The organism is Epilithonimonas hispanica, from assembly GCF_003385395.1.
Taxonomy (GTDB): domain Bacteria; phylum Bacteroidota; class Bacteroidia; order Flavobacteriales; family Weeksellaceae; genus Epilithonimonas; species Epilithonimonas hispanica.
This window is the reverse complement of sequence record NZ_QNUG01000001.1, coordinates 1-57,671: the sequence shown is the minus strand read 5'-3', so window position 1 is coordinate 57,671 and position 57,671 is coordinate 1. Positions and strand designations below refer to the sequence as shown.

At 35.0% G+C, this 57,671-nt stretch carries 54 protein-coding genes (1 of these 54 running past the window's edge); 27 read left to right on the top strand and 27 right to left on the bottom strand.

Annotated features, from left to right (window positions below; genetic code table 11):
- The 4 genes in view from DRF58_RS00260 to DRF58_RS00245 are tightly spaced (at most 19 nt apart) and all read left to right on the top strand, a layout consistent with a single transcriptional unit that may run on beyond the window.
- Window position 1 carries a 1-nt sliver of a DsbA family oxidoreductase gene (locus tag DRF58_RS00260; RefSeq protein ID WP_116031409.1) on the top strand. The gene continues 704 nt to the left of window position 1, outside the view, so a 1-nt sliver of its 705-nt coding sequence is all that appears in the window; its start codon lies beyond the left edge, outside the window; its stop codon straddles the left edge of the window (only 1 of its three bases is visible, at window position 1).
- A 19-nt stretch (window positions 2-20) separates the two neighbouring features.
- Window positions 21-824, top strand: coding sequence for a pyrroline-5-carboxylate reductase (gene proC / locus DRF58_RS00255; RefSeq protein ID WP_116031407.1), 804 nt, complete (start codon window positions 21-23; stop codon window positions 822-824).
- Window positions 825-833: 9 nt separating this feature from the next.
- Entirely contained in the window at window positions 834-1,589 is a 756-nt protein-coding gene (locus DRF58_RS00250) for a DUF6882 domain-containing protein (RefSeq protein ID WP_245955330.1), read from the top strand.
- Between the two features lie 4 nt (window positions 1,590-1,593).
- A complete protein-coding gene (locus DRF58_RS00245) occupies window positions 1,594-2,025 on the top strand; it encodes a GNAT family N-acetyltransferase (RefSeq protein ID WP_116031404.1) in 432 nt (143 codons plus the stop codon).
- Window positions 2,026-2,183: 158 nt separating this feature from the next.
- On the opposite strand, the gene DRF58_RS00240 is transcribed toward DRF58_RS00245, so the two are convergent.
- The 4 genes from DRF58_RS00240 to DRF58_RS00225 all read right to left on the bottom strand — a co-directional run bounded on the left by DRF58_RS00240 (window position 2,184) and on the right by DRF58_RS00225 (window position 6,130).
- Window positions 2,184-2,606, bottom strand: coding sequence for a VanZ family protein (locus DRF58_RS00240; protein WP_116031401.1), 423 nt, complete (start codon window positions 2,604-2,606; stop codon window positions 2,184-2,186).
- A gap of 28 nt (window positions 2,607-2,634) precedes the next feature.
- Window positions 2,635-3,618: a transglutaminase family protein gene (locus DRF58_RS00235; RefSeq protein ID WP_116031399.1), complete on the bottom strand. Its 984-nt coding sequence runs from the start codon at window positions 3,616-3,618 to the stop codon at window positions 2,635-2,637.
- Between the two features lie 96 nt (window positions 3,619-3,714).
- Entirely contained in the window at window positions 3,715-4,635 is a 921-nt protein-coding gene (locus DRF58_RS00230; RefSeq protein WP_116031396.1) for an alpha-E domain-containing protein, read from the bottom strand.
- Window positions 4,636-4,687: 52 nt separating this feature from the next.
- A complete protein-coding gene (locus DRF58_RS00225; RefSeq protein ID WP_116031394.1) occupies window positions 4,688-6,130 on the bottom strand; it encodes a circularly permuted type 2 ATP-grasp protein in 1,443 nt (480 codons plus the stop codon).
- Between the two features lie 227 nt (window positions 6,131-6,357).
- On the opposite strand from DRF58_RS00225, the gene DRF58_RS00220 reads away from it, so the two are divergent.
- From DRF58_RS00220 to DRF58_RS00185, 11 genes are all read left to right on the top strand, one after another.
- Complete coding sequence (locus DRF58_RS00220; protein ID WP_116031391.1) at window positions 6,358-8,559, top strand: RelA/SpoT family protein; 2,202 nt, start codon at window positions 6,358-6,360, stop codon at window positions 8,557-8,559.
- Window positions 8,559-9,713 carry a Na+/H+ antiporter NhaA gene (gene nhaA, locus DRF58_RS00215; protein WP_116031389.1) on the top strand — a complete coding sequence of 385 codons (1,155 nt, stop codon included), beginning with the start codon at window positions 8,559-8,561 and terminating at the stop codon, window positions 9,711-9,713. The genes DRF58_RS00220 and nhaA overlap by 1 nt, the downstream gene beginning before the upstream one ends.
- A gap of 29 nt (window positions 9,714-9,742) precedes the next feature.
- On the top strand, window positions 9,743-9,955 hold the full coding sequence (locus DRF58_RS00210) for a hypothetical protein (RefSeq protein ID WP_116031386.1): 213 nt from the start codon (window positions 9,743-9,745) through the stop codon (window positions 9,953-9,955).
- A gap of 161 nt (window positions 9,956-10,116) precedes the next feature.
- On the top strand, window positions 10,117-10,302 hold the full coding sequence (locus DRF58_RS00205; RefSeq protein WP_116031383.1) for a hypothetical protein: 186 nt from the start codon (window positions 10,117-10,119) through the stop codon (window positions 10,300-10,302).
- A 42-nt stretch (window positions 10,303-10,344) separates the two neighbouring features.
- A complete protein-coding gene (locus DRF58_RS18660; protein ID WP_116031380.1) occupies window positions 10,345-10,659 on the top strand; it encodes a helix-turn-helix domain-containing protein in 315 nt (104 codons plus the stop codon).
- Between the two features lie 250 nt (window positions 10,660-10,909).
- Entirely contained in the window at window positions 10,910-11,650 is a 741-nt protein-coding gene (locus DRF58_RS00195; protein ID WP_116031378.1) for an efflux RND transporter permease subunit, read from the top strand.
- Window positions 11,651-11,668: 18 nt separating this feature from the next.
- Window positions 11,669-12,304, top strand: a complete 636-nt coding sequence (locus tag DRF58_RS18655) for a TolC family protein (RefSeq protein WP_245955328.1) — start codon at window positions 11,669-11,671, stop codon at window positions 12,302-12,304.
- Window positions 12,305-12,325: 21 nt separating this feature from the next.
- Window positions 12,326-12,796, top strand: coding sequence for a TolC family protein (locus tag DRF58_RS18895; RefSeq protein WP_262510745.1), 471 nt, complete (start codon window positions 12,326-12,328; stop codon window positions 12,794-12,796).
- The gene (locus DRF58_RS18890) at window positions 12,777-13,088 is read left to right on the top strand and encodes a TolC family protein (protein ID WP_317124847.1); all 312 of its coding nucleotides are present in this window, start codon (window positions 12,777-12,779) and stop codon (window positions 13,086-13,088) included. Before DRF58_RS18895 ends, DRF58_RS18890 begins: the two co-directional genes overlap by 20 nt.
- A gap of 57 nt (window positions 13,089-13,145) precedes the next feature.
- Complete coding sequence (locus DRF58_RS18645; protein WP_245955327.1) at window positions 13,146-13,289, top strand: hypothetical protein; 144 nt, start codon at window positions 13,146-13,148, stop codon at window positions 13,287-13,289.
- 9 nt (window positions 13,290-13,298) lie between these two features.
- A complete protein-coding gene (locus tag DRF58_RS00185; RefSeq protein WP_262510748.1) occupies window positions 13,299-13,688 on the top strand; it encodes a DUF2652 domain-containing protein in 390 nt (129 codons plus the stop codon).
- A gap of 62 nt (window positions 13,689-13,750) precedes the next feature.
- Here the strand turns inward: DRF58_RS00185 and DRF58_RS00180 are convergent, their stop codons facing one another.
- Window positions 13,751-14,689, bottom strand: a complete 939-nt coding sequence (locus tag DRF58_RS00180) for a YihY/virulence factor BrkB family protein (RefSeq protein WP_116031375.1) — start codon at window positions 14,687-14,689, stop codon at window positions 13,751-13,753.
- 30 nt (window positions 14,690-14,719) lie between these two features.
- Between DRF58_RS00180 and rlmH the strand changes: the two genes are divergently transcribed.
- On the top strand, window positions 14,720-15,193 hold the full coding sequence (gene rlmH, locus DRF58_RS00175) for a 23S rRNA (pseudouridine(1915)-N(3))-methyltransferase RlmH (protein WP_116031373.1): 474 nt from the start codon (window positions 14,720-14,722) through the stop codon (window positions 15,191-15,193).
- Window positions 15,194-15,212: 19 nt separating this feature from the next.
- Here the strand turns inward: rlmH and DRF58_RS00170 are convergent, their stop codons facing one another.
- The 3 genes from DRF58_RS00170 to DRF58_RS00160 form a co-directional block, all read right to left on the bottom strand.
- The gene (locus DRF58_RS00170) at window positions 15,213-15,767 is read right to left on the bottom strand and encodes a phosphatase PAP2 family protein (protein WP_116031372.1); all 555 of its coding nucleotides are present in this window, start codon (window positions 15,765-15,767) and stop codon (window positions 15,213-15,215) included.
- A 3-nt stretch (window positions 15,768-15,770) separates the two neighbouring features.
- Window positions 15,771-16,094, bottom strand: coding sequence for a Sec-independent protein translocase subunit TatA/TatB (locus tag DRF58_RS00165; RefSeq protein WP_116031370.1), 324 nt, complete (start codon window positions 16,092-16,094; stop codon window positions 15,771-15,773).
- Between the two features lie 239 nt (window positions 16,095-16,333).
- Window positions 16,334-17,554 carry a TCR/Tet family MFS transporter gene (locus DRF58_RS00160; RefSeq protein ID WP_116031368.1) on the bottom strand — a complete coding sequence of 407 codons (1,221 nt, stop codon included), beginning with the start codon at window positions 17,552-17,554 and terminating at the stop codon, window positions 16,334-16,336.
- A 323-nt stretch (window positions 17,555-17,877) separates the two neighbouring features.
- Between DRF58_RS00160 and DRF58_RS00150 the strand changes: the two genes are divergently transcribed.
- The 3 genes from DRF58_RS00150 to DRF58_RS00145 all read left to right on the top strand — a co-directional run bounded on the left by DRF58_RS00150 (window position 17,878) and on the right by DRF58_RS00145 (window position 19,511).
- Window positions 17,878-18,294 (top strand): hypothetical protein, encoded by a 417-nt coding sequence (locus DRF58_RS00150; RefSeq protein ID WP_116031365.1) that lies wholly within the window; start codon window positions 17,878-17,880, stop codon window positions 18,292-18,294.
- Window positions 18,295-18,394: 100 nt separating this feature from the next.
- Window positions 18,395-18,712: a hypothetical protein gene (locus tag DRF58_RS18280; protein WP_123902341.1), complete on the top strand. Its 318-nt coding sequence runs from the start codon at window positions 18,395-18,397 to the stop codon at window positions 18,710-18,712.
- Between the two features lie 103 nt (window positions 18,713-18,815).
- Complete coding sequence (locus tag DRF58_RS00145; RefSeq protein ID WP_116031363.1) at window positions 18,816-19,511, top strand: hypothetical protein; 696 nt, start codon at window positions 18,816-18,818, stop codon at window positions 19,509-19,511.
- Window positions 19,512-19,758: 247 nt separating this feature from the next.
- On the opposite strand, the gene secD is transcribed toward DRF58_RS00145, so the two are convergent.
- From secD to DRF58_RS00115, 6 genes are all read right to left on the bottom strand, one after another.
- Window positions 19,759-22,668, bottom strand: a complete 2,910-nt coding sequence (secD, locus tag DRF58_RS00140; RefSeq protein ID WP_116031359.1) for a protein translocase subunit SecD — start codon at window positions 22,666-22,668, stop codon at window positions 19,759-19,761.
- A gap of 337 nt (window positions 22,669-23,005) precedes the next feature.
- Window positions 23,006-25,333 carry a beta-glucosidase BglX gene (bglX, locus tag DRF58_RS00135; RefSeq protein WP_116031356.1) on the bottom strand — a complete coding sequence of 776 codons (2,328 nt, stop codon included), beginning with the start codon at window positions 25,331-25,333 and terminating at the stop codon, window positions 23,006-23,008.
- Window positions 25,330-26,157, bottom strand: a complete 828-nt coding sequence (locus DRF58_RS00130; RefSeq protein ID WP_116031354.1) for a carboxylesterase family protein — start codon at window positions 26,155-26,157, stop codon at window positions 25,330-25,332. Before DRF58_RS00130 ends, bglX begins: the two co-directional genes overlap by 4 nt.
- 355 nt (window positions 26,158-26,512) lie before the next feature.
- A complete protein-coding gene (locus tag DRF58_RS00125; protein ID WP_116031351.1) occupies window positions 26,513-27,895 on the bottom strand; it encodes a glucoamylase family protein in 1,383 nt (460 codons plus the stop codon).
- A 76-nt stretch (window positions 27,896-27,971) separates the two neighbouring features.
- Window positions 27,972-29,399 carry a RagB/SusD family nutrient uptake outer membrane protein gene (locus DRF58_RS00120; RefSeq protein ID WP_116031348.1) on the bottom strand — a complete coding sequence of 476 codons (1,428 nt, stop codon included), beginning with the start codon at window positions 29,397-29,399 and terminating at the stop codon, window positions 27,972-27,974.
- A gap of 10 nt (window positions 29,400-29,409) precedes the next feature.
- A complete protein-coding gene (locus DRF58_RS00115) occupies window positions 29,410-32,220 on the bottom strand; it encodes a SusC/RagA family TonB-linked outer membrane protein (protein WP_116031346.1) in 2,811 nt (936 codons plus the stop codon).
- A 392-nt stretch (window positions 32,221-32,612) separates the two neighbouring features.
- Between DRF58_RS00115 and DRF58_RS00110 the strand changes: the two genes are divergently transcribed.
- Together DRF58_RS00110 and DRF58_RS18485 are read left to right on the top strand one after the other, a co-directional pair.
- A complete protein-coding gene (locus DRF58_RS00110; RefSeq protein ID WP_116031343.1) occupies window positions 32,613-32,918 on the top strand; it encodes a DUF493 domain-containing protein in 306 nt (101 codons plus the stop codon).
- Between the two features lie 43 nt (window positions 32,919-32,961).
- Window positions 32,962-33,108, top strand: coding sequence for a hypothetical protein (locus tag DRF58_RS18485; RefSeq protein WP_168926404.1), 147 nt, complete (start codon window positions 32,962-32,964; stop codon window positions 33,106-33,108).
- A 73-nt stretch (window positions 33,109-33,181) separates the two neighbouring features.
- On the opposite strand, the gene DRF58_RS00105 is transcribed toward DRF58_RS18485, so the two are convergent.
- Window positions 33,182-34,156, bottom strand: coding sequence for a deoxyhypusine synthase family protein (locus DRF58_RS00105; protein WP_116031340.1), 975 nt, complete (start codon window positions 34,154-34,156; stop codon window positions 33,182-33,184).
- 210 nt (window positions 34,157-34,366) lie between these two features.
- On the opposite strand from DRF58_RS00105, the gene DRF58_RS00100 reads away from it, so the two are divergent.
- Window positions 34,367-36,301, top strand: coding sequence for an ABC-F family ATP-binding cassette domain-containing protein (locus DRF58_RS00100; RefSeq protein WP_116031338.1), 1,935 nt, complete (start codon window positions 34,367-34,369; stop codon window positions 36,299-36,301).
- 131 nt (window positions 36,302-36,432) lie between these two features.
- On the opposite strand, the gene DRF58_RS00095 is transcribed toward DRF58_RS00100, so the two are convergent.
- The 9 genes from DRF58_RS00095 to DRF58_RS00055 all read right to left on the bottom strand — a co-directional run bounded on the left by DRF58_RS00095 (window position 36,433) and on the right by DRF58_RS00055 (window position 46,073).
- Window positions 36,433-37,095 (bottom strand): pirin family protein, encoded by a 663-nt coding sequence (locus tag DRF58_RS00095; protein ID WP_116031335.1) that lies wholly within the window; start codon window positions 37,093-37,095, stop codon window positions 36,433-36,435.
- Between the two features lie 249 nt (window positions 37,096-37,344).
- Complete coding sequence (locus DRF58_RS00090; RefSeq protein WP_245955325.1) at window positions 37,345-38,073, bottom strand: dioxygenase family protein; 729 nt, start codon at window positions 38,071-38,073, stop codon at window positions 37,345-37,347.
- A gap of 121 nt (window positions 38,074-38,194) precedes the next feature.
- Window positions 38,195-38,875 carry a LytR/AlgR family response regulator transcription factor gene (locus DRF58_RS00085; RefSeq protein WP_116031333.1) on the bottom strand — a complete coding sequence of 227 codons (681 nt, stop codon included), beginning with the start codon at window positions 38,873-38,875 and terminating at the stop codon, window positions 38,195-38,197.
- Window positions 38,876-38,878: 3 nt separating this feature from the next.
- Window positions 38,879-40,060 carry a sensor histidine kinase gene (locus DRF58_RS00080; protein WP_123902340.1) on the bottom strand — a complete coding sequence of 394 codons (1,182 nt, stop codon included), beginning with the start codon at window positions 40,058-40,060 and terminating at the stop codon, window positions 38,879-38,881.
- Between the two features lie 6 nt (window positions 40,061-40,066).
- Window positions 40,067-40,753, bottom strand: coding sequence for a M949_RS01915 family surface polysaccharide biosynthesis protein (locus DRF58_RS00075; protein ID WP_123902339.1), 687 nt, complete (start codon window positions 40,751-40,753; stop codon window positions 40,067-40,069).
- A 41-nt stretch (window positions 40,754-40,794) separates the two neighbouring features.
- A complete protein-coding gene (locus tag DRF58_RS00070; protein WP_116031324.1) occupies window positions 40,795-41,328 on the bottom strand; it encodes a hypothetical protein in 534 nt (177 codons plus the stop codon).
- A 106-nt stretch (window positions 41,329-41,434) separates the two neighbouring features.
- Window positions 41,435-43,513, bottom strand: a complete 2,079-nt coding sequence (locus DRF58_RS00065) for a M3 family metallopeptidase (RefSeq protein WP_245955334.1) — start codon at window positions 43,511-43,513, stop codon at window positions 41,435-41,437.
- Window positions 43,514-43,697: 184 nt separating this feature from the next.
- The gene (locus DRF58_RS00060; protein WP_116031319.1) at window positions 43,698-45,548 is read right to left on the bottom strand and encodes a cation:proton antiporter domain-containing protein; all 1,851 of its coding nucleotides are present in this window, start codon (window positions 45,546-45,548) and stop codon (window positions 43,698-43,700) included.
- On the bottom strand, window positions 45,549-46,073 hold the full coding sequence (locus tag DRF58_RS00055; protein WP_116031317.1) for an NAD(P)H-dependent oxidoreductase: 525 nt from the start codon (window positions 46,071-46,073) through the stop codon (window positions 45,549-45,551).
- 534 nt (window positions 46,074-46,607) lie between these two features.
- Between DRF58_RS00055 and DRF58_RS00050 the strand changes: the two genes are divergently transcribed.
- A complete protein-coding gene (locus DRF58_RS00050) occupies window positions 46,608-47,252 on the top strand; it encodes a DUF6266 family protein (RefSeq protein WP_116031314.1) in 645 nt (214 codons plus the stop codon).
- 943 nt (window positions 47,253-48,195) lie between these two features.
- Here the strand turns inward: DRF58_RS00050 and DRF58_RS00045 are convergent.
- Window positions 48,196-49,281, bottom strand: coding sequence for a tyrosine-type recombinase/integrase (locus DRF58_RS00045; protein WP_116031311.1), 1,086 nt, complete (start codon window positions 49,279-49,281; stop codon window positions 48,196-48,198).
- Between the two features lie 165 nt (window positions 49,282-49,446).
- Here DRF58_RS00045 and DRF58_RS00040 point away from each other — a divergent pair, with 165 nt between their 5' ends.
- Complete coding sequence (locus DRF58_RS00040; RefSeq protein ID WP_116031309.1) at window positions 49,447-49,986, top strand: helix-turn-helix domain-containing protein; 540 nt, start codon at window positions 49,447-49,449, stop codon at window positions 49,984-49,986.
- An 84-nt stretch (window positions 49,987-50,070) separates the two neighbouring features.
- Entirely contained in the window at window positions 50,071-50,982 is a 912-nt protein-coding gene (locus DRF58_RS00035) for a hypothetical protein (protein WP_116031695.1), read from the top strand.
- Window positions 50,983-51,231: 249 nt separating this feature from the next.
- On the opposite strand, the gene DRF58_RS00030 is transcribed toward DRF58_RS00035, so the two are convergent.
- Entirely contained in the window at window positions 51,232-52,404 is a 1,173-nt protein-coding gene (locus DRF58_RS00030; protein WP_116031306.1) for an IS91 family transposase, read from the bottom strand.
- A complete protein-coding gene (locus tag DRF58_RS00025) occupies window positions 52,401-53,282 on the bottom strand; it encodes a tyrosine-type recombinase/integrase (protein WP_245955324.1) in 882 nt (293 codons plus the stop codon). The genes DRF58_RS00030 and DRF58_RS00025 overlap by 4 nt, the downstream gene beginning before the upstream one ends.
- 721 nt (window positions 53,283-54,003) lie before the next feature.
- Between DRF58_RS00025 and DRF58_RS00015 the strand changes: the two genes are divergently transcribed.
- On the top strand, window positions 54,004-55,407 hold the full coding sequence (locus DRF58_RS00015) for a hypothetical protein (protein ID WP_116031301.1): 1,404 nt from the start codon (window positions 54,004-54,006) through the stop codon (window positions 55,405-55,407).
- 36 nt (window positions 55,408-55,443) lie between these two features.
- Window positions 55,444-56,685 (top strand): DNA cytosine methyltransferase, encoded by a 1,242-nt coding sequence (locus tag DRF58_RS00010; protein WP_116031298.1) that lies wholly within the window; start codon window positions 55,444-55,446, stop codon window positions 56,683-56,685.
- The last annotated feature ends 986 nt before the right edge of the window (window positions 56,686-57,671 follow it).

The following is a 57,671-nucleotide window of genomic DNA, read 5'->3' as shown; positions in this document are numbered from 1 at the left end:
AATAATTAATAAAAGCAACAATGAAAATTGCAGTTTTAGGAGCGGGAAATATGGGTTTGTCATTTTCAAAATCTTTTTTGAAATATGAATTGATAAAACCGCAAAATCTACACCTCATCACACGAAACGAAAACAAAAAAGATAAAATAAGAACACTATTTCCAGAATCAGAAATCTCGTCTTTTGATGAAATTCAAAATTTGGAAGCAGACCTTATTATCATTGCTGTGAAACCTCAGGATTTTGGTTTTGTAGCGGAAAATTTACCTTTCAGTATTTCGGAAAAATCTATGGTTTTGTCGATAATGGCAGGAATCTCGATTGAAAAAATTCAAAAACTTCTGAACCACAAATCTGTTGTAAGAGCAATGCCGAACTCTCCTACTCTTCTCGGAATGGGAATTACAGGTTATACCGCAGCAGAAGGAATTTCTTTTTCAGAATTGATGAACGTTGAGCGTTTGTTGAATTCGACAGGACGTTCTGTTTATTTAGAAGACGAAAGTCTTTTGAACGGCGTAACCGCGCTATCAGGGAGCGGACCTGCTTATTTCTATTATATCATCGACGCCATGATAAAAGCAGGAACCGAAATGGGAATTGATGAAAATCTATCTAAATTATTCGTAAAACAAACAATGTTAGGCGCTTATCATCTCATTAATAATTCTGATAAATCTCTGGAAGAATTGATAAAAGACGTAGCTTCAAAGGGTGGAACAACGGAAGCGGCGCTGAAAACCTTCGAAGAAAACGAATTGAAATCAATTCTAAAAAAAGGAATTTTGGATGCTGAAAACAGAGCTAAGGAATTGAATTCATAATCTTTGAAAATGATAGATTACAAGGAATTTTCAGAATCTGAATTAAACAAATTAATTCCAATTCAAAATGATTTTAAGGCAGAATTTAAGCTTGATGATTTCGCCCATTGGTTTTATGATGCTGATGTAGAAATTTTAAGACTTTACAATGATGATAATGATGAAGTCTTTTTCAAATACATTCCAATCGGAACATTTTCACTGACATCAAAAACCTGGATGTGGAGCTGGTTCAATAATTATTTGTCCGAGAAAAATAAAATTGAGACTTTAAAAATAAAAAAATTCGGAGAAGAAAATAATTATGAAAAACTAACAAACGGAACATTTCCAAGTGATGAATATGACGGATGGGAGTTCCTTGCTATTTCTTTTGAAATTTTAAAAGGCATTGGGACTTACAAAATCAACCTTGAAAACTTAGAATATTATGTTTTAATTCCTGAACAAGTTTACGCTGATGGAAATTCAGAAGTGAAAAAAATGAAGCAGAAAAAACTAGAATGTGGAAATCACGGATATAGGAGACCTGCTTTTGTTTGTCAACATTTGGATCCTGAAACAAAAAGAGGATTTATCGAATCTTTTGAAGCTACTCCAGATATGGATTTGGAAGACGAAGAATATTTCGAAGCTTGGTGTGATGACTGTGAAAAAATAAGAGTCAAATACAATGGTTGGAATGAAGAATCGGAAAAATTTGCAAACATAAAAATGGTTTGTGAAAATTGTTATTTTGAAATGAAAGCTTTAAATAACTCATAGAAAAATGTACGATAAAAAAGACTTCTACATTTCTACAGATAAATCCAAAATGGACATAGAAACCATTCATCAATATTTATCTGAAGAATCTTATTGGGCAAAAGGAGTTCCAAAAGAAATTGTTGAAAAATCTATAGCTAATTCTTTTTGTTTCGGTGTGTTTTATCAAGATAAGCAAGTTGGCTTTGCAAAAGTGATTACAGATTTTACGACGATTGCTTATTTGGGAGATGTATTTATTTTGGATGAATTTCGTGGGCTTGGTTTGTCAAAATTATTAATGGAAAATATTATGAACCATCCCGAATTACAAGGTTTGAGAAGATGGATTTTGCTAACTGCTGATGCGCACGAACTTTATAAAAAATTTGGTTGGGATAATATCAAAGACCCAGCAAGATGGATGGAAGTTCATACTAAAAATGTTTATCAATAAGTTTTCTGTTTCTTTATCGCAAAGTTTTTTTAAGGTAGATTATTTGAGAAGGCAAAGAATCAACAAGTTGATTTGAAGCTAAAACTTAAATTCAAAGCTTCATAAAATATCAATTCATTGATACTTTGGAAACTTAATACTTATTAAAACCTTTGCGATTAAACTTTTTCCTTTCCTACAAAAAGCTGTTTATAAACATAAAATCCAATTGCAACGCCGACCGTATTCAGAATCACATCATCAATATCAAAAACGCCTAATCTTGTGAAATACTGAAGACCTTCTATCAAAATAATTGCGAAAAGAAAGTCCAAAATTAGAATCCAAAATTGGTTGAACTTTGGGAACACAATTCCTAAAAATCCAAAAGGAACGAACATTAGAACATTCCCGAAAATATTAATGATAATCGTTTCCCAAAGAATCGTTTGTTTCATAAAACCAAATGTTGAAAACATGGGAATCAGCCTTACAATATTAATATCATACTGACTTCTCCCAAATCCGAAAAACATCAGATAAAGCAAAAACAAGATGTAAAACGGAATCAGTATTTTATATAATTTCTTCAAAAAATCCATACAGAACAATCGATTCCAAATATACAAACTATTGTTGTTGCTGTTGTTGCTGTTGCATTTCCAAAAACTTTCGGTAAGAATTACTTTGTGGTAAAATCTCTTCAATCGACGGATTATTTTCTCGGATGTACATTGGAACTTTAGGAACTTCGGTCAGATTTTTAGTTTTATCAGTCGTGATAATTACAGAAACGCCCAATTTGTGACTGGATGTTCCTTTGTAAGTTCCTTTCACGGGCGTACAATCTTTGAAATCTCTTCCCACTGCAATCTTGATATGTCGGTCGCTTACCCAGCAATTATTCGTCGGGTCGTTTCCTAGCCAGCCGTAACCTGGGATAAAAACCTCGATCCAAGCATGTGTTGCACCTTCGCCTCTCAGTTCGTGATTGCTAGGACTGATGTATCCGCTGACATATCTCGAAGGAACGCCCAACATTCTCAACATTCCCAAAAGCAAATGCGCAAAATCCTGACAAACACCTGCTTTAAGCTCCCAGATTTCATCTATTTCCGTTTCATAATCCGTGATTCCTTGTCTGTAAGTGAAATTTTCATAAATATAAGTTGACAAAGCTGTCGTCGTTTCCATGACAGACAAATCTGAAGTAGCGACAGATTTTATGATTGACAAAATCTCTTCTTTATTCTTAATATTTTCCTGTCTTACAAAATCGATGTAAGGGAAATGCGTGGATTGTTCCTTCACGATTTGCCATTGTTCATCAACATTAAGATTGATAATTGGCAATTCTATCGGAAAAGTTTCTACAACCAATTCGGCTTTGATTTCCAAAAAATAATGCGGTTCCACAATCGTAAAAACACCAATTTTGTTGGTAAAATAATCGTAGTAATAATCGATATTAGAATATGGAAACAAAGAAATCCTTTGTTCAATAACTTCTTGAAAATCATTAGTCAATGGTGACAAAATAATTTGGTTTGCGCTGTCTGTAACCGCAGAAGAATATTCGTATCTCGTAATATGTAAAATGTTGAAAACTGGCATTTATAAAGTTGATTTGTTGATTCGTTAATTTGCTAATTTGTTGATGTGTTGATGTGACAAATTGACGATTTTGCGATTTTACAATGAAACATTTCCTCAAACAACCAAACCAAAAAACTGGTGGTTAAAAATATTTGAAATTTCGTAAATATCACTTTCTATTCTGGCAAGAAAAAGCATCTTTTCCTCGCGTGTTCTCGGATGCCTTGTGAATTGGACATTCGCAATACATTTTCCTATAAAAAAACCGACTGTTTCATCACTTTCACCTTGTTCTCCGGAATTGAGCTGTTTTGCAAATTTGTCTAATTCATTAAGAGAATAAGTGATTGAATTCGGGAAAAGTGGTTCATAAATCATCTGATAAAAAATCCGTTCTTTTTCCATCGTCCCAAGATTATTTCGAAGATAAAAATCATAACCACTTACCGAACTTAGAAAATACCGCCAGTTGGAGTAATCGTTATCCAAAAGGTCTTCTCCGTAAAGAATCCATTGTTTTCTGATTAGATTAATGCTATTCAGGATTCGTTCTATATATTTCCCAAGCTCCAAAAAACAATAACCTTCGTCTCTCGCTACATAATTATCGATAACGCCATAATAAACCATCGATTGTTTTACCAAAACATCAAAAACGCTGATTGGGTCACCATATCTGGACTGACTGAACAAAAAATGGTCTTTCATTTGATGATGAAAATCGTTAAGGCACTGCCAAACATCTTTGTTGATGTGGTCCTGCGCACTTCTGGCATTTTCTCTCGCCCGGAAAATATTACTGGCAATGGACAAATCATTATTGATATCAAAAAGCGCTTTCGAAATGAGATTTCCAAAACTGTAATCATCATTATCTATTTCGATTTGATTTTCTTCGCAAAAATTCTCCCAACTTTCTACAGAAGCGCCATCCTGATAAGCAATATATCTCGTATGAAAAACTTTGAGCTGAAAATTGGTCCGTTCCATATAACGGCTCATCCAAAATATATTTTCTGCAACTCTACTTAGCATTATTTTTTAATGGTTAATTGTTAATGATTAATGATTAATGATAAAAGTTGAATTAATCTACGACCCAAGTATCTTTGGAACCTCCACCTTGAGAGGAATTCACAACGATTGAGCCTTCTTTCAGCGCAACTCTCGTTAATCCGCCTGGAACAATATCAATTCCATCCGGACCGTATAATGCAAAAGGTCTTAAGTCAACTCTTCTCGGTTGTAAAACTCCATTAATATAACAAGGTGCAGTAGAAAGTTTAATGATTGGTTGTGCAATGTAACTTCTTGGATTCAGATTGATTTGTTTTGTAAATTCAGCGATTTCTTCGTCAGTGGCTTTGTCTCCGATTAGCATTCCGTAACCGCCACTTTCATTGGTTTTTTTAACAACCATTTTGTGCATATTTTCTATGGTGTATTTCCGTTCGTCCATATTTTCCATTCGGTAAGTCGGAACGCTTTTCAGAATCGGCTCTTCGCCCAAATAATACCGAATCATATCGGGAACGTAAGAATAAATCGCTTTATCATCGGCAACACCATTTCCCATTGCATTCACGATAATAACATTTCCTTTTCTGTAAGCGTGATACAAACCAGGAACACCCAAAACACTGTCTTGACGGAAAACCAAAGGGTCAATGAACTCATCATCCACTCTTCTGTAAATGACATCTACTTTTTTGAGACCTTTCGTAGTTTTCATATAAACCTGATGATTTTGAACCACCAAATCACGACCTTCCACCAATTCGATTCCCATTAATCGAGCTAAAGTTGTATGTTCAAAATAAGCGGAATTGAAAATCCCCGGTGTCAATAAAACCACATTTGGTTTTGCACTGATTTGACGACCAAATGACAATAGATTTTTTATTAATAAATCAGGATAGATATTAACTTGTTTAACCTTGATATTAGGCAAAATATTAGGAAAAAGCCGATAGCTCATTTTTCGATTTTCCAGCATATAACTTACTCCAGAAGGCGTTCTGAGATTATCTTCTAAAACATAATAACTCCCGTCATAATCTCGGATAAGGTCGATTCCGCTGATGTGTGTATAGATATCAAACGGTACATCAACATTTATCATTTCTCTAAGATAATTGGGACAAGTATAAACCAAAGACGACGGCAAAACCTCATCTTTTATAATGAATTGCTGATGATAAACATCCTTAAGAAAAATATTGAGAGCCTTCAGTCTTTGTTTAATTCCTTTCTGTATAAATTCCCATTCTGATGATTGGATAATCCTTGGAACCACATCAAAAGGAAAAATCTTTTCGATTCCCTCACCATCATTATAAACCGTGAAAGTAATCCCCTGCGTCATAAAAAGTTTCTTCGCAAGGTCATTTTTCTGGTCCATCTCAGAAACATCAAACTTAGAAAAACCGGTCACAAAATCCCGATAATGATTTCTCACTACATTATTGGACATCATCTCATCATAAATATCATTTATCGCAGGATAACCATTTAAAAAACCTTCTTCCATAGTTATATTTTATGTTTTTAAAACACTAATATATAAAATTAATAGGGGTAATTATAATTTTCATACGAAATAAATCCAAACCACCCCTGTTTTAAAAACACAATTAATTAAATAAATCATTTTTATTACTTTTATTTAAATCCATTATACAATACTCAAAACCGTAAGGTTTCACTTGACTTTTTTTGTATTTTTTAGTATATTCGTTACTCATTTACACGATTTAGATGATTTACGATTTAGAGAAAGAAAACAAGGAAATCCTTGCACGATATAAAGACCTCATATCCAATACTTACCGAACGTTGGACGAGGAGCAAAACAAGCTTATCCGAAAAGCTTTTGATATTGCTTTGGATGCTCACAAAGACCAGCGAAGAAAAACCGGCGAACCTTACATCTATCATCCGATAGAAGTTGCAAAAATCGTTGCTAATGAGATTGGCTTGGGTGCAACCAGTATTGCCTGCGCCCTGCTCCACGATGTGATAGAAGATTCTGAATACACTTACGAAGACCTTAATAAAATCTTCGGAAAAACCATTGCAGATATCGTAAGCGGATTGACGAAAATCTCTGTGATGAATCAGCAGAACATCTCTGTTCAGTCAGAAAATTACAGAAAACTTCTACTGACGCTTTCCGAAGACTTCCGGGTGATTCTCATCAAAATTGCAGACCGACTGCATAATATGAGAACTTTGGAAAGTATGCATCCTGTAAAGCAGAAAAAAATCGCGGCGGAAACAGCTTATATTTACGCACCGTTAGCTCACAGATTCGGGCTTTACTCTATCAAATCGGAACTTGAAGATTTATCTTTAAAATATAATAATCCTGATGTTTACAACGAGATTCAGGCAAAATTAGAAACCGCAAAAGAAGTTCGTGAAAAATATGTAGAAGAATTCACCAAAGAAGTTTCCGAACAGCTGAAAGAAGAAAATCTCAACTTCACCATCAAAGGACGCGCAAAAGCCATAAGTTCGATTTATCGAAAAATGCAGAAGCAGAATGTGACTTTTGAAGAAGTTTATGATAATTACGCGATTAGAATCATTTATAAATCCGACCCGAGAAATGAAAAATTTTTGGCGTGGAAAATCTATTCCATCGTAACCGACCTTTACCAAAGTAATCCTTCCCGAATGCGTGACTGGATTTCGCAACCTAGGTCAACCGGTTACGAGAGTCTCCACTTGACTGTAATGGGACCTGATAAAAAATGGATTGAAGTCCAAATCCGTTCCGAAAGAATGAACGAGATTGCAGAAAAAGGAGTTGCTGCACATTACAAATACAAAGAAGGTTATCGCAAAAACACTGATGACCAAAGATTTGAAAATTGGGTTTCTGAAATCAGAGATGTTTTAGAACAACAGCAAAACCTTTCTACGTCTGAGCTTCTTGATAATATTAAATTAAATCTCTATTCCAAAGAAGTTTTCGTTTTCACACCAAAAGGAGAAATCAAAATTTTACCAACCGGAGCAACAGCTTTGGATTTCGCTTTTTCGGTTCACTCGGATTTGGGAACAAAATGTCTTGGCGCAAAAATCAACGGAAAACTGGTTCCAATCAGTTATGTTCTTCAAAACGGTGACCAGATTGACATCCTTTCTTCTCAGAATCAAAAACCAAAACCAGATTGGTTGGATTTTGTAGTGACTTCCAAAGCGAAATCTAAAATTAAGAATATCCTTAATTCTGAAAAAAATCAAAATACAGCAGAAGGAAAGGAAATTCTCCAGAGAAAAATGCGCCACGCAAAATTGAATTTCAATGATGATGAAATCAATGGATTACAGAAATTCCTTAATCTGAAAACTTCTCAGGATTTATTTTTAGGTTTCCAAAACGGAACTTTTGACATTGGTGACATTAAAAGATATTCGGATAAAAAAAGCATACTCAGCAATATCTTCAACCGTTTCAGAAAAACTTCTAATAAGGAAGAATATGTTGAAAAGGTCGATTCCAATTTGGATATGATTGTCTTTGGAAAAGATGAAGAAAAATTGAATTATACTTTTGCGAAATGTTGTACAGTGATTCCAGGAGATAAAATTTTCGGATTCATAACCATTTCAGACGGAATAAAAGTTCATAGCGAAAGCTGTCCAAACGCCATTAATCTAAGAGCAAATTACGATTATCGTGTTCTTCAAGCGAAATGGGTGAATGCAGAAAGTTTCAAAAACAGAATCAAAATTGAGATTGAAGGAATTGATAGAATCGGTATGATTAACGACATCACGGCAGTCATCAGTGGTTCTATGAATATGGATATGAGAAGTATGAGCATCTCTTCTAACGATGGTATTTTCACAGGAAGCATCGCGCTAGAAGTCAGAAATAAAAGCCAATTGGAAGAAACTTTCAAACAACTAAAAGCGATCAAAGGCGTTTCTAAAGTAAAAAGACAGTAATGATATTAACAAAATATTTCGATAAATTTTTCCATTCCAACAAAAGTTCTGGAATCTTATTAATCATCTTCGTTTTGGTTTCTTTATTGATAGCCAATTCATCTCTCGCTCAGGATTTTCAAAATCTTTTGAACACCAATATCGGAACAGAAGTCTTTCATTTGAATTACTCTGTTTCTGTTTGGATTAATGACGGATTGATGGCTATTTTCTTTCTTTTGGTTGGATTAGAAATCAAGAGAGAATTGTTGGAAGGTGAATTGTCCGACATCAAAAAAGCGAATCTCCCAATTTTCGCTGCTCTTGGCGGAATGTTGATTCCGGCTTTGATTTATTTTAGTTTTAATTATAATTCTGAATATAAAAACGGTTGGGCAATTCCGATGGCGACCGATATTGCTTTTTCTTTGGCAATTATTTCGTTGCTTGGAAAAAGCGTTCCTAATTCTCTTAAAGTATTTTTGAGCGCATTAGCAATTGTAGATGATTTGGGAGCGATTATCGTGATTGCATTATTTTACACAGATTCTATTGATTGGATTTCTTTGGGAATCTGTGGTGGAATTACAATTTTTCTGATTATTTTAAATAAACTCGGCGCTAAAAATCTATTATTGTATTTGATTCCGGGATTATTTCTTTGGTATTTTATGCACCATTCTGGGATTCACGCAACGATTGCAGGCGTTATTCTAGCATTTACAATTCCGACAAACACTTCAACCGTGATTATGTCGCCTTTGGAAAAACTGGAAGAAAAATTACACACACCTGTTAATTTTCTGATAATGCCATTATTCGCTTTAGCTAATACTAATATTACTTTTCAATCGGAGGTTTTTGCACATTTTATCAGTCCACTAAGTTTGGGAATCATCTTCGGTTTGTTTACAGGGAAAGTCATTGGAATTAATTTATTTTCTTGGATTGTTGTCAAATTAAAATGGAGTAAACTTCCCGCTTTTTCAAAATGGAATCAAATGATTGGTGTTGGATTCTTAGCGGGAATTGGATTTACGATGTCGATTTTCGTTTCGTTATTGGCTTTTCCAAATCATATTGAAAGTCAGGAAATTGCTAAAATCAGTATTCTGTTCGCTTCTGTGGTTTCCGGAATTGTAGGCTATTCTGTTTTGAAATTCAAGAAAATTTAATTCATTAATTTGGCCTAAACATCTTCTCAATGCAGCGAAAATCAACTCCAGAATCAAAAGATTTTATCTCACTTTTTACATTTGAGGAACTGTTGAATCAGGTAGAATTTGATTTGCGCATCAAGGAATTTGTTGTTATGGAAATCGAAACTGCAAATCACGCGGTAGAGCTTAATAAGCCTTTCCGCTCAGATTATTTTGCTATTTTTTTGATTCAAAAAGGAAATATGGTTTTAGGTTAGAAGATAACAGTTACGAAGCGGAAAAAGGAGATATTATCTTTTCCCCAATTGCAGAAACTGTATGTATTGAGAAAGTATCTGATGGTTATAAAGCAAAATATATTTTCTTTTCTCATCATTTTATATCGGAAGCAGGTTTTAACTACAAATCAAACGACGTTTTGAAAAGCCTTTCATCCGACCCCATTAATATCATCCGAGACGAACAGGAATTATATCGAAGACTCGATTTCCATCTTGATGAGCTTAAGATTTTAAACGATACTGAAAAAGAGAATTATTATTTCAATGAAATGATTTGGCATCACTTTTCTCTGGTCATTTACGAGATTGATAATTATTTTTAAAAAACCGACAGACCAAAACCCGTAACCTATCGTGAAGATAACATTACAACAATTTTCTTCACACTTATACGGCAACATTTCAAAGAACAGCACAATGTCCAGTTTTATGCCGATAAGCTTTTTATCAGCCGAAAATATTTAACAAAAGTCATCAATAAAACGATGTATAAATCTCCCAGAGATATTATTCATCAGGTTTTAGTTGTGGAAGCGAGAATGTTGCTTCGAAATTCTAACTCCAATGTCAATGAAGTCGCTTCACAATTAAAATTTTCTGACCAGGCATCTTTCATTAAATTTTTAAAAAAACACGTTGGGAAATCTCCGTTAGAATATAAGGGAAGTGATTTATACTAAAGTTTAATTTTAAGATGTCTTTTCACAAAATTAATAATATTAATTCATTAAGTTATTCCTTGATTTCTAATGTTATATTCTATCTATTACTTATATTAAAGATAACTATAGATAAAATTTTTATTCTAAAAAATTTTGGTTTAATAAAATAAATTAGAGATGTCTTTTTGACAAATTTAGTCGTTTTTTGAATATCTTCCTTCGCTTTTTTTTGGACGAATTTTGCACCGAAAATTTAATTGAAATTGTTATGCAAAGATTCTCTATTCAGAAATCATCTATGCTTGGCGTGGCTTTATTGGTCTTGGTCGGGTGTAAAAAAGATAATCAGGGGCAGGCTTACCAACAACAGACTCCACAACTTCCGGTGGAAACCGTAAAACAAGGAAATGCTTCCGTAGAAAATGAATATGCTGCTTCTGTAGAAGGCGTTTCCAATGTGGAAGCCAATTCCAGCTCGCAATCGGTAATGATTTTCGGGTTGTGTATCGTGTTTGTATTCTTCCTTTTATCAGCACAGTATGAAAGTTACATTCTTCCTTTTGCGGTATTAATCGCTATTCCGGTTGGTTTATCAGGAGTGTTTATGAGAATTACTTTTGCGGAATTATCCAACAATATTTATGTTCAAATCACAATGGTAATGTTGATTGGATTATTAGCCAAAAACGGAATTCTAATCGTAGAGTTTGCCATCCAAAGACGAAGAGCCGAAAAAAGTTTAATTGCAGCAGCAGTTGAAGGTGCAAAAGCACGTTTTCGTCCGATTCTGATGACTTCTTTGGCATTTATTGCAGGTTTGATTCCATTAGTTTTCGTCGTTGGTCCGTCTGCAATGGGGAATCTTTCCATTGGTTATGCGGCAATTTCCGGGATGTTATTCGGAACCATTTTAGGGGTTTTCGTTGTTCCGGTATTGTTTGTGGTTTTCCAGGCTTTGCACGAAAAAATCAACGGAAGAGTAATCACAGAAGCCGATTGGGAATATTAATTCAAATGATTTTTTAAAATGAATTCAATTAAAAATATAGCATATATCGTATTAATTTCGGGAACGGCAATCGCCTGTAAAGTTCAGAAATTTGAACAGCCCGAAATCCAAATGCCCGAAGCTTTCAGAAACGACAGCATCACAACCGATAATAATGAAAATATTGCTAAAATCAGTTATAAAGATTTTTTCAAAGACCCAGTTTTGGTGAGTTTGATTGATAAAGCAATGACTCAGAATAATGATTTGCAGGTCGCTTTGAAACAAATCGAATTTGCTTCTTTAGCTTACAACCAAAGTAAATGGGGAAACATCCCAACCGTGAGCGCAACGATTGCCAACGCAAGTGTGAACCGACCTTCCGACAACAGTATGAACGGAATGATGGCGGGACAGTTTATGGGAAGCCGTTATATGCAGGATTACACGACTTCCATCAATATTTCTTGGGAAGCTGATATTTGGGGCAAAATCAAAGGCAGAAAAGAACAGGCTTTGGCAGTTTATCTCAAAACTCAGGAAGCCGCGAAAGCCGTGAAAACACAATTGGTAGCGACTGTTGTTCAAGGATATTATAATTTACTAATGCTCGATACTCAGCTTGAAATTACAAAATCAAACCTGACTTATTCGGATAACACTTTGAAGTTTTAGGAGAAACAACAGGAAGTTGGTTTGACGACAGCTTTAGCAGTTCAGCAACAAGAGATCGTGAAAGACCAGATTTTAAAATCAATTCCGGCTATTGAAAGTTCAATTGCAACTAAGGAAAATGCATTGAGTATTTTGACAGGCTCGATGTCCGATAAAATTGAGAGAAGCACAAGTCTGAACAATGTTCAATCGCCTGATAACGTTGCAACAGGAATTCCGTCTGAATTGTTGAGCTACAGACCCGATATCAAAAGTGCAGAATATGATGTGAGAAAAAGCGTTTCAGCCATCAATGTGGCAAAAGCGAATATGTATCCTTCTTTCAATATCACAGCTCAAGGCGGGTTGAATGCTTTTAAAGCGAGTAATTGGTTTAATATTCCGGGTTCGCTTTTTGGTTCTGTGTTAGGAACTTTAGCACAACCTATTTTAAACGGAAAGCAATTGAAAAACCCAGTTCGAACAATCAAAAATTGTTTCTCAGCAGGCTGAAATTAATTTTAAACAATCGGTTTTAAAAGCGGTTGGAGAAGTTTCTGATGCTTTGGTTCAGATTCAAAAACTGGAAGAACAACAGAAAACTGCAGAAGGTTTGGTAAGAAAATCTACTGAAGCCGTTCAGAAAGCGGATGTGCTATTTAAATATAATTCAGCAACTTATGTTGAAGTGATTTTGACTCAGACCAACAAATTACAGGAAGAACTTGATTTGGCATCCTTAAAAGCTCAGAGATTAAACGCCATTACCACGCTCTATCGCTCTGTTGGAGGCGGATGGCAATAAAGTAAAATAAAACCTGCTGCGTCTATGGATGTAGTAGGTTTTTAAACCCAACTTATTATGGAGAATACAAATATTAAAAATGGAATCATTTTGATTCCCGATTTCAGTGGATTTACTGAGTTTGTGTTCAATACAAAACTTTATACCGGCGAATATATTGTAAGACAACTACTTTCTATTTTGATTGATGTAAACAATTAGTATTTTGATATTTCTGAAATTGAGGGAGATGCGATTTTGTTCTATAAATATGACCAAAAACCTTCCTATCAAAGAGTTTCTAAAATGCTTCGAAATATGAGAAATGCTTTCAATATGAATATTCTGGAACTGAGCGAAATGTTGAATACCACGATAGAGTTGTCATTAAAATTCATTGTTCACTACGGAAAGTTTTCGCAGTACAACATCGGAAATTTCAGAAAACTCTACGAAAAACCCATTGTAGAAGCCCATCAAATGCTGAAGAATGATTTTGCAGAACAACCTTCTTATGCTTTGTACAGCAATTCTTTTTTGGAGAATTCTAAGAATTTTGAAATTGATGAAAATAGAAAAAAAGATCCTGAACCAGGTGTTATCCAGTATTTTGAAAATTAGAATCTATATATAAATTAATTATTGTTAGACGTCTTTAGAAATCAAGGCGTTTTTTACTTAATTTAAGATTCTGTCAAGTCTGAATTCATCTCATCTCTTACTAATTTTTCCAACTTCACTCTCTTAATAGCAAGATTAAGTTCATTGCCCATCAATACAAGAAAAACGTTGACATTAATCCAAACCATTACCAAAATAATAGAGCCAATCGAACCATACAAAACGTTGTATCGCGCTACATTAGCAACATAAATTGCAAAGAAATAAGTAAGAGTAACAAATAAAACTGTAGTCAAAACAGCTCCCGGAAAAGCTTCTCTAAGCCTTGTAATTTTAAGACAACCAACCCAATAGAAAAGCGTCAACAAAAGCAGATAGAACAGCGGAAAAGAGATAAATCCAATAATCTTCGTAAGATTCTTTGTGAACCAACTAATATCGTACGTTGGCGTAAACAACTTGAGAACAACTTCACTGTAATAGATTCCAAAAATGGAGAGAAAAACTAAAGTTAGGAAAGAAATTGTAACCAACATCGCCAAAGCATATTCTTTTACAAAACCTCTTTTCAGTTCTGTATTTCTGTTGAATCCGTTGATAAATGTAAAACAACCATTGGTAGCGAAAACAAAAGAAAACAAAATCGTCAAAGTACTTATAGACTTCATATTCGGAAGAAGACTAGTTTGTATATACCCCGTAACATCGCTCTGCATATGAGAAGGGAAAACTCTCGGCATCAAAACTTCGAAGATATAAAACTGCAATTTATCGTAATGCGGCATATAAGGCAAAACAGACAATAGGAACAAAATCATTGGAAACAAACTAAGAAAAAAACTCCAAGAGATACTCGCAGCCTGCCTTCCCAAAGGGTTTTTGAAAATCGCATCTGTGTAAATAGTTAGCATTTCCCACAGAGAGATTCCTAAAACCGGAATGTGAATCCCGTCAAAAAAGTTTTTAATCTTGAGGAAAAAACGCTGTAATTTTTTTGCCATTCATTTATCTTTGCAGGACAAATATAGTAAATGCGTATTAATTTGATTTGCATCGGGAAGACGGATGATAAAGAAATTGTTTCTCTTATCAAATATTATCTGCCGAGAATCCCAAAACACTGGAACTTTGAACTCATCGAAATTCCGGATGTGAAAAATGCCAAAAACCTCAGTCCGGACCAATTAAAAAAAGAGGAAGCCAAGTTGTTTCAAAACCAAATTGATTCTTCTGATTTAGTTATTCTTTTAGATGAAAAAGGTAAACAATTTACAAGTCGGGAATTTTCTGAAAAGATTGATAACTGGATGGGAAGTTCTGTGAAGAAAATCCATTTCCTGATTGGTGGCGCTTATGGTTTTTCTGATGAAATCTACCAACGTGCCAATGAAAAAATATCACTTTCAAAAATGACTTTTACACATCAGATGATTAGATTATTTTTTGTGGAACAGATTTACAGAGCAGCGACTATTTTGCAAGGGAAACCTTATCATAATGACTAGCTGTAAGCAAAATTAATTTCTAATTTTTATTAACAACTTTCTTCGTAAGATTCGCTAAAACGCCACCCAAAAGAAAGCCTACTGCTGCGCCAAATATAACATCGCCAGGATAATGAACACCAACGTAAATCCTGCTGTAAGATACAATACACGCCCAAAAAACAAGAATATAGGGAAGGTATTTGTAGTTCTTGCCAATCAAAATCGTCAGAAAACTAACCAAGAAAAAAGAACTGGAAGCGTGCGCAGAGTAGAAACCATATTTTCCTCCACAAATTACCATTCTCATTTTATCAATCAATAATGGGTCGTGACAAGGTCTTAATCTCTCAACACCGTGTTTGAAAACACTCGCCAGTTGGTCAGAAATTGTGATTCCGATAGCGATGAAAATGAGTACAAAAATTATTTTTTTACGAGGAACACTTTTGAAAACTAAGTAAAGTAAAATAACGTAAAACGGTATCCAAAACCATTTCCCTGTTACCAAAAGCCAAAATGGGTCGAATGTTGAACTTCCCAAACCATTGAGAAATAACAGGAGTTGCTGGTCCAGAGAAATCAGTTCATTCATAGTTTATCGGCTTACGGGACCTTCGTGTGTATCGTCTTCGGAAAGATCTATTTTAGGTGTTTCTTGAGATATAAAATCGTTGTTTTTCTTTTCTGCCAAAGGATTGAAGTCTTGAGCAGATTGCTTTACTTTATCAATTTCTTTTTTGATATCGGAGAGAGGATTGTCTCCTTCTTTCATAATTTCGGTTTTGATATCATCCACAGCGCCACGCATTTTGCGTACACCTTCTCCAAGACCTCGGGCAATCTCGGGCAATTTATCTGGTCCGAATAAAACAATAAATGCAAGTGCAATCATTAACATTTCTCCTAAACTCAATTCCATTTCGCAAAATTAAGAAAGATTATAAAGCTAACAGACATTTAGTTGTCATAATTTTATCATAAAAGAATATATTATAGTAGGTTTAAATTTGAAAAATACAATAAACCATAAAGTCACAAAAAGAAAAACGTTACAAAAAGAGCAAAAAACTATCTTTTATAATAATTTTTTTTTGAGAACTTTAAAAAAATTATAGAGCATTAGCTTTTTTAATTTTGATAAAAAAATCACACTTGCATCTAATTCTGTTTCTTATCTTTAAAATTAATATAAACGAAATAGATACTCGCCATAAACAGCAAGAATGCTAAGAAGAATGGCGCTCCTGGAAACTGAAAAGGCGCTTCTTTATGTGTAAAATAGTAAAACAAATTCGTCATCAACGGTGGCCCAACAATGGATGTTGCACTCATCAAGCTTGTTAATGCGCCTTGCAATTCGCCTTGCTCATTAGAAGGAATATTCTTCGTAATAATCGATTGAAGCGCCGGGCCACAAATCCCACCTAAACAATATGGGATTGTAAAGACAAGCATCATCCAACCTTCCGTTGCAAAGGCGTACAACAACATCCCAAAAGAATATAATAGCAAGCCATAGAAAATACTTTTTATGTCTCCGATTTTGGGATTGATCCATCGGATTAATAATCCTTGAACCAATCCAACCATTAGTCCTACAACCCCAAGAGAAATCCCAACCATTCTCTCATCCCAATCGAATCTGTACATGGTGTAGAAACTCCAATTACTCTGCACCGCATGTCCTCCAATATAAATCAAAATCAAGGAAATCACTAAGCCCGAAATCTCAGGATGTTTTCTAAGTAATTTTAAAGAGCCAATAGGATTTGCTCTTTTCCAGTCAAATTCTCTACGATTTTCTTTATCCAAACTTTCCGGCAAGATGAAATAGCCGTAGATAAAATTAATCAAACACAAAATCGCCGCCGCATAAAACGGAACTCTAGAACCATAATGTCCCAAAACACCACCCAAAACAGGCCCAATAATAAACCCTAGGCCGAATGCCGCACCAATGAGTCCAAAATTCTTCGCACGGTCTTTATCTGTTGAGATATCCGCAATGTATGCGCTTGCGGTTGTAACGCTGGCTCCGGTAATCCCAGCAATGATACGACCAATGAAAAGAAACCAGATATTAGGTGCCAACGCAAGAAAAATATAATCTACAGCAAAGCCAAAAAGCGAAATTAGGATAATAGGCCTACGCCCATATTTATCACTCAAGTTCCCGACAAAAGGAGAGAAAATAAATTGAATAAAGGCATAAGCAAAACTCAGCCAGCCTCCATATTTAGCCGCCTCGCTGATATCTGCGTGGATAAGTTCTTCTATCAGTTTTGGAACTACAGGAATGATGATTCCCCAGCCTGTAATATCTATCAACAGCGTGATAAAGATAAAACCAATAGCCGCAGATTTTTGATTTGTTTTCATAGCTGCGAAGATCGTATTTTTTTGATTTTATGTTTTTATTTTTAAATTGTTAGAATTACTATTTTTATACGTTAAATCATCAGTTATTATATGTCAGACGTTACTATTAGACGATTTTTCACAATTACAACTATAATTTTACTTATCATTTCAGTAATCCAGATTGCGGAATTTCCTGGAGGAATGTTTTTTTCAGGATATTGTTTTGGAATTATTTTTATTCTTGGAATTTTAATTATCTGTTGGCTTGTAGCTTTTATTTCAAATCTGATCTTTAAAAATATTCTAAATGGTCTTACCTATTATTTTTCTTTAGTTTAAGTTTGATTGGTTTTAATTTTCATTTTTATTCACCCACTCTAAAAATAATTGTACCTACTAATTATACCGGAGAGATTAATTTAGTCGTAGCAAATATTGATGATAATATATTAAACGTTGATGAAGACAGAATTGGATACATAAATGAAATGACGTTTGATAAGACATACAGAAAACCTATTGTGATTGATCGAAATGGAAACGATTTATCAAAACAATTAAAAGGCTTCAATAATTTAATATTCTGGACAAATCCTGAACATTGCTGTATTCAACTAAATGCAATTAAAAGTTTAAATTTTGAAATTTTACCTCAAGACAAAACAGAAAATCCATTTAAGTTTTTTGAGGTAACAAAACATATCGATAGAAAAATTACAAAACTATTTCCACTAAAGAGAAAATATAAATCCAAATAAATAGTTATACTCTCACCGCTAGCGCGAGCGTCACGCTCGTGCCTACAATATAAAAGACTCCAGCTAGCGCGAGCGTCACGCTCGTGTCTCAAACCATATAATGCACGAGCAAGATGCTCGCGCCAGCATTAAAAAAGCAAAGCTTTTTAAAAATCAAAAAGACAGACGCTTAACGTCTGTTTTTTTGTCTAAATATTCAAAAAGGTCAAAAATACATTACGATACACCTTCGATTCATTACAACAGGACGATGATTCACTTCATTAGGTCTTTGATTCATTACGATGGAACGTTGATGTATTACGAAGCCTCGTTGATTAATTACGATAAGGCATTGATTCATTACGACAGGTCATTGATTCATTACGATGAGCCGTTGATTCATTACGATGAGGCAGATGCACGGATTTTATTATGAATCAACAAGTTGCAAAATCTCTTAAAAATAAATTTTTCTAGAAAAAGTTTGTTTTCTTAGATTTTTTTTCTAAATTCGATTTAATAAACACAATACTTCAACGATGAAAAAAAACCAAGTAGTTCGGGAGTTCCATCTTACCGACGCAATTCTAAAACAAAAAGCAGACGAGTTTATCAATCTCTTAGACCGTGATATTGTAGAATTCACAGACCGAGGTTACACACCAACCAAGAAAACCGAGTTTACCAAGGCGCGTAATGCTGTGGACAATTTCCCTTCTGATGAACAGTTGGAAGCTATCAAAATAGAATTGACCGCCCAAAAAGATGCCGCTAGAGATGCCTTATCCAAAACGATGCGTACCATCCTGAATATGGCTCAAAATGTTTTCGGACTTGGAAGTGCCAAGTATAAGGAATTCGGAGGATCAGATCTAGCCCGACAAAGCGATGCAGAACTGGTTCGTAACGCCAAAATTATGAGCATAACTGCAGAAAAATATCTGACAGATTTGCAAAACGAAGGTCTTACTTCTGATAAAATCACAACGCTCACGACTCAAAGAGATACTTTGGATCTGGGTATCGATGCACAAGCCAAGGGAATTTCGGATCGAGATGTTGCTACAGAAGACCGTATAGAAGTGCTCAACACTCTTTACCGATTATTGATAAAATATGCAGGCATCGGACAAGATATTTTCTACGAAACCGATGAAGCCAAGTATAACGATTATGTTATCTATGATACACCGAGTGGATTGCCGGAGGAAACCCCGATACCACCAACTGAATAGTAGAGTCAATTTTCCCAATTGATTTGTTTTATTGGTGATCCTGCAGATTTTATTTGCAGGATTTTTTTTATTTCTGTAATCAAACACTTAGTTTGTAATCCCGGAGGAATCTAGAAACAGCAGATAATTCACTGTGCTGATTCATTTAGCTTAGATTCCTCCGGAATGACAAAACCGCCAAATGTAAAAGCACAAAAAAAGCTCACAATCACTTGAGAGCTTTACTTTATATATTTCTAAGAAAAACCTAACCTACTATTTCAGCATTGCTGATAGAAGATTTGCCAGTTACTTTATCTTCTTTTTTCTTTCCTTTCAGGAAGTCATAAGCCGTAGCCGATGCAATGAAGATTGATGAATAAGTACCAAACCCAATACCAATCAATAGACAGAACATAAATCCTCTCAGGTTATCTCCACCAAAGATGAAAATCGCAAGGATTACCAAAATTGTAGTGAATGATGTGTTGAAAGTTCTACCAATTGTACTAGAAATTGAATCATCAAATAATCCAGCCAATGTCAACGCTTTCTTCTCTTTCAAGTATTCTCTAATTCTATCGAAGATGATTACGGTATCGTTAATCGAGTAACCAATCACCGTCAAAATCGCCGCAATGAAATCCTGGTTGATCTCCATATTGAACGGCATTACTTTGTAGAATAATGAATAAACTCCAAGAATCACCACTGTATCGTGGAATAGACCTGCAACCGCTCCAAGTGAAAACTGCCACTTATCGAATCTTACCAAGATATAGATAAAGATACCAAGCAATGATGCTGCAACCGCCAACATACCGTGTGTGGTGATATCATCTGCCACTGTAGGTCCTACTTTGGTTGAAGATACAATACCTGCTTGACCTTTATCTGCTGCCTTGAAATCTGCCAAACTCATACTGGCTGGCAAATCTTGCTTAAGACCTTCGTAGATTTTTTGTTCAACAGTTTGATCTGCTGCTAGAGACTCATCATCGATCAAATAATCGGTTGTGATTTTCAACTGAGAAGAGTTACCAAATGTTTTAACTTCTACAGACTCATTTTTACCATCAGCCGTTTTCATTAGTTTAGCAATATTGCCTTCTATTTTTTCTGCGTCAACTGGTTTTTCGAATCTTACAACATAGTTACGTCCTCCTGTAAAATCGATACCATATTTGAATCCGTTTACAGCAATTGATATAATAGAAATTACCATCAAAATAGCAGAAACGATGTAAGAATATTTTCTTTTCCCAATGAAGTCAATCCAAGTATTTCTGAAAAGATTCTTAGTAGGAGCCGTCCAAACAGAAAGCGATTTTCCTTTTTCCAATCTGCTAAAAATCATTACTCTTGATAATAGTACCGAAGTGAACAATGTCATTACCAATCCAATCATCAATGTTACTGCAAAGCCTTTGATAGGTCCTGTTCCAAAAACATAAAGAATCAAAGCGGTAATGAACGTTGTCGCGTGACCATCGATAATCGCAGAAATAGCATGCTTGAAACCATCTTTATAAGCCTCCATAATTCCTTTTCCAAGGAACAATTCTTCTTTCGTTCTTTCGTAGATAATCACGTTTGCATCTACCGCCAAAGCCATAGACAATACGATACCTGCAATACCAGGAAGCGTTAACGTAGCATCCAAGGAATCCATAATCCCGAAAATGTAGAATAAGTTGATCGTCATTGCAATAACTGCATAAACCCCTGCTCCACCATAATAGAAAATGATGTAAACAATGATAATTGCAAATGCGATAAGGAACGACATAATACCATCATTGATAGACTCTGCTCCAAGAGATGGACCTACAACGTCTGCCTGTACAATTTTTGCACCTGCAGGCAATTTACCAGCTCCAAGAACATCAACTAAATCTTTAGCTTCTTCTTGAGTAAAGTTTCCAGAAATCTGAGTTCTTCCGTCAGGAATCACACTATTTACAGACGGCGCCGTGTACACTCTGTTATCCAAAGTTACAGCAACCACTTTACCATTATTTTTCTCGGTCATAACTTTCCAGTCACGAGCACCTTGAGAATCCATTTGCATATCTACCACGATACGACCTAATTGATCATAATTGATGTTTGCAGATTCTACAGCGCCATCAACTGGTGCTTTCTGAGTAATATTTCCTCTGATTGCATATAATACAAGACTGTTAGAGGTATTATTCTCAGGCTTGTAGCCCCACATAAATTGGGTATATTTTAAGTTAATAGGTCTTGCTTTGATAGCAGCATCGCTATTAAGTAATTTATTAACAACAGCTGTATCAGCTAATTTTACGTTTGCAACAGCGTTTCCGGGTGTAGAATTTAATTGAATCAAGTTCATCAAATTCGTAGTTTTTGCAACACCTATAGAATCTCCTTTTGCTTTTACCAATTGATCTAATTGAGAGAAATATGGTAAAACCTCTTGTCCTAGTTGTACTTCCCAAAACTGAAGTTTAGCAGAAGTTGCCAACATTTTTTTAACTCTGTCGATATCTTTGATACCAGGCATTTCCACCAAAATTCTACCAGTTCCAGGAACTCTTTGAACGTTTGGCTGCGTAACCCCCATTTTATCGATACGTGTTCTAAGAACTTCATAGGCCGTACCTACAGAGGCTTCAATTTTCTTTCTTACAATATTTTTAACCTGCTCATCTGGTGTATTAAACTTAATTTCAGAAAGATTTGTGTTTCCGAAGATCTCAGGATCTGCAAGTTTAAGGTTTGTTCCTTTTTCTTTTGTAACAGCTTCGAACTGGGTAAAGAAATCCTCGATGTATTGTTTACTTGAGTTTTTCTGAGCTTTGTCTGTTCTGTTAAGTGCTTCTACTAAAGTAGCATTTGTTGAGTAATTACTAAGATCGTTTACCAAATCTCTTTGGTTGATCTCCAATAATACGTTGATACCACCTTTAAGATCCAATCCGAGTTTCATTTCCTTCTGTTTAGCAGACGTATAATCTAGTTTTGTAAAACCTAGATTAAGGGTCTCTTTAGAAAGTCTTGCAATCTCAGCATTGTACTTCACTGGATTTTCGCCTGCAATTGCTTTTGCTTCTTTTTCTATTTTGTTGGCATAGAAAGAAGGCAGAAGCTCATTAAGGCAAATCAATCCAAGAACGATGGCAACTAATGTAACGAGTCCTTTTCCTTGCATTTTCTTACGATATATATAAATTAAGTCGGCAAATATAATGATTATTAGCGGAAATAAGAATTTGAAAATGAGAAAAGTGTATTATACTTTTTATATTAATTTCATTTCTTATTTTTTGTAGAAAAATTGAGTTAAAATTTGAGATTGTTAGGAATTAAATAATTGTACACTTATTAGATTATTTTTTATAAATTGAAATACAGTTACACTTAAAACCTTTATAAAAATAGTCAAAAACACTTTAGAATTCTCCTACAACACTGACATTAATGCAAACAAAAAAGCCTTTCAGAATTAATTTCCTAAAGGCTTTTATTATATTAATTTGGATTAAATTTTATTTTGACCAAGTAATTCTCGTTGTTTTCACATTATGAGAATTGGTTCCAATCATCACATCGAAATCGCCTGCTTCCCAATCAAATTTCAATTGACTGTTATAGAATTTCAAATCTTCTGGCGTGATTTTGAAAGTTACTTTTTTACTTTCTCCAGCTTTTAGATAAACTTTTTGGAAACCTTTCAGTTCTTTAACTGGTCTTGTAATACTTCCAACCAGATCTCTGATATAAAGCTGAACGACTTCTGCGCCGTCATATTTTCCATTATTCGTCAACGTAATTGAAGCCTCGATTGACGTATTGCCAGCAGGTTTTGCATTGCTCACAGAAATATCAGAATAATTAAACTCAGAATAACTCAACCCATATCCAAATGGATAAAGCGGTGTGTTACACTCATCCAGATAATTGGAACGGAACTTTTCAAAAGTACATTTATCTGTATTTTCTGTGCTTAATGGACGTCCAGTATTTTTTGCATTGTAATAAATCGGAACTTGACCTACGCTTCTTGGGAAAGTCATTGGTAATTTTGCGGAAGGATTCACTTTTCCGTAAAGAACGTCAGAAATAGCGTATCCAGCCATACTTCCTGGAAACCAAACATTCAGGATTCCGTCTGCTAATTCAGATTCTTCCGTTAAAACTAAAGGACGACCTGCGAAAAGAACGATCACAATTGGTTTTCCGGTTTTCTTAAGTTCTCTCAACAATTCTTTTTGAGTTTCCGGAATACCGATATCTGTTCTAGAGCTGGATTCTCCACTCATCTCGGCACTTTCTCCGATGGCTAAAAGAATGACATCAGCTTTACTAGCTATTTCAACAGCTTCTTTTCTGATTTGGTCTGCAGGACGGCTATCTCGACCCGTTGTTTTCCCGAACATAGCCGCTTTTTGTTCCATTGCTTCAGATTCGTAAACGTTGCTTCCTTTTGCATAAATGAAGTTCACATCTTTACCTACAGTTTCTTTAAGACCTCTCAACAATGAGATAGAATTAGCGTGTTTTGCAGCAACGCTCCAGGTTCCAGGCATATTCATCGCATTGTCTGCCAACGGACCAATCACAGCAACTGTTCCAGATTTTTTAAGCGGAAGAACCTGTTTGTCATTTTTCATCAGAACCATAGAGTTTGCAGAAATAGTTCTTGCTGCTTCCAAATGTTTCGGACTGAAAACTTCTTTCTGAGCCCTCCTGGAATCTGTGTATTTATAAGGGTCATCAAAAAGTCCAAGGTCATATTTTGCTTCCAAGATTCTTCTTGTTGCTTCTGTAATTGTTTTTTCAGAAACTTTTCCTTCGGACACAGATTTTTTCAAGGTTTTAAGAAAACCTTCGCCCACCATATCCATATCAACTCCTGCGTTCATTGCCAAAGCCGAAACTTGCTGCAAATCTCCCATTCCGTGGTCAACCATTTCATTAATTCCAGTATAATCTGTTACCACAAAACCTTTGAATTTCCATTGGTCTCTTAGAACATCTGTCATCAGCCATTTGTTTCCTGTTGCTGGAACGCCATCCACTTCATTGAAAGAAGCCATTACTGAACCAACTCCAGCATCAATCGCAGCCTTATAAGGTGGAAAATAATTGTTAAACATCGATACGTGGCTCATATCAACCGTGTTGTAATCTCGTCCGCCTTCTGGAGCGCCGTAAAGCGCGAAGTGTTTAAGACAAGCTAACATTGTATTATTTTTTGAAAGGTCTGTCCCTTGGTAACCAAAAACCATTGCCTTTGCAATCTCACTTCCTAAGTATGGGTCTTCACCAGAACCTTCGGAAACCCTACCCCATCTTGGTTCTCTGGAAATATCGGTCATTGGAGAAAAAGTCCAGTTGATTCCGTCTGCTGTAGATTCCTGAGCTGCAATCTGAGCCGATCTTTGAATCAAATTCATATCCCAAGAAGAGGCCAAACCTAATGGAATTGGAAAAGACGTTTCATAACCGTGAATTACATCCATCCCGAAAATCATTGGGATTTTCAAACGACTTTTTTCTACCGCTACTTTCTGAACATCACGGATTTTATCCACACCTTTGATGTTGAATAAACCTCCAACTAAACCTTGCTCAATCTTTTTACCGATATCAGAACTTTGAGCTGTTCCAGTCGTAAAATCTCCAGAAGAAGGTAAATTCAGCTGACCGATTTTCTCGTCCAAAGTCATTTTGGAAATAAGATTATCTATGAAAGCTTTTTTCTTAGACTGATATTTTTCAGTTTGATAAGACTGAACAGGTTTGGTCACCAATTCCTGTGCAAGAAAATAGGGCGAAAGAGCCAATGCAGCAAGGATTACAAACTTTTTCATATGTAGTATTTATTTTTTTTAATTGTCATATGGAATCGCCAATCATTTATACTTGATTGTTTTTCAAAATTTCTAAAGGCGATTTCATTATATATATTATTATTAATTTTTTTTATTATTTTTTTTTTTTTGAATGATAGCATCCATTCATACAACTTAGGGTCAGAATAGGTAGAGTCCCAAGAATTGTGATTGTCGTTTGGGAAAATCGTGAGTTCTGCTTTTGGATTGATTGGATGTAATTTTTGATAAAAATTAAAAGCATTCTCAGGCAGAACGACATCGTCCATTCCACCGTGGAAAATCTTCAGGTTCATATCTTTGTAATTGTGAATATTCGCATACATTACCCGATCTGTTGGAGCACAGACTGATGCGACTGCGGCAAACATTTCGGGATGTTCTCCTGCCAATTTCAAAGTTCCCCAACCGCCCATTGATAATCCGGTGAGGTAAATTCTGTCTTTGTCAATTTTATATTTTTCTGAAATTTCTTTGATTAGGAAATAAACCGCATCTGTATCCCACCAAGTATTTGCAGGACACTGAGGTGCTAAAATAGCCACAGGTTCTTTGATTAAATCCTTGTGTTGAAGAACGCCGTTTAGTTTTACTTTTTCCAAATCATTTCCTCTTTCACCAGAACCGTGAAGGAAAACAATCAAAGGCAGTTTTGTTTTTGGATTTTGTGGAATATCCAGAAGGTAAGATAGCTTTTTCTGAATTTTAACTTCTTTATTGAACTCGGATTTGATTTGCTGTGCATTGGAAAATGTTGAAAATCCTAAAAGTAAAAGTGGAAGATATTTTAATTTTAAGGTCATAATAAGTAGATAAAAGAAAATAGAATAAAGATAAAAAACTTACAATCGATCTGTTTTTTTTATTAAAAACAAATACATTAATCAATTTTTATTATTACTCGTTTTGTTACACATACTTTGTTATCAAAGATACAAAATGTTATTTCGCATGCCTAAGTTTATAATTATGCTGAAAACCATAGCCCCGATAGTAACGGCATCCTTTTTTGTTATTGCGCTGATTAGTTCCTAAAGATTGCTTCACGTTGTTCGCAATGACAAAAAAGATATAGTGGATAGCGGGATTAAGCTCCTAAAAATATTTATTAAATCAAAATGAGACAATAAATATCTTGTGCTAAAGATAATACTTTTTTTAATCTATCTTGTGCTTTTCTGATTTGAATCCGATTTTTTTCAAACCGGCTCTGATATCAGGGGCATTCATAAACAAATCCCACAACAATCCTGAACGATAGTTCTCTATCATTGGTGCAATTGTACCTTGGTCAATCGCCAAATATCGAGGTGTAAACCAGTCGTTGTAATTGATGGAAGTAGCATCGTAAGGTCCGGCTTGCCCAATGAAAATTGCCTTTTCTTCATATAAAAATCTAAGAAAAGCCATAGATTCTTTCGGCGTATAGGGCATGGAACTAAGCGCTGCCGTTGGAGTAATCACGCCGTGATCATTCTGCGGAAAGTGAGCGTCATAACCAACTCCTCCATCTTTGTTACGAGAATAACCTGCGGTTAAACCCCAATAATTTTTGCCGTAGCCTTTCCATACTTTGGGATTTTCGACACAATATTTATAATCGATAAGAACCTGATTTCTATTTAAATCAAAATAATTCTTGATATATTGATCTGATAAACTTCTAGGATCCAAACCTAAATAAGAATACTGTGTCCAAAATAATGGACCACCATATTCTTCGGCTCCATTATGTTTTACATACATTGGAAGTCCATATTTTTCTTTGTCTGAAAGATAGGTTCCGTTGCGCGTCCAACCTTTGTTGTAAGTATCATAATCTATAGAATAATCCGGAGAGGAAGCTGCCATTACATAGGTGATGAGACACTCGTTGTAACCTTGCAGCGGGAAGTTCATTTCCCAACCGTAAGTCGGTGACCAATGCCAATAAAGCACTTTTTGACCTCCTTTTGTGTACCAATTCCATTCGACGCCTTTCCAAAGCTTGTCCATCTTTGCAGCCAAGGCTTTTTCTTCCTGATTCCCGTTTTTGAAATATTCTCGGACACAGATCATTCCTTGAACCAAGAAAGCAGTTTCAACCAAATCTCCACCATTATCTTTTTTCCCAAATGGAACAACTTTACCAGTTTCACCATTAATCCAATGTGACCAAGCACCGTGGAAACGGTCTGCTTTTTCTAGAAAATCCGCAATATGTGTCAATTTTTTAACTGCTTCCTGACGAGGAATAAATTTCCTATCCACGCCAACCAAAATAGTCATCAATCCAAACCCCGAACCTCCCGTTGTAATGACGTGTTTGTCATTATCAGGATAGATATTATCCTCGTGATAACGTTCTCTTCCTAAGAATGAATTAGGTTCTGCAAAGTCCCAGAAGTATTTGAGAGCATCACTTTGAACTTTGTCCATTAATTGATTATTGGTGAATTTTGATTTTGGTTTTTCAGAAGTTTTATTTTCGGTCAATTGTTTGCTTTTGCAAGATGTGAGTAATGCTAAGGAAACAATTGAGAGTGATATTATCTTTTTCATAAGCCTCTCTGTCATTTGAAATTATAAAAAAAGAGGAGAAACAAGTCCCCTCTTTAAAAATATTTAATTTGATTAATTAGTAACCAGGGTTTTGAGTGAATAAACCTGCACTTGCATTCATAGCATCTAGAGGAATTGGGAATAATTCATTTTTACCAGTTTTAAATCCTAGAGGGCCAAGGTAAGTTTCAGCCTGCCCAGTTCTTACCAAATCTGGGAATCTATCCATTTCCATTGCTAACTCAACTCTTCTTTCTTGCCAAATAGCCAATCTTAAAGCAGATTGAGTAGAAGCAGTAGTATCAGCAAGTTGAGCTCTTGTTCTTACTTTATTGATATTTGAAATCGCTACAGCAGTATTACCTAATTCGTTAGCAGCCTCTGCATTAATTAACAATATATCCGCAAATCGTAATATTTTAAAGTTTTGAATAGATCCATAGCTTCCACAAGTACTGTTATTTAAAGATGTTGGAACATACACTTTTTGGTTCCAAGTGTTACCTGCTTGTGGATCATTTTTCTTAATTAAATCACCTTCTAGAGTTGTTTCTCCTTCTCTTAAGATTGTTAACTCTTTTCTAATATCACCAGCTTCAAAGGCATCTTCTAAAGCTTGAGTTGGTGTAAAAAAGCCCCATCCAAACTGATTTCTAACTCCTTGTACTTCCGCATATTGACTTCCTCCGTAAGCAGCAGAACAATCACAGTTAACTTCAAAAACAGATTCCGATCCAAATTCTCCAGCCGGTCTAAATAAATGATTAAAATCAGGATCTAAACTATATCCTAAAGCTATAACTTGGTTAGAAGTATCGTATGCCTTCTGATATTCTTTCATATAAAGATAAACTTTGGAAAGAAGTCCTAAAGCACCTCCTTTTGTAACTCTACCCAAATCTGCTAAAGGATATGTTTGTGGTAATACATCGGAAGCCTCGGTTAAGTCTTTAACAATAAATGCATAAACTTCATCTGCAGAATTTCTTGATTTCAAATAATTACCATCTGCAGGAAGCCCGTCATAAATAGGAACACCTCCATAAATTCTAACTAAATTAAAATAAAAATACGCTCTTAGCATCTTAGCCTCAGCTACTAATCTAGTTTTCAAAGTAGCATCCATCTCAATATTTGGAACATTTGTAATCACTTGATTAGCTCTGTTAACGGCTTGCCATTGACCAATCCAATATCCTCTTACACCATCATCGCTGACTGTGTAGGTAAATTGATCATAAGCATTAATAAAAGATGCATCACTAGGATTGGATCCTTTCTCTACATCATCCCCTGTAACACCGAATACAAACTGAGCAGGAAACCCTGTATTCTCCCAACTTCTTAAAAAACTATAAATAGCACTTGTTGCTTCAATCGCATCTTCTTGTGTTTTGAAGAAGTCTCCAACACCGGTTTGTCCTTCATCCTTGATATCTACAAAGTCATCACTACAACTTATTATTAATGAAAATATAGATAGGGTTAAAAATATTTTTCTCATGATTTTCTAATTAAAATGTTAAATTCATACCAAATGTATAAATAGCAGATATTGGGTAAATATTATTATCAATACCCATTTGTACTCTATCAGTATTATTAATTTCTGGGGAGAAACCGTTGTATTTGAAACTAGTCCAAGGGTTTTGTGCGCTTACATACAATCTCAACTTAGTTACAGATAAAGAGCTTGCAATCACCTTAGGTAGGTTATAACCAACTTGAATATTTCTAATTCTTATGTAGCTACCATCCTCTACATAGAAGCTATTAGGTAAAATTACAGATTGATTAGATGTAATCATAGCATTAGTATTGGATGTACCTTCTCCGTGCCATCTATTGTTATACATATCAAGATCCCAGCTTTCATTTCCATATCTCTGTTCACGATTATAGTTATAAAGCTTATTACCAAATACACCTTGGAAATCAACAGCAATATCTATAGCATAGATATTAAAATTAACTCCAAAACCATAAGATCCTTTAGGAATTGGGCTTCCTAAAAATGTTTTATCTCTAGTATCTATAACACCATTACCATCTAAATCTTGAAACTTGAACCAGCCAGCCTTTGCTCCAGTTTGTCCAGATGCAGCAGCTTCGGCATCAGTTTGAAAAACACCAGCAACTTGATACCCATAATATGAACCAACTGCCTGACCAGCTTGTAATCTTATAATTGAGTTTCCAAATAAACTAGAACCTGTTTCTAAATATGACCCCTGATAAACCGATGTTATTTCATTTTTAAGCGAAGTAAAGTTTCCATATAATCCGAAACCTACATTTTCGCTAATTTTTGTATTATAATTTACAGAAACTTCAAAACCTTTATTTTTAAAAGAGTAAGCATTGGTTACAAAATTATTCCAGTTACTTGCCCCAGACACTGTTCCTTGGTTAACACCATATACTACATTTTTAGAATCTTTATCAAAATAAGCTGCGTCAATTTTTAATTTATTATTAAACATTGCCATCTCTACTCCCACATCTTTACCAGTTGTTGTTTCCCAACCAATATTTGGATCGATAAATTTGTCAATAGTTTGAGCTGGATAACCAATATTTCCGTAATATGCTCCTCCAGCAATTATAGAAGTATTAGCAGTGTATCCTCTTCCTACATTAGGGTTTCCTAATTCACCGTAACTAGCTCTTAACTTTAACAAGTTAAAAACATTTTGCTCACTCATAAACTCTTCTTTCGAAATTACCCAACCAGCACTAACAGCAGGGAAAACTTTATATCTATCAACTGATACTTGAGAAGTACCATCTCTACGGATAGAAGCATTTACAAGATATTTACCTTTGTAATCATAATTAATTCTACCAAAGAAAGACTCTATTCTTTGCTGATCTTGCTCAACATTCAAGTCTGTTCTATCAACATCTATATGGACAATGTCTGTACCACTAGCGATATCTAATGATCCATTCGACCCATCAAATTGAACATTTTTAGCAGACAAGTAATCTTGCGACAAAGAAGTTCTTGTTCTAGAGAATCCAGCAATTACATCAAAATTGTGCCCTCCCAAGCTTTTTTTCCAGTTAATCGTATTATCCCACACATAATTTCTATTCCTGAAATTTCTTGTAACTAATGTCGACGCAACTTGATTAGCTACAGGAACATACAAAAGTGTTGGTGTGTACTCATACTGACTAGGACTGTAATTATCACTAGCATAGCTTGTTCTAAATGTAAAGTCCTTCAAGAATTTCAATTCTCCCCAAACATTATTAAGTAATCTCTCTTGTCTTATCTGAGATCTGTACAAATCTAATTCTGCTCTAGGATTTGCAACATTCACTAAGGAAATATATTGATAATCTCCTGTTGTAGGGTTTATAGGACCGAAAACTGACGGAGCGTTACGCGCATTAAGTAATGGATTTTTAGAAACATCAGTACGCATTTTTGAAAATGAAAAATTGTTACCAATTGTAATATTATCAGTAATCTTGTAACTCAAATTCAATTTTGTATTGAATCTATTAAAACCACTGCCAGAATTAATACCTCTACCTGCAGCTAAGTTACCTTCATCTTGTAAATAGCCTACACTACCGTAATAATTAAGCTTTCCTAAACTCCCGGTTGCAGAAAAATCGTTGGAATTGATAATACTTGTTCGTAAAATTTCTTTGAACCAATCTGTATTACCTGGATATTGCTCCTTTGATATAAATTGCGGATTAGCTGCTCTATCATTTACAAGCATCTCATTATATAATTCTATATACTGATCACCATTCACCATTTTTGGAACATTGGTTACCGTTTTAATCCCTAAATAAGAATTAAGGTTGAATACCGGCTTCCCTTTTCCACTCTTAGTTTTAATGATGACAGCTCCATTAGCAGCTTGTGCACCAAAAATTGCCAAAGAAGAAGGATCTTTCAAAACACTCATAGATTCTATATCTTGAGGATTAAGAAAAGAAATATCTGTGGTAATCATACCATCTACAATAAAAACTGTATTTCCAGATAGAGAACCAACTCCTCTGATATCAACTCTTGGAGATCCACCTGGAGTTCCTGCGTTTACAATATTAACCCCTGCCAATTTCCCTTGCACAGAACTCAACGGATTCGCATTCGGTTTATCTGCAAGATCTTTTGCTGAGACAATACCAATACTTCCCGTAACATTCTCTTTTTTCTGAGAACCATATCCAATCACAACAACCTCCTCAATCTTATTTTCTTTAGTTGTAGTATCCTGTGTGGATTGGGCATGCAAATTGCCACCAAAATACAAAGCAGCAATCAACAATGGTAATTTCACATAATTTTTTCTCATAATATTCTTATGTATTATTTTCTTATTCTTCGAATATAAATATTTTCATTAACACAATGTTAATATTTAACATTATATTTTAAAAAGCTAAAAATCAACAAAATAACACCAACCCACTGCCTTTTAGTGATTAATTCTCACATAAATTATTAAAATAAAATCACCATTTTTAGGCGCAAAATTTACGATTTTCATAAAATCTAAAAACTATTAACTCAAAATGAGTCATTATATTCATTCATTTTAAGACAATAATAAGTTGAAAACGTTAAATAAAATCAATATTGAACGCTGTCATTCTTTCAAACAGAAACAATCAATCACAAGAAAATAAATATCACTAACTTTGGCTTCCGTTTTTACGGATATTTTTTAATTTATACCAAAATAAGATGGCAGATATCATAGAAAACAAACATAACAATCCAGAAGATTTTTACAGATCACTTAAAGAAAAACTAGAAGAACAACATAACTTCCCTGAGGAATACCTTTTCAAGTTTATTGTAACAAGTGATTCTGAAAAAATAACAGAAATACTGAGAGTTTTTGATAATTTGAAATACACCTTATCCAACAAAGAAAGTTCAACAGGAAAATATACTTCTGTTTCTATCGATTGTTTTGTGTTGGATGCAGACCAAGTTATTAGCATTTACAAAAAAGTAGCAGAAATAGAAGGCGTGATGATGCTCTAATTTTTTGGTTTGAAACTTGTATTTTAAAATCAAATTTATGGTTATGAAAAAAGCATTTTTCAAAATACTGAACAAAATCAACGTTGCAGTTTTACCCAAGTATAGCAAAAGAGATTTCACCAAACTTAACAAATTTCAAAAAGCTATTTTTGGCTACAGATATATCGTCTTAATTAATTCTTTAGATTAATTATCAAATGCTTAAAAAATAAAAAAAACGTTCAAATCATTTTTGAACGCTTTTATATTATATATAAACTCAATTAAGAATTTTCTAAAACATAAGAGAACATCAATGGTGCACAGATTGTCGCATCACTTTCAACGATAAACTTCGGTGTTGTGATATCCAATTTACCCCAAGTGATTTTCTCATTCGGAACAGCTCCGGAATAAGAACCGTAAGACGTTGTAGAATCAGAAATTTGGCAGAAATAAGACCAGAACGGGATATCATGCATCTCCATATCTTGATACAACATTGGAACTACACAGATTGGGAAATCTCCAGCAATTCCTCCACCAATTTGGAAGAATCCAACACCTTTTCCACCTGAGTTTTTCGTGTACCAATCTGCCAAATAAGTCATATATTCGATCCCTGATTTCATTGTAGTTGCTGTTAATTCTCCTTTGATACAATATGAAGCGAAAATATTACCCATTGTGGAATCTTCCCAACCTGGGACTACAATTGGAAGGTTTTTCTCTGCCGCCGCAATCATCCAAGAATTCTCTCTAGGAATCTCATAATATTGCTCCAAAACACCAGAAAGAATCATTTTGTACATAAACTCGTGTGGGAAATATCTTTCACCTTTCGCTTCAGCATCTTTCCAGATTTCCACGATATGTTTTTGCAATCTTCTGAAAGCTTCTTCTTCTGGGATACAAGTATCAGTTACTCTATTCAAACCTCTTTCCAAAAGATCCCACTCGTCCTGAGCAGTCAAATCTCTGTAATGAGGCACTCTTTCGTAATGAGAATGCGCAACCAAATTCATCAAATCCTCCTCCAAATTCGCACCTGTACAAGAGATAAAATCTACTTTATCCTGACGAATCATTTCTGCAAAGATTTTCCCAAGTTCAGCAGTTGACATTGCTCCCGCAAGAGTTACCATCATTTTTCCGCCATCTTTCAGGTGTGCAACATAACCTTTGGAAGCATCTACCAACGCAGCAGCATTGAAGTGCAAATAATACTTTTCTATAAATTCTGTAATCGGTTTGCTCATTTTGATAAGATTTTTGCAAAGATAATATTTTTGATTGACAGTTGTTTGTTGACAGTTGATGGTTTTTCTGAATTTGAAAATATCTAGCTGAAGCTCTCAAACCCTATTATTTAAAAGCTTTATTAACTGTAATTTATCTTAATTCTTTTCTCTTGATTCATCTTCAATTAAATCCTACTTTTGCAAATTGAAATTTAAACATAGACAACAATGATATCGGCACAAGGATTAGGGTTACATCACGCAGGAAATTATCTTTTCCGCGACGTCAATTTTACCATCAAAAAAGACGACAAAATCGGCTTGGTTGGTAAGAATGGAGCAGGAAAATCCACGCTTCTTAAAATCCTTTCCGGAGAAATCAATTTCTATGAAGGAAATGTTGTTCCAGAAGGAAATATCACAATTGGTTTCCTAAAACAAGACCTTGATTTTGTAAAAGGAAGAACGGTTTGGGACGAAACAATGCAAGCTTACGAGCAAATCAACGCGATGAAAAACGAGCTTGAGGAAGTCAATCATCAAATGGCAACCAGAACCGATTACGAAAGTGATGCTTATTCTGATTTAATCGTAAGAATGACAGAACTAAATGACCTTTTGATGAACCACGATGCCTACAATTTGGAAGGTGATGTGGAGAAAGTCTTGTTTGGTTTAGGTTTCAAAGCGGATGATTTCCAAAAGATAACCGACGAGTTTTCCGGAGGTTGGAGAATGAGAATCGAGCTGGCAAAACTGCTTCTTCAAAAAAACGATTTGATGCTTCTGGATGAGCCGACCAACCACTTGGATATGGAATCTATCATTTGGCTGGAAAATTTCTTGAAAGATTATCCTGGTTCTATGTTATTAGTAAGTCACGATAAACAGTTTATGACATCGATTTGTAACAGAACTTTTGATGTTAATAATAAAAAAATTGACGATTACAAAGCCAACTATTCCAAATATCTTGAGCTAAGAAAAGACAGAAAAGAAAAACTCATCCAAGCAAAGAAAAATCAGGATGCAGAGATAAAACATACCGAAGAATTGATTAATAAATTCCGTGCGAGTGCTTCCAAAGCATCTTTTGCACAGTCATTAATCAAGAAACTGGAAAAAATAGAACGCATTGAAGTTGAGAATGAAGATGTTTCTAAATTCAATATTCGTTTTCAACCTTCTGTGAAGCCTGGAAAAGTGATTTTCGAAGCTAAAAACTTAGGAAAAGCTTATGGCAACAAACAGATTTTTGACAACGTCGATTTCTTTGTAGAACGTGGCGACAGAATCTCTCTCTTGGGACAAAACGGACAAGGAAAAACAACTTTAGCAAAAATTCTTGCAGGCGACATCAAAGATTACTCCGGAGAATGGAATCTTGGTCATAACGTGAGCATCGGTTATTTTGCTCAGAATCAGGAAGAAGTTTTGACTCCAGATAAAACCGTTCTTCAGGAAGCGGAAGATTCTGCTACGGAAGAAACCAGACCCAGAGTTCGTGACCTTTTAGGTTCTTTCTTGTTTCAAGGTGAAGATGTGACAAAGAAGACAAAAGTTCTTTCCGGAGGTGAGAGAAACCGTCTGGCACTTTGTAAATTATTACTTCGTCCGTTCAACACATTGATTATGGATGAGCCTACAAACCACTTGGATATTCAGTCTAAGGAGATTATCAAATTGGCGCTTCAGAAATATGAAGGAACTTTAATTGTGATTTCTCACGACCGTGAATTCCTGCAAGGTTTATCTGATAAAATCTTTGAATTCCGTGATGGAAAGATGAAAGAATTTCTTGGAAACATTGATGAATACCTAGAATACAGACAAAAAGAAAGTATCCGAGAAATCTCCGCAGAAAGGTCAAAACTTCATAAAGAAGAGGTTGAGGAACCGAAAAAAGAAGAAAAGCTTCGAGAACCTCAGCCTGACAAAACTTCAACAACTATTGTCAGCAAAGAACATAAAAACATTCAGAATAAGCTGAAAAAGGTAGAAGAAAAAATCTCTGAACTGGAACTGAAAATCGAGGAATTTGAAGCTTCTTTTGTTAAAGAAAATCCTTCTGAACCAGTTTTGGAAACTTATAATAAAACAAAAGAAGAACTGGATTTGACTTTGCAAGAGTGGGAATATCTTGGGAGTCAATTGGAAAATTAAATACAATAAAGCAAGACCATTTTTGGTTTTGCTTTTTTTTAGGCTTTGCGATAAAAAATCCCAGTTAAAAATAAGCTGGGATTTCAAGGTAATAAATCGAAAAATAAAAAAAATTGTTTATTGAAAATGTGTTATTGAGTTTCTAAAAAAAGAATAAGTGCATCTTCGCTCAACGCTTCAAATTCCAGTTCCTCGATATCCCATATCAAGATCGCATCACGAGTTTCCATCAATCTGTTTTGAAATTCAAAGGCGCCATTAATCACAAAAGCAAACATCTTGTTGCAATGGTTTTTCAGAACATACCGCCCAGATTCTCTTCCGTTGAATAATCCAATAAATCCCGGAAAACTAAATCCTATATCCAGAAAATTGAGCTTATTTCTGATCTGTAAATCCAGATGATTAACTCTGTAAACATTTTCAGAAACGGGCTGGTCTATGATTAACACTAAAATATCGGATTTCCAATCTGCCAATACATTATTAACCGTGATTTGTTGCGCTTCTTTGGTTTCTAAAACAAAGAGTTCTCCCGTTTCTATAACTTTATGAAAACCATTGATTTTAACTTTTCCAAAAAGAGGCATCAGCATCAATTTTTGATTGGGTTTCAGATTAACAAGGCTTTGAGAGTTTTCATAAATCACAAACTCCAAAACTTCATATAAACGACTGGTAATTAAGCTACTTCTTTCCGCTTCATCTTTATATACCTCTGCCACAGCAGCACCAGACGAAACATCCCAAAGCCTGTAATCTGATTTTAATATTTTTGAAGGACTTTGAACCAAAATATTTTATTTATTGAATTAAAATTAATTGAATGTCTTCGAGAGCCTCAGACTGACAAGTATTTCAAATTAAGTTTATCTTTTCAAGCTTATCAAAACATTTAAAAAACTTCCGGGATTCTTTTCAACAACCTATGAAAACATGAAAACAATTGAACCCCGGAAAAAATAAAAATTATGAAGTATTTTTAAGACATTAGATTTCAGACTCCTTTTTTATCTTTAATCTTGAATCTTGAATCTTTCCTATTATGCTTTCACCTTTATCGTATGAGACAGAACAAAACCTGCACTCACAGAACCGGTGATAACACTCATCTCATTGGATGTTCCATCGCTGAAGACATTGTCATTCGAATTGTATGTATAACCGCTCATTCCTCTGTAACCACTGCTCGCATTAACCAATTCCACAGCCGTTCCAGAACCTTCCGGAAAAGCGATCTGCGTAATGAGTAAAGTAGTACCCACCGAATTATAAACATGAACGTGGATATGCGTTGCTCTTCCATCATACCAACCCGGGAAAATAGAAGTGTAACTCACTTTTCCGTTGGCATCCGTTGTTTGTCTGCCTCGTAGGAAATGGTAACTCGTATAATTAGTTGTTTGCATCTGCGTTCCGCCATACTCGGAATAGTTGCCATCTTTGTCACAATGCCAGATATCGACAATCACGCCCTGCAAAGCCGAACAGTTATTGTTTACATTTTGATGCATAATATTGATTTCAAAAGGAACACCTGTACTATCGCCGATTATATTGCTTTGAACAAGAGACGATGGGGATTTGGTGGGGAAAGGACCTTCCGTTTCCGAATTGGTAACTACACAATCTGTCGAAACAGAATTATCAATCGTTGCATTTTCTCCTGCATCATTGTCATCATCATTTCTACAATTCAGAACAAATGGTGCGGCGGTCATTGTAACGCCTGCCAGACCTAGACTTTTAAGGAAGTCTTTCCTACTCACCATCCTCATCTTTTAAATTCTTTAAGTTTTATAAGTCAAAGATAGAAGTGATTAAAAAAAAGACGAAATTTTTGATGAAAACAACAAAAAAGTGTCGATTTTCAAGCGAAATCTTAAAATAATCTTAATAATATCGTATGATTTTTTTCAAATCATCTTTGTAAGTTTCCCCAACAGGAATGATAAAATCATCGAGATGAATGTTCTTGTTGACAATGCCTTTTATAGATTTTATAGGAAGAATATAAGACCGATGAACGCGCACAAAGTCCTTCTCCGGAAGCTTCTCCATAATGCTTTTCATAGAAGACCTAGCCGTAATCTTGGAAGAACTTTTCAAATGAATTTGAACATAATCGTCAAGACCTTCAATCAACTTAATATCTTCGAATTCTATCTTATGAAGTTTGTAATCTGCACGAATCAGAAGGAACTGGTTTTGTGTCTCCGAAGTTGGTTTAATCTTAACCTTTTCAACCGCTTTCTGAAATCTGTCAAAGGAAAAAGGTTTAACCAGATAATCGACCGCGTTCACATCAAAAGCATCAACGTCATATTCTGAATAAGCCGTCGTGAAAATCACTTTTGTATCCTGAGAAAGGCTTTTGTAGAAATCAAGGCCATTTTTATTCGGCATCTGAATATCCAAGAAAATCAAATCCACAGGAAACTTTCTGAGATACTTTTCAGCATCGCTTTGCTTATTGAAAGTTTTTTCGAGACTCATATTCTCAATCTTCGAAGCAAAAGTTTCGATAATTTTCAGGGCAAGAATTTCGTCATCAATGGCAATGGCTTTTATCATAAGCTAAGAACTGAGGTCAAGATTTAGTTCCACAAAGTACGATTTTTTATTTTCATCAATGTTCAAAGAATATTTCCCCGGATAAAGCTTTTCCAGACGTTCTGTTGTATTCTTCATTCCGACTTTTGTAGATTCGTCCGCAGCGGAATAATTAACGATATTATTAAAGACTTTGAAGTTCAGTTTCTCGCCGTCAAGGTTGACATTAATAGATATTTTCGAAGATTCCTCGGCATTATAACCGTATTTGAAAGCGTTTTCAATAAAGTTCAGAAGAATCATCGGAACGATTTTAACGCCTTCTGTATTTCCACTTTCTTCATAAGAAAAATCAAGACTGCTGTCTGTTCTTATGAGTTGTAACGCAATATAATCCTTAATATAAAACAACTCTTTGGAAAGCAAAACAAAGTCATTTTCGCTCTCTTCCACAATATAACGCATTACGTTTGACAATTTCAAAATCCCTTCCGAAGCATCATCAGACTTCATCAAAATCAAAGAATAAATCGAATTGAGCGTATTGAAAAGAAAATGTGGCTGGAGCTGATAACGGAGATTCAGCAAATCTGCTTTCGCTTTGGCGCGTTCTATTTCTTTTTTCTTGATGGATTGATAAAGGAAAAAAGAACTTAGAAATGAAAACAAAAACGGTAAAAGTCCAGAGATATATTTTCTGGAAAAAGAGTCTTCTCTATCCATCATTTTCGGAGGAGGGAAACCTTTTCCGTGAGGTAGTATTTTGGGAGGTCGTGTAAAATTTTCTTTTTCAAACTTAGCTCCTTTCTCGGTAGAAACATTTTCAAAAGGCGGTGGTGAAAAATCCTCGAATCTCTGGATATTCTTTTTATCACTCGACATCTCATTTTGGAAAAAATCAAAACGTAGGTCGCTACCGCGATTATCCGGAAAAACAAAAAACGGAAGTGTACATATCCAGACATAGGAAACGAAAACACAAACCCAATACAACAAAAGTCTTCTCTTATCATACAATTTCGGCAGAAGCACAGCCAAATTGAGGTAGAAAAAAACAATAAGCAAAACATATCTAGAAAAGTCCCTTTGGAATGGCGTAGAGTTAATCATTCTCAGATTACTATCCAACTCGGGCGACGACAAAACTGGAATCAGCAACAGGAGCAGAATCAAGATAATGTGATAGTAGATGTTTTTGTTTTTCACAGAGGTTTATTTTTTATCAATATTTTCCTTCCAAAGTTTAATCGCAAAGTTTTTGAAAACGTCCGGAGCAGAATTAAAACTTTTATCAAATTTATACTCGCCGCCGAGATAATTATCAGTTCCAACCTGTACTTTGTTTTCGCCTCGCATAGCGTATTTTTTATTGCCTTCGTACATTATCAGTTTTAGAGTTACCGGACTTACATCGCCGTGACAACCCGTTTTATACATTATCCAGACTTCCGGAACATCATTTTTATTAAGGTCTGTTACTTTCGGAAATTGATTATAAAACTCCGCATCGATATCAACCGGACAGTCTTTTACAAAATCATAAAGTTTCCATACTTGCAACAGTTTTCCTTTATTCAAATTAAAATGATAAGCAAACAATTCGGAGTCTTCACTGTCATCAAACTCGTGTTTATCAGCATTTCTAAAGATTCCTGTTGCTGATAAAATGACGAAGTTTTCTCCTGATTCATCATTCCAACTGACAGCGTTTTTAAAATTTCCTTTATATTCTATAGATTTTGGAATCTTAGTCGAATCAATCTGAATCGCAACCAATGAATCTTTTGAATTGACTTCTTTATTTTCAATTAATTCATTAGTCTGATTTTCTTCTTTGGAGTTACAATTGAACATCAAATTCAGTAAGAGGAAGCTTAATAAAAAGCTCAGGTTTTTCATTAGTTTTTTAGGTTATTCGCAAAACGAAGTTAATTAAATTTTTAATTTGAAATTGGCGGAGGTGGTGGCGGAATAGAGTAAAATTTACTTTTAAATTCAAGAATTTTGTTAGTTTTCTTGAGTTTTAAATTTCTTTTCACATCCACAATCCAATTTGCTAAAGAATCCAATTCTTGTGGAGAATGATGACTACGAACAAAAATAGTTTTTTCAAAATCATTCTTTTTAAAATAAAGTTTATACTGTTTTCCATCTTCATAACGTTCGAAATAAACTGTATCGAGTTTCTTAAAATCAATCTTACTTAAAAATGCATTTAATTCCTCTTTTTGTTTTCTTGTCAGAATTGCAATGTAATTAGTTTTGCTTTTAGGATAAGGGATATTATCATTACTATCATTAGGAGACCAATTCTCGCGAAGATAAATGGAATCATTTTGGGTAAATCTTATTGAAAAATTCGTTTCAAAAGTATTTCCGTAAGAAAACTCAAATTCATCGTAATTATTTTTATTACAACTTATAACAAATGTAAAAGCCAATATAATTAATGAAATCTTCGATTTTACTTTCATCTTATTTAATTCTCAAAAATTAAAATTAATCAAAAATTCACTTCAAAGTCAAAAACAAAAAAACGCTTCCAAATTAGGAAACGTTTTTATTAGTTTAATTTAAGTCTTACTTGATGAAACCTCTGCTTCTGAGAAGTGGTTTGATATCAGCTTTATGACCTGTAAATTCTTCAAAAGCTTTGTTCAAATCTACACTGTTACCAACTGATAAGATATATTTTCTAAATCTGTCGCCATTCTCTCTTTTGATTCCGCCATTCGCTTTTATCCATTCCCAAGCATCAGAATCCAAAGTCTCGGACCAAAGATAAGCGTAATAACCTGCAGAATATCCACCGCCCCAAATGTGCGCAAAATAAGGCGTATGATATCTTGGTGGAACTTGAGGAACTAATAATCCGTATTTAGACAAAGCCTGTTTTTCAAAATCCAAAACAGGAATCAACTGGCTGTCAGAAGTTACTGTATGCCAATTCATATCCAAAGTCGCCGCTGCTACCAATTCTGTTGTCGCGTAACCTTGGTTAAAGTTTGCCGCCTTTTTGATTTTATCAATCAAAGTTTGGGGCATTGGTTGCTTAGTCTGATAATGTAATGCGTAATTTTTCAGAATCTCTGGCTCCAATGCAAAATGCTCATTGATTTGAGATGGGAATTCCACAAAGTCTCTCGGCGTGGCTGTTCCTGAAATCGAAACATATTTTTGATTAGCAAATAAGCCGTGCAAAGTATGACCGAACTCATGGAACATCGTTTCTACATCATCATAAGAAACCAAAGAAGGTTTTCCTGCAGCAGGTTTTTGGAAATTATACACATTCACAATAACCGGTTTTTGACCTAATAAGTGAGATTGAGGAACAAAATTGTTCATCCAAGCTCCACCACTTTTATTACTTCTTGTATAAAAATCAAGATAATATAATGCTAAAGATTTTCCGTCTCTGTCGAAAACCTCATAAGCAACCACATCCGGATGATAAACAGGAAGGTCTTTTCTTTCTTTGAAAGTGATTCCGTAGAATTGCTCGGCAGCATAGAAAACACCTTTTTCCAAAACTGTTGTCACTTCGAAATAAGGTTTGATTTCGTTTTCATCAAGGTCGTATTTTGCTTTTCTAACCTGCTCTGAATAGAAATTCCAATCCCAAGGTTTTACTTGGAAACCTCCTTTTTGAGAATCAATCAACTCTTGGATTTCTTTTGCTTCACGGTTAGCCGTTTCAACAGCAGGTTTTGCTAATTGCGCCAAAAGTCCCATTGCAGCTTCCGGCGTTTTTGCCATTTGGTCTTGCAAGCTCCATTCAGCGAAGTTTTTCTTGCCGAATAACTGAGCTTTCTGTAATCTTAGTTTTGCTAATTTCTCAACCGTTTCGCGGGTATCATTTTCGTCTCCTTTTTCAGCTCTTGTCCAAGAAGCCTTGAAGAGTTTTTCCCTTGTTGCTCTGTTTTTAAGATTCTGTAAAAGCGGTTGTTGCGTTGTGTTCTGCAATACCAAAAGATATTTTCCTTTTTGTCCGGCTTGTTCTGCATCGGTTGCAGCAGCAGCAATTTCGTCCGCAGAAAGACCATCTAACTCTTTGACATCAGAAATCAGAACTGAGCCTTTTTTTCTTGCTTCCAACAACTTGTTGCTAAACTGCGTTCCTAAAGTTGCCAATTGCTGATTGATTTCCTTCAGCTTTTCTTTGTTTTCAGCAGAAAGATTCGCCCCAGCTAGTTCAAAATTGGTAATATAAAACTCGGTTAATCTTTTGCTTTCTGCATCTAACTTGTCTATTTTAACTGCTTTCAATCTTTTGTAAAGCTTGTCATTCAAATTGATTTTATCTGAATGAGAAGCAAAGATTGGTGCGTATTCTTCTTCTAATTTCTGAAGATTATCATTGGTATTGGAACTTGTCAAATTATAAAAAAGAATAGTTGCTCTGCCTAATGTTTCGCCACTGTTTTCTAAAGCTAAAACTGTATTCTCAAACGTAGGAGCTGCTTTATCATTAACAATTTTATCGATGTTGGCTAATTGTTCTTTCAAACCAAACTCGAAAGCCGGTTTGAAGTGCTCGTCTTTTATTTTATCGAATTCCGGAGCTTGATATTGCAACGGACTTTTTTTAAGAAATGGATTGTCTTTCATAGCTTTTTCTGTGGCAACAGAAGCTTTTTTCTGCTGCGCATTGATCATCAAATTTCCTGCGTTAAATGCAATGAATGTTACTAATAAACTAGTTCTTATTTTCTTCATAGAATAGAAATTATTTCGGGGAATAAATGTAATGAAAACTAGGAAAATATACGTTCTTTATTTCCAGAATTTTGAAACTCTTCGAGAGCCTCGGAGTGACAAACTAAGAAAACTTAAGCAAGCATTATTTGTCATCGTCATCTTCCCCACTCCAATGGTTTTCTTCGAAGGAAATGCTGTCGAGCGCCAATAATTCTGCTTCGCGTTCCAGAGACTCGCGAAGTGTGAAGGTAAACATCTCTTTGTCTTTTTCCTTGGCTAAACGTCTGGTCATCGCTTTATCAATCAACATAAATCTTTTTCCCATTCGGCGGGCAGTATATTTCCGCATTCCGCTTTCATGAAGAATATCTACTGCCATATCTACTGCTGTGCCAAGAGTTTCTCGGTAGATGTTGCTAACGTTTTTGTTGAGGAAATCGTAAGCATCTAAACGGTTCTTGGCTCTTACAAAAATCTTGACATCGGGGTAGTTTTCTTTGACATAATCTACGAGAAACTTATTCTTCTCTGGGTCATCCAAACAAAGCACTAGAAGTTCTGCATCTTCTATCCCTGCAGACCTCAACAGAGCAGGTTTGGTTGCATCACCGTAATAAACATTGAAACCGTTTGACCTCAGCAATGCTACTCTATCGGGATCATTATCCAAAACCGTTGAACGAATCCCGTTGGCTTTCAAAAGACGTCCTACGGTACTTCCAAAGAATCCGAAACCTACAATAAGAACTTTACGCTGTTTTATGATTCCCAGTTCTATGTTTTCTTCAGTTTTCTGCTTGATGAATCGTTGATCGAGAACTTTCTCCTTGAAAATCAAAAGTAATGGCGAAATACACATTGTAATGGCCACAATAGCCATTAACTCTGAATTGGCCTGATAATCTATCAAATATAAACTTGCTGCAAAATTAACCAAAACGAAAGCAAACTCACCGACCTGGGAGAGGGCAAAAGCTAAGAAGAAACTCTGCTCATTATTCATTTTATAGTATTTTCCAATTACAAAGAGCACAATTGCCTTGATGGCTAAAACAATAAAGGCTGCGGAAAAGATAAAGAAAGGCTTCGAAGCTATGATGTCAAAGTTAATAGTGGCGCCCACGCTTACAAAAAAGACTGCTAAAAGAAGCCCTTTGAAAGGGTCTATATCACTTTCTAGCTCGTGTCGAAACTCGCTATTGGCCAACATTACACCAGCTATGAACGCCCCCAGAGCGGGACTAAGGCCTACAGAAATCATCAGTTCTGAGACGCCAATCACCAGGAATAATGAGGCGGCTGTGAGCAACTCATTAAGGCCAGATTTAGACACAAACCTAAGGAATGGGATGAAGAGATAACGCCCCAAAAGAATGAGCACCAGAACGCCTAATATCACGGTGAAGGGCTGGAGCCAATCCGGGAGGTACTGGAGCAGAATTTTCTCGTGTCCTGCTTGTTCCAGGGCTCTTTTGGACTTGGATAAAAAAGGTAATAAAGCCAAAATAGGAATAACGGCAATATCCTGAAAGAGTAAAATAGAAAAGGAAGATTCTCCGCTGACTGTCCGGAAAAGATTTTTCTCTTTAAGAGTCTGCAAAACAATTGCCGTGGATGACATTGCAAAACAAAGGGAAATGATAAATGACTTTTTGAAGCCAAATCCGGCAATATAAAACACGATAAAAATCCCAATAATACTGAGCAACATCTGGCTGACCCCAAGCCCTAGGATTCGTTTTCTGATGTGCCACAGTTTTTGAGGCTCCAACTCTAACCCGACTAAAAAAAGCATCATAACTACTCCTAATTCTGAAGCATGCATAATGTCTTCTACTTCTCTACCTGTGAGCTGTAAACAAAAAGGGCCAATCAAAATGCCACCAAGGATGTAACCTATTACCGAACTAAGACCCAGTTTTTTTCCTAACGGAACCATAATAATGGCCGCACCAAGGAAGATCAGGATTGTCATTGCAATGGATCCTTGCATCTATTTTATTTTTAAGGTTTCTGCCAATTCTTGGGAAAGCAGATTGAGTTCTGTTTCATTAAGGTTATCGGCATTGTAAATGATGTGTATTTTTTTGAGATTGATATTGTTGACATGCAAAGACACTTTGAGCCCAGAAAGCAATTCTTCTACTCCTGTTCCGTATTTTCCTTCTTGTGTATAGTTACTTTCTCGTCCGCCAACGCTTGTGATTATGAGTGCATCTTTTCCGGAAAGAATATTGATACCGCTCTCTGAAATCCAACGCATATCGAAGACCTCATCTATCCATAACTTGAGCAGGGGCGGCAAGCCAAACCAAATGATTGGGAAATGGAAAATAATCCTGTCGTACTGTACTATCCGCTTTCTCTCGCGGAATGGCTGAATATGAAAATCTGGGTAATCCTGATACAAATCGCGAAATGTAATGTTATCTAAATCATCATAACACTCTAGCAATCTAACATTGGTGGTAGAGTGCTCGAAGTATGGATGGGCAAATAGAACGAGTATATTTTTCAAATGGTTTGTAAAGGATTTTTGTAAAGTTACGATTTTTTTTGGAGGTAGATGGATAGATGATAGATGGATAGATGATAGACGGATAGATGATAGACGGATAAATGATAGATGATAGACGGATAGATGATAGATGGATAGATGATAGATGGATAAATTATAGATTATAGATTATAGATTATGGATGGGTTTTGGATACCCGGTGGACGGACGGTGGACGGTGAGTGGACGATGCACGGACGGTGAATGGACGGTGAATGGACGGTGCACAGACGGTGAATGGACGGTGAAAGTAGCATTCTGGACGGTGAAAATGATGTTTTGGACGATGAATGGACGGTGAAAATGATGTTTTGGACGGTGAATGGGTGAATAGATGATCGGGTGATTGGGGCGGTTTTTGAGGGGATACTTTTTGAGGTTGTGTGCTTTTTTTTGGAAAAGACTGGAAAAGACTGGAAAATAATGGAAAGAACGAAAAATGGTTTAAAAAAATATAGATCTTTACGATATGTTTAACCAATAAAACCTCAAATTATGGGAAAAGTAACAGACTCGGTATTAGGTGGTACCAAAGGGCGTACCGGAAGAATTGTAATTGCCAACGTGAATGGTACAGAAATCAGTAAAACGCGACCGCGGCTTACTGATAAGCCATCTACAAGTAAGCAAACGCTTGTAAAAAGCAGGATGACTATTGCATCAGAATTTGTGTCTGGTTATAAGAGTTTTGCTCTAAAACACTTTGGACAACGCACAGGACTGAGCTCTAGGTACAACAAAGCCACAAGCAATGTGATGAAGGCTTATAAGCTGAATTATGCAGCCAACAGCTTAGATCGTGAAAATTCGGAGATTTTGTTTTCCAAAGGTGATTTGGAAGGTCTTTATCTGAACGATTTGACAGCGTCAGCTGCGTTGAGCTTTGAGTTGACTTGGGATGATAATACGAATGATGAGGATGCGTTTGGCACGGATCAAGTTTATGTGCTGTACTGCGCAGAGGATGAACACCGCCCAAGGCTGGTACGGAATATTGCTACGCGTGCGGATGGCTCTGCCAACGTGAGCGTGATGCGCCGCTACCGAGGGAAAACACTGGATGTATGGGTGTGCGCTTTGGATGCTGATGGGGAACGCGTGTCTTTGTCTGAGTATGCCGGGACGGTAACGGTATCTTAGTTTTTGCTAGATACAAGTTTTGATGGTTAGTAATGCAATGTCTTTCGGGATGTTGCATTTTTTTTTGAGGTTTGGGAGTATAAAAAATCTTTTGCCCCGACCCTAAAGGGGGAGATTTTTTTTGAGGTTTGTTGGTTTTATACACAAGGGCACGAAAGGTTTTTTTAGGATTCTGTGGGTTTAAGGCACAAAGTGATTGACTTTGTCAAATTTTATCTTGGGTGGTAATGATGAAAAAAATCTTTTGCCCCTGCCCTAAAGGGTGAGATTTTTTTAGGACTTTATCATGTGTATAACCGGGGTTGAGTGATTATCTTAAATTATGTAAAACCATATAGGCACCTAGGACATTATAGTCCTAGGTGTGTATAAAGTAGGTATAGTAATATGTTACCGAAAAAAAATAAATGAATTACTATTTTTGATTTTGGCTGCAGTATAAATTCATGAGGTCTACATGGAGAATGAGCTCATAGGTAAGCCAAATGCTGCCTAGATAAAATCCTGTGATGATACCTTTCTGAATGTAATGTTTGACTGTTCTTTCGCACACTCCAAGATAACTGGCGACCTGCTTGCAATTGAGTAGTTTGCCTCGATTTTCTATTGAAATATCTTGTGGTTGAGACAGATTGCTGAGAATGGTAGAGACAATCTGATCTATCATAGTCTGAGTAATGATTAATCTTGGTTTCATCGTAATTAGTTTTTTGTAGGACTAAGTTACGATTTTTTTTCACAATATATTGGTTTATAAATGGTTATTATTCTAAATAAAATAAAAAAAATATTGAGCATCGTGTTTGTGTAATAATGGAAAAAGTTGAAAGTGTAAGGTGTAAGGATATGTCAATAGTGTGACATTATCTGAAAAAGCGTGTATTGCCAATGTGTTTTTTCTGTGTGAGGGGAATTGGTTATCTGTCTGTAAGGATTGCCTAGTCTAGAGATTATCCAGCGGACTTCTAATCATGCGTTTTTTTTGGTCTGTAAGGGATGTGTAAAGCATTGTGGTTTTGATATTGCTATGCCCCAGCAGATCTTGTACAAAACGGATATCTGTACCTTGCTCTATGAGATGTGTTGCATAGGAATGACGCAGACTGTGTATGCCAACGTTTTTATGGATTCCACATTTTTTCATAGCATTTTTGAATACTGCTTGTACACTCCTAATGGAATATTGGCCTCCATATTGTCCTTCGAAAAGATAGTCTTTTGGCAGAGCTGTTTTGTAGTATATCCTTAGTTCTTGAAGGATGCTTTCTGGTAAATTAACATATCGATCTTTTTTTCCTTTTCCGCTTTGTATGAGAACACGCATAGCCTGACTGTCTATGTGTTGTATTTTGAGGTTAACAATTTCACTTACCCGGAGTCCCATACCATAGACGAGTTTGAGAATCAACTGATGCTTGGGATTTTCGGTAGTATTAATTAGCTTTTTTATCTCATTGGTATTGAGTGCTTTTGGCAGTAATAAAGGTTTTTTAGGTCTTGGAATGTCAAAAAACATCTTTGGCTGGTGTTGAACTTTTTCAAAGTAAAACTTAATGGCATTGATCCTACTATGGAGGTGATTTTCTGAAATTTCTAACTGATTGATACAATACAAAAAATAACTTTTGAGCCTCTCTGGCGTGAGTTGATCTATTGGAAAATCTCTAATAAGGTAAAGAAGCTGCGCAAACTCTAATGTATAGGTTTTTATGGTATTGGGGCTGAGTCCTTTTAGCTTCATGTGATCTATTAGATTCTGCAAAGCAGGCTGATTGATAGGTTTTATCTTTTGTAAAGCATCTTTTCCTATTACTTTGAGTTCTAAGCCAAAGAGTTGTCTGTTAAATGTATTATCCGAAATATACCAGCATTGTTTTGTTTTGCTCCATTTTGGGATTGTTTGTTTTTTTAAGACATCAACGAGTTTAAAATCTTTTGGGAAATGGATCCAAATTATATTTTTTCCACGATGAAAAGCAGGCTCTGCATGGAAGTGTGCTTTGTCAAAATCAAGGAATGAGTTTTCCATTTTTGAGTTGCGTATTTTTAATATTCTACGTATTGCGTATTCTGGCTATTCAAATATAATAAAAATGTAATACACTGAAAAATAGTATTTTATTTTTTTTAGAATATTACAAAACTTTCGTATATTTGAGAGTTACCTGCAATTTTACCAAAAACCCGCTTAAAAATGAATAAAGTTAAAATTTTGAGAGAACAAAAAAATCTTACTCAAATTGAACTTGCAGAAAAATCGGGAATTTCGTTGAGAACAGTTCAAAGAATTGAATCAGGTAGCCCATTAAAAGGATTTTCATTAAGTGCCATTTCAAAAGCATTAGAAACTGAACCTGAAAATCTAATTTTTGAACGCGAAAAGAAAATTAATACTGAAAGAGCAAAACTAATAAATTTTTCTGCTTTGGCAGGTTTGGTTATACCTTTTGGAGGAATTATTTTCCCTTTAATTCTAACTTCAAAGACTCACGACCACGAAAATAAAATTCTTGGAAAAAATATTGTAAGTATTCAAATTATTCTGACTGCTATCTTGTCAATTTCACTCATATTAATTCCTTTTGTTCAAAAATATTTTTCAATTAAAACGCCGTTATTTATATATGCAGTCACTATTTTTCTGATTTTGAAACTTACAGTTGTTATTATTAACGGCATTGGTTTGAACAAAAACAACGATTTGTATATAAAACTGAAAACCAGTTTTTTATAGTAAATTGTCGCAAAAATGGCGTAACATTGTCATAACAATTTACCAATGTTTTTTTTGATATTTTCAGAATATTGCAAAAAAAATATGAAGCAAATCAAAAAAATTATCATTGGAATTTTTACCATTCTTTTCTTTTCACTTATTATTGCGTTTTTTTATTTTGAAAAAAAGTTTTCGCCTGAAAATAATTATCTCACTGTAAAAAATGAAAGCGGAAAAATTAATATTACTTGGCTTGACGAAAATAAAAATGCCTTACTGTTGCCAATCAATTTTAAAAATGACACAACAACTTATTATGTTCAGTTTGATACAGGAAGCCCATATACAACTTTCTACAAAAACTCCATTAAGAACCTTCCGCATTTTCAAATCAACGATAATATTGGAAATGGCATTTTTGAAATCGGAAAAACTGAAATTAAATCCGAAAAATTTAAAATTATTGATTACGGAAAAGAGACTGATAACGATGAAATAAAAATTGTTGGAACCTTAGGCGCAGATATTCTAGAAAATAGAAAAACAATTATAAATTTCAAGGATAACTCAATTGAATTTAACTTAAAAAAAACACCTAACTATTTCACAGGGCAAACTTTTGATTTTAAATTTAGGAAGAGAAAAATTATAATTCCTGCTACATTAAATAATAATAAAGACAAATTTCTATATGATTCAGGAACAAGTGCTTACGAATTACTTACAAATAAAGAAAATTGGCAAAAATTGAAACTATCAAATTCAAAAATTATCATTGAAAAAGGAAATTCTTGGGGAAATGTTTTGACGACTTACACAGCACAATCCAAAAATGAAATTCATTTTAGTAAAGCAAAAGTTACACTCAAACAAGTAACCTATGTAGAAGGATTTTCAAAAACTCAATATTATCTAATGAAATTTTCGGGAATGTCGGGAATGTTAGGCAATAGAATATTTCTCGACAAAGAAATCTTCATTGACTGTGAGAATCAACAAATGGGCATAAAATAAAAAAACTGCAGGTAATAGCTAAGTTTTCGTTGCGTGCGAAGCACGAACAATGAAAACCCTGTTGAACGGAAGCTTCGGGAGCTTTTTGCTGGGCTTTTCAGATATTATGGGGTTATCGTAGAAAGATTTTTTAGAGATACAAGAGGCTTCGAGAAGAGTCTCTTTTTTTGTGGGTGATTTTGGCGAGTTTTTCTTGGTTTTATCGTGCTTTCCTTCACGTTAGGGTAACATTTCCCTTACCCAAATCCGCTAAAATGCAGATTTAGGAGCAGGTAAATTTCGGCTCATCTCCAAAAACCAACTTGGCGGACCTCGAAGATCGAACGTGGCAATCGTTACCAAATTTCCAACTTTACAACAACTACATTTCGGCTGAAAAGTTTTTGGCGGAAGCTTTTCTTTAGGCTGGATGCCTAATTTTTGTTGCAAAATTTTGAGTTTTTCACGCTTCCAGGTAGAGCTCAAAAAACCATAATGACGGATTTTCACAAATCTTTTCGGTAAAATATGCATCGCAAATCTTCGGATAAACTCTGCGTGGCTCAAAACCATCTGCTTTTTGATGCCTTTTTGGCGGTAATCTTTGTAAGAAAAAGTTACCGTTTCCGCGTCAATTTTCCTGATTCTCTGGTTGCTGATGGCGATTTTATGCGTATATCTGCCCAAATATTCCACCACCGATTTTGGGCTTCCAAAAGGCTTTTTGGCGTAAACTACCCAAGGTTTTTCCCACAGATTTCGCATGATTTTGGGATACTCTTCAAGATTTTTATCTTTTAGTTTCTCACAAAATTTAGCTCTGAAAACTTTACTCAAAGCCTTTACCGGAAACAAAAATTTCCCATCTGAACGGAGATTTTTCCAAGTTCCGTTTTCATCCACTCCACCGCCCGGAACAATGCAGTGCAAATGCGGATGAAGACTCAGATTCTGTCCCCAAGTGTGCAAAACAGCAATCATTCCCATCTTTAAACCACGGTTATTTCCAAATGCTTGAAGCGTTTCCCAAGCCGATTCAAACAATATATCATACAACATCTTGGGCTCGTGAAGCGCGGTTTTGTTCAATACATCAGGAAGCGTAAAAACCACGTGGAAATAAGGTACCGGAAGCAGTTCGGTTTCCCTCATCCCAATCCACTTTTCACGGTTTTTGCCCTGACATTTTGGGCAATGACGGTTTCGGCAGGAGTTGTAACTGATGCTTACATTTCCACATTCATCACAAGCGTCAATATGACCACCCAAAGCAGAGGTACGGCATTTTTTTAAGGCAAATAAAGTTCTTAATTGCCAAGAATTAAATCCTAAATCTTCCAATTTTGAACCTAATTTGTTTAAAACATCGGCGACTTCGTATTGAGGTTGAGATTGAGATTGTGGTTGAGTTGGCTGTTTTTTTATGGTTTTAAAACCTCTCATTTCTTCCCAAATTCCGAAAACAAAGTATCGAGCGGTGAAAAGAGTTTTTGTGTGGAAAGTTGTGCAATTTGGAGATAAATCAACGTCGTATCAATACTTTCGTGGCCGAGGAGATTTTTGATGCTCAAAATATCCATCCCATCTTCCAGAAGATGCGTGGCAAAACTGTGACGAAGCGTATGAACACTCACTTCTTTCAGGATGTTTGCCGTTTTTGAAGCCTGTTTCACCGCCCATTGTACGCCACGTTGTGAGTAGCGGGAATCAAACTCTCCGCCGGCTCTTCCTTCTCGTGGCATTCCAAAGAGATAATCTTCTGGTTTTTCAGCTTCGATATACTTTTTGAGTCCCCGAATCAAATGATCGGAAAGTGGCAAATAGCGGTCTTTTTTGCCTTTTCCCTGAACCACTTTCAACTGTTTTCTATCAAAATCTAAGTCGCATAAACGGAGATTTCTAACCTCCATACAGCGCAATCCGCAACCGTAAAGAATCCCGATTAAGATTTTATGTTTCAGAAGTTTACAGCAGGACAACATCTGCCAAACCTCCTGTTTACTAAGCACTACAGGCAGTTTTTTCTCTCTTTTAATTTCCGGAAGACTTAGAAAACCGTAGCTCAATCCTTCCGATTTCAACAGAAAACGAAGTCCGTAAACCGTGTGTTTAAAATACGATTGCGAGGGTGATTTTGATTTTTTCTGAAGGTAAAAAAGGTAATCGTGGATCTGCTCTGCATCCAACTCTGTAGGGATTTTCCCAAAATGCAGCGACACCGCCGCCACGTGTCTGGAGTAATTATTGAACGTACTCTGACTGCGTCCCAACACCGAAACGGTACGTTCAAAACGGCTTAAAAGTTCTGTAAAACCAGGCACTTCGCGCTTTGCCTGATTGATGATCTTGTTTTCTCTAAGCTCTTCTAAACTCTTTTTTTTGTTGCCATTCTATTGATTTTTAATTAGTTTTACAAAGTAACTGATTTATGCGAATGGTAAAGCTACCGAAGGTTTAGTTCAACATTGTATTGGCAAAATGCGGGGTTTAAGGAGAAATTGAACTTTTTGTAATATTTAGCCGCCAATATTTTCCAATTCCACATTTTTTATTAATTTAGTTCCATTGAAAAAATATTGGCTACGATTGGTCTGAACTTGAACTTTTCGTCCAATTAAGTCCGCACTTCGCCAATACTTTTTCCGTTGTCTGCTATACTTCTGAACCGCTCAACATTTATCAAGCAACTTTTCGGGGAAATCAAACCAATTTGTTTCTAACAGAATAAGCATCGGAATTATCAATGGTATTGATAAAACCGTTATTACGCACCAAAAAATAAAGGCAATTGCAAAAAATATATATTTCATTTTATTTATTTTTTTATAGTTAATAATTAGTACAGCAGATAACATTGGTTTTGCAATACCGTGCTTGAATGTTTCAGTTGTAGTTTTTTCATTTTAATAAAGTTTTTTGTTAATATAAAGTTTAGTTGTCTTAGGCACGGCATCGCAAAGCCTTTTAACGTTACATGAAATTATTAACGAACGGAAGTCAAACAAAAAACAGTATTTTTGAGCTGTGTAAAAGTTAATAAAAATGAATAACGAAACTTTTGGAATCACCTTCCAATATGCAATTTGTAAACAATACAAATTAGAAAACAATATATCTTTAGAAAGAGTAAATAACGATTTACTTGAGCGATTCATAAATTCAAAGATGATACCTAAAATATTTAGAGGAAGAAAGCCAATTAAATATTTATCTGATTCAAAAGAATTCACTTCACCTTTTATAAAGCGTTGTCCTCATAATTTTTTACTTGCAAATGATGAAACTTTTTCTGTTAGAACATTCCAAGGAAACGGAAAAATGTTTGCTCCAAAAGTCGTGGGACAAGCTGGAGATGAAACATTTAATCATTTCTTTGGACATTTATCATCAGAAGAAATTTCAAGAAAAAACTTTAAAGAATTTTGCTTAAATCATATTGATGAAATGCTACCTATTATCGTTGACTACGCATTAGTAAGTGATTACAATTGTTGGTTTTACATCAAAGACAATCATTTTAATTATGAAATTTTAAAACGAGATGATTTACCGGAATTAACATTTGACATTAAGAATTTTTCTTTTACAAAACCAACTGCAAAAGAATGGATTGAGTCAAACACAATAAAATATAAAGGAAGAACAGTTTTAGAACTACAGTTGCATACAAATCGAGCAGGATATAAAATTAGATTACATAGAGAAAATTTTCCGTTGTTATTAAAAATAGAGAAAGAAATAAACAATTCTTTACTTGGGGATACAGCAGAATTAGCAATTTGCAATGTTTTTGAACTTGATTCTGGAGCTAATAATGATAGATTACTAAATAATTCTGATAGAATAATTTTAAAAGCATTTGAAAAACATTATACACAGAATAAGACAAATTTATTTCCGTTAAAACCAATAAAATATTCTGGAACAGAAAAACGAGAACGTGGAGGGTACAGTAAAAGTGGAGTGGACTTTTTCCTTGAAAAAAATGCAACTTTATCAGTAAAAACCAACAAATCAAAATCTTTCAAAGTTTGTCCTCCTGAAGTCGGACAACCTTCTCCTAAAACATTTGACCTACATTTTTCTGAAAAAGGTTGGTATGATGGAAATATGAATGAAGAAAAGTTTAGAAATTTAGTAAGAGATAAAGAAAAGCTATGTTTACTTTTGAGTGAATATGTCAAATTTTTAAATGAATGCGATTATATTTTATGGTCTCTATTTCTAAATGAAAACAATATTAACTCAAAACTTGTTGGGAAATCCGATTTAGAAAACATTACATTCAATCCGAAATTAATCGATTACTCAAACGACTTTACTGAAAAAAGTAGCGTAACAATTAAGTATGGACAAAACAGTATTTCTCTTGGAGAATTTCAAGTACACTCCGCAAGAAATTCATTAAAGTTTAGATTCAATTTCAATAACCTGTTGTCTGTTTAAAAAACAATATTTATATTTGGACAAAATTGGACAAATATGGACAACAATACCCAGCTTTTAAGAATTGAAGATGTTGCAACAAAATTAAATGTTTCTCAAAAATCAGTAAGAAGATATATTCATTCTGGTAAATTATTGTCAAATAAAATTGGAGGAGTTCACAGAGTTGAAGAAAGTGCTTTAGAGTATTTTGTTCAAAAGTCTTTATTTGCACCTGAAATTGAAGATATTGAAATAATTCCGCCAAAGTCTACAAAAACAGATAGTATTAATTGGGTTGATATTTCAGATGAATGGGATAACACTCAAAAGTTAGATTTAACTTCTGCTGACCTATTCTGTGGTGCTGGTGGAATGGCTAAAGGTTTTGAAATGGCTGGTTTTAATCAAGTTTGTGGTTTGGATTGGTTCAAAGAAGCTGGAATGACTTACAGAGAAAATTTTTCTCATCCTCTAATTGAAGGCGATATAACCAAAAGAGAAGTAAAAGATAAATTTATAAATACCGTTAAAGAAAAACTAAAAGGAAAGAACCTAACGGTTCTTTCAGGTGGTTTTCCTTGTCAAGGTTTTAGTATGTCTGGCAACAGAGTTGTAGAAGACCCCAGAAACTCTTTATACAAAGATATGCTTGAAATTATCAAAGAACTTCAACCCGAATTTATTGTAGCTGAAAATGTAAAAGGCTTGCGTTCTATGCTTAAAGGAAAAGTTGAAGATAAAATTAGAACAGATATTGAAAGCCTTGGTTACAAAGTAAATGTAACCGTTCTTAATTCAGCTGATTATTACGTTCCCCAAAAAAGAGAAAGAGTAATTTTTATTGCAAACAGAATTGGCAAAAAAAACCAACACCCTGCACCTATTTTAGAATCTGATTCATATATAACCACAAAAGAAGCAATTGGAGATTTAGTAAAAGTAAAAGATAACCCTAAATTCAACCACGTCAGAACAAAGCATTCCGATGATATGAAAGAAAGATTAGCTAAAGTACCTGAAGGAAAAAGTTTGTATGATAAATACTCTGATTCATGGAAGAAATGCCCTTGGAATGAAGCAAGTTGTACAATTAAAGAAAATCATGGTGGGGTAAATATACATCCAATAGAGCCAAGAGTTATAACAGTTAGAGAAATGGCTCGACTTCAATCATTTCCCGATGATTTCATATTCAAAGGAACAAAATCGAAACAAATGGTACAAATTGGAAATGCTGTACCTCCATTGTTGGCAAAAGCAATAGCATTATCTATTAAACAAACTTTGAAAAAATAACTTCATGTAATAGCTAAGTTTTCGTTGCGTGCGCAGCACGAACAATGAAAACCCTGTTGAACGGAACCTTCGGCAGCTTTTGGTTGGGTATTTTCCCACACTATGGGGTTTATCGACAAAAGATTTTTAGAGATACAAGAGACTTTGAGAAGAGTCTCTTTTTTTGTGACTAATATTGGCGGTTTGGGAAAAAGCAAAAGATTCCCTTTTGAAAGTTCTAAAATTTGAGATTGAATGTTGATTTTGCGCGTTGGGAACTTGAGGTATTTCTTCAGATTCTTGTACATTTGCATGTTTAAATTTACGAAATAATAGGCTGAGAGAAAAGGCTTTTTGGGTATATTTGAGTTGTGCAACGACATTATATCTGCAAAAGCGGGGTTAAAGTCTGGATTGAACTACTCTACCTTCTTTGCGCCGCTATTTTTCCATTTCACTAATTTTTTGTAAGTTAGTTTCATGGAAAAAATATCGGCTTACATTTGTCGAAATTGAACTTTCAGTTCTTCTTTCGCCCACACTTCGCAATGCCTTTTTCCGTTAGCTGTAATTTTTAAAGAATATCAGGCTTGAATCAAATCTCCATACAAAATACTAATAGCGACTATTTTTTGAAAAGTGTAAGCAAGCCTTTTTACCAAATTTTCGTATTTAATGGTTGTGGCAAGTTTGAAATAAATCTAACTCATTATGAGTATATTGGTTATACAATATTATTTCTAACTCCTTATCAACAATTTAAATGGTTAGACACTAATAAAACAGAATTACAACTGATACAATTTCATGGTGATTATTATTGCATAGAATATCATAAAAATTTGATTTCGTGCAATGGTATTTTATTTAATAACATTTACGAAAAACCTTTTTTCAATATAAATAAATATGAATATCCGTAATTAGGAATAATTCACTATATTTGACTGTAATTTAGGTAATTATATGGATATATTTAGTTTTACGGCTCATTTTGGGACAGAAGA

What these genes read in the sequence shown, in the direction of transcription:
- DRF58_RS00125 (WP_116031351.1), bottom strand. Translation starts at nt 27,895, where the DNA reads ATGAAAAAGATAATATCACTCTCAATTGTTTCCTTAGCATTACTCACA.
- DRF58_RS00015 (WP_116031301.1), top strand. Translation starts at nt 54,004, where the DNA reads ATGAATAACGAAACTTTTGGAATCACCTTCCAATATGCAATTTGTAAA.
- DRF58_RS18280 (WP_123902341.1), top strand. Translation starts at nt 18,395, where the DNA reads ATGCACGAGCAAGATGCTCGCGCCAGCATTAAAAAAGCAAAGCTTTTT.
- DRF58_RS00010 (WP_116031298.1), top strand. Translation starts at nt 55,444, where the DNA reads ATGGACAACAATACCCAGCTTTTAAGAATTGAAGATGTTGCAACAAAA.
- DRF58_RS00060 (WP_116031319.1), bottom strand. Translation starts at nt 45,548, where the DNA reads ATGCAAGGATCCATTGCAATGACAATCCTGATCTTCCTTGGTGCGGCC.
- DRF58_RS00130 (WP_116031354.1), bottom strand. Translation starts at nt 26,157, where the DNA reads ATGACCTTAAAATTAAAATATCTTCCACTTTTACTTTTAGGATTTTCA.
- DRF58_RS00085 (WP_116031333.1), bottom strand. Translation starts at nt 38,875, where the DNA reads ATGATAAAAGCCATTGCCATTGATGACGAAATTCTTGCCCTGAAAATT.
- DRF58_RS00195 (WP_116031378.1), top strand. Translation starts at nt 10,910, where the DNA reads ATGCAAAGATTCTCTATTCAGAAATCATCTATGCTTGGCGTGGCTTTA.
- DRF58_RS00145 (WP_116031363.1), top strand. Translation starts at nt 18,816, where the DNA reads ATGAAAAAAAACCAAGTAGTTCGGGAGTTCCATCTTACCGACGCAATT.
- DRF58_RS00210 (WP_116031386.1), top strand. Translation starts at nt 9,743, where the DNA reads ATGCAGCGAAAATCAACTCCAGAATCAAAAGATTTTATCTCACTTTTT.
- DRF58_RS00240 (WP_116031401.1), bottom strand. Translation starts at nt 2,606, where the DNA reads ATGGATTTTTTGAAGAAATTATATAAAATACTGATTCCGTTTTACATC.
- DRF58_RS00065 (WP_245955334.1), bottom strand. Translation starts at nt 43,513, where the DNA reads ATGATCAATGCGCAGCAGAAAAAAGCTTCTGTTGCCACAGAAAAAGCT.
- DRF58_RS00110 (WP_116031343.1), top strand. Translation starts at nt 32,613, where the DNA reads ATGGCAGATATCATAGAAAACAAACATAACAATCCAGAAGATTTTTAC.
- DRF58_RS00220 (WP_116031391.1), top strand. Translation starts at nt 6,358, where the DNA reads ATGATTTACGATTTAGAGAAAGAAAACAAGGAAATCCTTGCACGATAT.
- DRF58_RS00180 (WP_116031375.1), bottom strand. Translation starts at nt 14,689, where the DNA reads ATGGCAAAAAAATTACAGCGTTTTTTCCTCAAGATTAAAAACTTTTTT.
- DRF58_RS00230 (WP_116031396.1), bottom strand. Translation starts at nt 4,635, where the DNA reads ATGCTAAGTAGAGTTGCAGAAAATATATTTTGGATGAGCCGTTATATG.
- DRF58_RS18655 (WP_245955328.1), top strand. Translation starts at nt 11,669, where the DNA reads ATGAATTCAATTAAAAATATAGCATATATCGTATTAATTTCGGGAACG.
- DRF58_RS18645 (WP_245955327.1), top strand. Translation starts at nt 13,146, where the DNA reads ATGGAGAATACAAATATTAAAAATGGAATCATTTTGATTCCCGATTTC.
- secD (WP_116031359.1), bottom strand. Translation starts at nt 22,668, where the DNA reads ATGCAAGGAAAAGGACTCGTTACATTAGTTGCCATCGTTCTTGGATTG.
- DRF58_RS00035 (WP_116031695.1), top strand. Translation starts at nt 50,071, where the DNA reads ATGAAGCAAATCAAAAAAATTATCATTGGAATTTTTACCATTCTTTTC.
- nhaA (WP_116031389.1), top strand. Translation starts at nt 8,559, where the DNA reads ATGATATTAACAAAATATTTCGATAAATTTTTCCATTCCAACAAAAGT.
- DRF58_RS00170 (WP_116031372.1), bottom strand. Translation starts at nt 15,767, where the DNA reads ATGAATGAACTGATTTCTCTGGACCAGCAACTCCTGTTATTTCTCAAT.
- proC (WP_116031407.1), top strand. Translation starts at nt 21, where the DNA reads ATGAAAATTGCAGTTTTAGGAGCGGGAAATATGGGTTTGTCATTTTCA.
- DRF58_RS00030 (WP_116031306.1), bottom strand. Translation starts at nt 52,404, where the DNA reads ATGAGAGGTTTTAAAACCATAAAAAAACAGCCAACTCAACCACAATCT.
- DRF58_RS00245 (WP_116031404.1), top strand. Translation starts at nt 1,594, where the DNA reads ATGTACGATAAAAAAGACTTCTACATTTCTACAGATAAATCCAAAATG.
- DRF58_RS00050 (WP_116031314.1), top strand. Translation starts at nt 46,608, where the DNA reads ATGGGAAAAGTAACAGACTCGGTATTAGGTGGTACCAAAGGGCGTACC.
- DRF58_RS00225 (WP_116031394.1), bottom strand. Translation starts at nt 6,130, where the DNA reads ATGGAAGAAGGTTTTTTAAATGGTTATCCTGCGATAAATGATATTTAT.
- DRF58_RS00115 (WP_116031346.1), bottom strand. Translation starts at nt 32,220, where the DNA reads ATGAGAAAAAATTATGTGAAATTACCATTGTTGATTGCTGCTTTGTAT.
- DRF58_RS00070 (WP_116031324.1), bottom strand. Translation starts at nt 41,328, where the DNA reads ATGAAAGTAAAATCGAAGATTTCATTAATTATATTGGCTTTTACATTT.
- DRF58_RS00120 (WP_116031348.1), bottom strand. Translation starts at nt 29,399, where the DNA reads ATGAGAAAAATATTTTTAACCCTATCTATATTTTCATTAATAATAAGT.
- DRF58_RS00090 (WP_245955325.1), bottom strand. Translation starts at nt 38,073, where the DNA reads ATGGTGAGTAGGAAAGACTTCCTTAAAAGTCTAGGTCTGGCAGGCGTT.
- DRF58_RS00165 (WP_116031370.1), bottom strand. Translation starts at nt 16,094, where the DNA reads ATGGAATTGAGTTTAGGAGAAATGTTAATGATTGCACTTGCATTTATT.
- DRF58_RS00105 (WP_116031340.1), bottom strand. Translation starts at nt 34,156, where the DNA reads ATGAGCAAACCGATTACAGAATTTATAGAAAAGTATTATTTGCACTTC.
- DRF58_RS00045 (WP_116031311.1), bottom strand. Translation starts at nt 49,281, where the DNA reads ATGGAAAACTCATTCCTTGATTTTGACAAAGCACACTTCCATGCAGAG.
- DRF58_RS00160 (WP_116031368.1), bottom strand. Translation starts at nt 17,554, where the DNA reads ATGAAAACAAATCAAAAATCTGCGGCTATTGGTTTTATCTTTATCACG.
- bglX (WP_116031356.1), bottom strand. Translation starts at nt 25,333, where the DNA reads ATGAAAAAGTTTGTAATCCTTGCTGCATTGGCTCTTTCGCCCTATTTT.
- rlmH (WP_116031373.1), top strand. Translation starts at nt 14,720, where the DNA reads ATGCGTATTAATTTGATTTGCATCGGGAAGACGGATGATAAAGAAATT.
- DRF58_RS00235 (WP_116031399.1), bottom strand. Translation starts at nt 3,618, where the DNA reads ATGCCAGTTTTCAACATTTTACATATTACGAGATACGAATATTCTTCT.
- DRF58_RS00040 (WP_116031309.1), top strand. Translation starts at nt 49,447, where the DNA reads ATGAATAAAGTTAAAATTTTGAGAGAACAAAAAAATCTTACTCAAATT.
- DRF58_RS00100 (WP_116031338.1), top strand. Translation starts at nt 34,367, where the DNA reads ATGATATCGGCACAAGGATTAGGGTTACATCACGCAGGAAATTATCTT.
- DRF58_RS00250 (WP_245955330.1), top strand. Translation starts at nt 834, where the DNA reads ATGATAGATTACAAGGAATTTTCAGAATCTGAATTAAACAAATTAATT.
- DRF58_RS18485 (WP_168926404.1), top strand. Translation starts at nt 32,962, where the DNA reads ATGAAAAAAGCATTTTTCAAAATACTGAACAAAATCAACGTTGCAGTT.
- DRF58_RS00075 (WP_123902339.1), bottom strand. Translation starts at nt 40,753, where the DNA reads ATGAAAAACCTGAGCTTTTTATTAAGCTTCCTCTTACTGAATTTGATG.